Origin of the sequence: Rhodospira trueperi (assembly GCF_900101965.1) — a bacterium.
GTDB lineage: Bacteria > Pseudomonadota > Alphaproteobacteria > Rhodospirillales > Rhodospirillaceae > Rhodospira > Rhodospira trueperi.
The window spans coordinates 55,504-113,174 of sequence record NZ_FNAP01000005.1 but is presented as its reverse complement, the minus strand read 5'-3'; the positions used below and the strand labels follow the sequence as shown (position 1 = coordinate 113,174).

General features: G+C 67.8%; 45 protein-coding genes (2 of these 45 only partly in view). 14 read left to right on the top strand and 31 right to left on the bottom strand.

What is annotated here, in order from left to right:
• Nucleotides 1–279: the 3' portion of a dTDP-4-dehydrorhamnose 3,5-epimerase gene (gene rfbC, locus BLS85_RS08250; RefSeq protein ID WP_092785072.1), read on the top strand. It extends 291 nt beyond the left edge of the window; only the last 279 of its 570 coding nucleotides appear in the window; the start codon falls outside the window, past its left edge; it ends in the stop codon at nt 277–279.
• An 80-nt stretch (nt 280–359) separates the two neighbouring features.
• On the opposite strand, the gene BLS85_RS19080 is transcribed toward rfbC, so the two are convergent.
• The 4 genes from BLS85_RS19080 to mutY all read right to left on the bottom strand — a co-directional run bounded on the left by BLS85_RS19080 (nt 360) and on the right by mutY (nt 4,387).
• Complete coding sequence (locus BLS85_RS19080; RefSeq protein ID WP_176793517.1) at nt 360–530, bottom strand: hypothetical protein; 171 nt, start codon at nt 528–530, stop codon at nt 360–362.
• Between the two features lie 302 nt (nt 531–832).
• Nucleotides 833–2,107, bottom strand: a complete 1,275-nt coding sequence (locus BLS85_RS18685; RefSeq protein ID WP_143027135.1) for a hypothetical protein — start codon at nt 2,105–2,107, stop codon at nt 833–835.
• Nucleotides 2,108–2,118: 11 nt separating this feature from the next.
• Nucleotides 2,119–3,210 (bottom strand): AmmeMemoRadiSam system radical SAM enzyme, encoded by a 1,092-nt coding sequence (amrS, locus tag BLS85_RS08245; protein WP_092785416.1) that lies wholly within the window; start codon nt 3,208–3,210, stop codon nt 2,119–2,121.
• 22 nt (nt 3,211–3,232) lie between these two features.
• On the bottom strand, nt 3,233–4,387 hold the full coding sequence (mutY, locus tag BLS85_RS08240) for an A/G-specific adenine glycosylase (RefSeq protein WP_092785069.1): 1,155 nt from the start codon (nt 4,385–4,387) through the stop codon (nt 3,233–3,235).
• Between the two features lie 90 nt (nt 4,388–4,477).
• Here mutY and BLS85_RS08235 point away from each other — a divergent pair, with 90 nt between their 5' ends.
• Nucleotides 4,478–5,086 carry a DUF721 domain-containing protein gene (locus tag BLS85_RS08235; protein WP_092785067.1) on the top strand — a complete coding sequence of 203 codons (609 nt, stop codon included), beginning with the start codon at nt 4,478–4,480 and terminating at the stop codon, nt 5,084–5,086.
• Nucleotides 5,087–5,270: 184 nt separating this feature from the next.
• Here BLS85_RS08235 and cobA read toward each other — a convergent pair whose 3' ends face one another.
• Nucleotides 5,271–6,125: a uroporphyrinogen-III C-methyltransferase gene (cobA, locus tag BLS85_RS08230; RefSeq protein WP_092785064.1), complete on the bottom strand. Its 855-nt coding sequence runs from the start codon at nt 6,123–6,125 to the stop codon at nt 5,271–5,273.
• 144 nt (nt 6,126–6,269) lie between these two features.
• Here cobA and BLS85_RS08225 point away from each other — a divergent pair, with 144 nt between their 5' ends.
• Nucleotides 6,270–7,712: a mannose-1-phosphate guanylyltransferase/mannose-6-phosphate isomerase gene (locus tag BLS85_RS08225; RefSeq protein ID WP_092785061.1), complete on the top strand. Its 1,443-nt coding sequence runs from the start codon at nt 6,270–6,272 to the stop codon at nt 7,710–7,712.
• A gap of 81 nt (nt 7,713–7,793) precedes the next feature.
• On the top strand, nt 7,794–8,669 hold the full coding sequence (locus BLS85_RS08220) for a metallophosphoesterase family protein (protein WP_092785058.1): 876 nt from the start codon (nt 7,794–7,796) through the stop codon (nt 8,667–8,669).
• Here the strand turns inward: BLS85_RS08220 and BLS85_RS08215 are convergent.
• Genes BLS85_RS08215 through fabI form a run of 4 tightly spaced genes read right to left on the bottom strand, consistent with a single transcriptional unit; the run spans nt 8,662 to nt 11,841 of the window.
• Entirely contained in the window at nt 8,662–8,904 is a 243-nt protein-coding gene (locus BLS85_RS08215) for an Lrp/AsnC ligand binding domain-containing protein (RefSeq protein WP_092785055.1), read from the bottom strand. The two genes, BLS85_RS08220 and BLS85_RS08215, sit on opposite strands and share 8 nt — an antisense overlap.
• Before the next feature lie 44 nt (nt 8,905–8,948).
• Nucleotides 8,949–9,875 (bottom strand): alpha/beta hydrolase, encoded by a 927-nt coding sequence (locus BLS85_RS08210; RefSeq protein ID WP_176793515.1) that lies wholly within the window; start codon nt 9,873–9,875, stop codon nt 8,949–8,951.
• Between the two features lie 28 nt (nt 9,876–9,903).
• Nucleotides 9,904–10,986, bottom strand: a complete 1,083-nt coding sequence (gene aroC, locus BLS85_RS08205) for a chorismate synthase (RefSeq protein WP_092785049.1) — start codon at nt 10,984–10,986, stop codon at nt 9,904–9,906.
• A gap of 12 nt (nt 10,987–10,998) precedes the next feature.
• Nucleotides 10,999–11,841: an enoyl-ACP reductase FabI gene (gene fabI, locus BLS85_RS08200; protein WP_092785046.1), complete on the bottom strand. Its 843-nt coding sequence runs from the start codon at nt 11,839–11,841 to the stop codon at nt 10,999–11,001.
• A gap of 144 nt (nt 11,842–11,985) precedes the next feature.
• On the opposite strand from fabI, the gene BLS85_RS08195 reads away from it, so the two are divergent.
• The 4 genes from BLS85_RS08195 (at nt 11,986) to BLS85_RS08175 (ending at nt 17,177) form a co-directional block, all read left to right on the top strand.
• Complete coding sequence (locus BLS85_RS08195; RefSeq protein WP_092785043.1) at nt 11,986–13,326, top strand: YihY family inner membrane protein; 1,341 nt, start codon at nt 11,986–11,988, stop codon at nt 13,324–13,326.
• Nucleotides 13,327–13,399: 73 nt separating this feature from the next.
• Entirely contained in the window at nt 13,400–14,860 is a 1,461-nt protein-coding gene (gene gabD / locus BLS85_RS08190) for an NADP-dependent succinate-semialdehyde dehydrogenase (protein WP_092785040.1), read from the top strand.
• Nucleotides 14,861–15,007: 147 nt separating this feature from the next.
• Nucleotides 15,008–16,576, top strand: coding sequence for a DUF1963 domain-containing protein (locus tag BLS85_RS08185; RefSeq protein WP_092785037.1), 1,569 nt, complete (start codon nt 15,008–15,010; stop codon nt 16,574–16,576).
• Nucleotides 16,577–16,826: 250 nt separating this feature from the next.
• Complete coding sequence (locus BLS85_RS08175) at nt 16,827–17,177, top strand: HigA family addiction module antitoxin (protein ID WP_092785031.1); 351 nt, start codon at nt 16,827–16,829, stop codon at nt 17,175–17,177.
• A 202-nt stretch (nt 17,178–17,379) separates the two neighbouring features.
• Here BLS85_RS08175 and BLS85_RS08170 read toward each other — a convergent pair whose 3' ends face one another.
• Entirely contained in the window at nt 17,380–20,871 is a 3,492-nt protein-coding gene (locus tag BLS85_RS08170) for an indolepyruvate ferredoxin oxidoreductase family protein (RefSeq protein ID WP_092785028.1), read from the bottom strand.
• A 310-nt stretch (nt 20,872–21,181) separates the two neighbouring features.
• Entirely contained in the window at nt 21,182–22,018 is an 837-nt protein-coding gene (locus BLS85_RS08165) for a hypothetical protein (RefSeq protein WP_092785025.1), read from the bottom strand.
• Between the two features lie 409 nt (nt 22,019–22,427).
• Here BLS85_RS08165 and BLS85_RS08160 point away from each other — a divergent pair, with 409 nt between their 5' ends.
• Nucleotides 22,428–24,020 carry a hypothetical protein gene (locus BLS85_RS08160; protein WP_092785022.1) on the top strand — a complete coding sequence of 531 codons (1,593 nt, stop codon included), beginning with the start codon at nt 22,428–22,430 and terminating at the stop codon, nt 24,018–24,020.
• An 11-nt stretch (nt 24,021–24,031) separates the two neighbouring features.
• Here BLS85_RS08160 and malQ read toward each other — a convergent pair whose 3' ends face one another.
• From malQ to BLS85_RS19290, 8 genes are all read right to left on the bottom strand, one after another.
• The gene (malQ, locus tag BLS85_RS08155; protein WP_092785019.1) at nt 24,032–26,233 is read right to left on the bottom strand and encodes a 4-alpha-glucanotransferase; all 2,202 of its coding nucleotides are present in this window, start codon (nt 26,231–26,233) and stop codon (nt 24,032–24,034) included.
• 273 nt (nt 26,234–26,506) lie between these two features.
• On the bottom strand, nt 26,507–29,791 hold the full coding sequence (gene treS / locus BLS85_RS08150) for a maltose alpha-D-glucosyltransferase (protein ID WP_092785017.1): 3,285 nt from the start codon (nt 29,789–29,791) through the stop codon (nt 26,507–26,509).
• A 141-nt stretch (nt 29,792–29,932) separates the two neighbouring features.
• Nucleotides 29,933–31,966 carry an alpha-1,4-glucan--maltose-1-phosphate maltosyltransferase gene (locus BLS85_RS08145; RefSeq protein ID WP_092785014.1) on the bottom strand — a complete coding sequence of 678 codons (2,034 nt, stop codon included), beginning with the start codon at nt 31,964–31,966 and terminating at the stop codon, nt 29,933–29,935.
• The gene (locus BLS85_RS08140) at nt 31,963–33,423 is read right to left on the bottom strand and encodes an alpha-amylase family glycosyl hydrolase (protein WP_176793513.1); all 1,461 of its coding nucleotides are present in this window, start codon (nt 33,421–33,423) and stop codon (nt 31,963–31,965) included. The genes BLS85_RS08145 and BLS85_RS08140 overlap by 4 nt, the downstream gene beginning before the upstream one ends.
• 155 nt (nt 33,424–33,578) lie before the next feature.
• A complete protein-coding gene (locus BLS85_RS08135; protein WP_176793511.1) occupies nt 33,579–34,760 on the bottom strand; it encodes a sensor histidine kinase in 1,182 nt (393 codons plus the stop codon).
• Nucleotides 34,761–34,946: 186 nt separating this feature from the next.
• Nucleotides 34,947–36,749 (bottom strand): magnesium-protoporphyrin IX monomethyl ester anaerobic oxidative cyclase, encoded by a 1,803-nt coding sequence (gene bchE / locus BLS85_RS08130; protein ID WP_092785006.1) that lies wholly within the window; start codon nt 36,747–36,749, stop codon nt 34,947–34,949.
• 230 nt (nt 36,750–36,979) lie between these two features.
• On the bottom strand, nt 36,980–37,498 hold the full coding sequence (gene secB, locus BLS85_RS08125) for a protein-export chaperone SecB (RefSeq protein WP_092785003.1): 519 nt from the start codon (nt 37,496–37,498) through the stop codon (nt 36,980–36,982).
• 144 nt (nt 37,499–37,642) lie between these two features.
• The gene (locus BLS85_RS19290; protein WP_092785001.1) at nt 37,643–38,233 is read right to left on the bottom strand and encodes an FxsA family protein; all 591 of its coding nucleotides are present in this window, start codon (nt 38,231–38,233) and stop codon (nt 37,643–37,645) included.
• A 426-nt stretch (nt 38,234–38,659) separates the two neighbouring features.
• Here BLS85_RS19290 and BLS85_RS08115 point away from each other — a divergent pair, with 426 nt between their 5' ends.
• The 3 genes from BLS85_RS08115 to BLS85_RS08105 all read left to right on the top strand — a co-directional run bounded on the left by BLS85_RS08115 (nt 38,660) and on the right by BLS85_RS08105 (nt 44,002).
• Nucleotides 38,660–39,361, top strand: coding sequence for a Tim44/TimA family putative adaptor protein (locus BLS85_RS08115; RefSeq protein ID WP_092784998.1), 702 nt, complete (start codon nt 38,660–38,662; stop codon nt 39,359–39,361).
• A 13-nt stretch (nt 39,362–39,374) separates the two neighbouring features.
• The gene (gene mltA, locus BLS85_RS08110; protein ID WP_092784995.1) at nt 39,375–40,658 is read left to right on the top strand and encodes a murein transglycosylase A; all 1,284 of its coding nucleotides are present in this window, start codon (nt 39,375–39,377) and stop codon (nt 40,656–40,658) included.
• Nucleotides 40,659–40,810: 152 nt separating this feature from the next.
• Nucleotides 40,811–44,002: an AsmA family protein gene (locus BLS85_RS08105; protein ID WP_092784992.1), complete on the top strand. Its 3,192-nt coding sequence runs from the start codon at nt 40,811–40,813 to the stop codon at nt 44,000–44,002.
• 36 nt (nt 44,003–44,038) lie between these two features.
• Here the strand turns inward: BLS85_RS08105 and BLS85_RS08100 are convergent, their stop codons facing one another.
• On the bottom strand, nt 44,039–44,269 hold the full coding sequence (locus BLS85_RS08100) for a hypothetical protein (RefSeq protein WP_092784989.1): 231 nt from the start codon (nt 44,267–44,269) through the stop codon (nt 44,039–44,041).
• A 355-nt stretch (nt 44,270–44,624) separates the two neighbouring features.
• Between BLS85_RS08100 and BLS85_RS08095 the strand changes: the two genes are divergently transcribed.
• On the top strand, nt 44,625–45,782 hold the full coding sequence (locus BLS85_RS08095) for a helix-turn-helix transcriptional regulator (protein ID WP_092784986.1): 1,158 nt from the start codon (nt 44,625–44,627) through the stop codon (nt 45,780–45,782).
• A gap of 324 nt (nt 45,783–46,106) precedes the next feature.
• Here BLS85_RS08095 and BLS85_RS08090 read toward each other — a convergent pair whose 3' ends face one another.
• From BLS85_RS08090 to BLS85_RS08060, 7 genes are all read right to left on the bottom strand, one after another.
• Complete coding sequence (locus tag BLS85_RS08090) at nt 46,107–46,595, bottom strand: hypothetical protein (protein WP_143027133.1); 489 nt, start codon at nt 46,593–46,595, stop codon at nt 46,107–46,109.
• 134 nt (nt 46,596–46,729) lie between these two features.
• Nucleotides 46,730–48,388 carry a D-alanyl-D-alanine carboxypeptidase/D-alanyl-D-alanine endopeptidase gene (gene dacB, locus BLS85_RS08085; RefSeq protein WP_143027132.1) on the bottom strand — a complete coding sequence of 553 codons (1,659 nt, stop codon included), beginning with the start codon at nt 48,386–48,388 and terminating at the stop codon, nt 46,730–46,732.
• A 196-nt stretch (nt 48,389–48,584) separates the two neighbouring features.
• Complete coding sequence (locus BLS85_RS08080) at nt 48,585–48,986, bottom strand: MarR family transcriptional regulator (protein ID WP_092784977.1); 402 nt, start codon at nt 48,984–48,986, stop codon at nt 48,585–48,587.
• 342 nt (nt 48,987–49,328) lie between these two features.
• A complete protein-coding gene (locus BLS85_RS18675; RefSeq protein ID WP_143027131.1) occupies nt 49,329–51,116 on the bottom strand; it encodes a hypothetical protein in 1,788 nt (595 codons plus the stop codon).
• Nucleotides 51,117–51,269: 153 nt separating this feature from the next.
• Complete coding sequence (locus tag BLS85_RS08070) at nt 51,270–52,061, bottom strand: MinD/ParA family protein (RefSeq protein ID WP_176793509.1); 792 nt, start codon at nt 52,059–52,061, stop codon at nt 51,270–51,272.
• Nucleotides 52,058–53,119 (bottom strand): flagellar biosynthesis protein FlhF, encoded by a 1,062-nt coding sequence (locus BLS85_RS08065; RefSeq protein ID WP_092784972.1) that lies wholly within the window; start codon nt 53,117–53,119, stop codon nt 52,058–52,060. Before BLS85_RS08065 ends, BLS85_RS08070 begins: the two co-directional genes overlap by 4 nt.
• 297 nt (nt 53,120–53,416) lie before the next feature.
• Nucleotides 53,417–54,199 (bottom strand): 3-hydroxybutyrate dehydrogenase, encoded by a 783-nt coding sequence (locus BLS85_RS08060; protein ID WP_092784969.1) that lies wholly within the window; start codon nt 54,197–54,199, stop codon nt 53,417–53,419.
• Nucleotides 54,200–54,447: 248 nt separating this feature from the next.
• Between BLS85_RS08060 and BLS85_RS08055 the strand changes: the two genes are divergently transcribed.
• Complete coding sequence (locus BLS85_RS08055; RefSeq protein ID WP_218128347.1) at nt 54,448–55,047, top strand: superoxide dismutase family protein; 600 nt, start codon at nt 54,448–54,450, stop codon at nt 55,045–55,047.
• Between the two features lie 331 nt (nt 55,048–55,378).
• Here the strand turns inward: BLS85_RS08055 and rplI are convergent, their stop codons facing one another.
• The 4 genes in view from rplI to rpsF are tightly spaced (at most 46 nt apart) and all read right to left on the bottom strand, a layout consistent with a single transcriptional unit that may run on beyond the window.
• Nucleotides 55,379–55,993, bottom strand: a complete 615-nt coding sequence (rplI, locus tag BLS85_RS08050; protein WP_092784966.1) for a 50S ribosomal protein L9 — start codon at nt 55,991–55,993, stop codon at nt 55,379–55,381.
• Nucleotides 55,993–56,976, bottom strand: a complete 984-nt coding sequence (locus BLS85_RS08045; RefSeq protein ID WP_092784963.1) for a DUF2232 domain-containing protein — start codon at nt 56,974–56,976, stop codon at nt 55,993–55,995. The genes rplI and BLS85_RS08045 overlap by 1 nt, the downstream gene beginning before the upstream one ends.
• 46 nt (nt 56,977–57,022) lie before the next feature.
• Entirely contained in the window at nt 57,023–57,253 is a 231-nt protein-coding gene (gene rpsR, locus BLS85_RS08040) for a 30S ribosomal protein S18 (protein ID WP_092784960.1), read from the bottom strand.
• A gap of 2 nt (nt 57,254–57,255) precedes the next feature.
• Nucleotides 57,256–57,671: the 3' portion of a 30S ribosomal protein S6 gene (gene rpsF / locus BLS85_RS08035; protein WP_092784957.1), read on the bottom strand. 40 nt of this gene lie beyond the right edge of the window; the window shows 416 of its 456 coding nt (coding positions 41–456); its start codon lies off the right edge, out of view; it ends in the stop codon at nt 57,256–57,258.

Sequence of the window (57,671 nt, the reverse complement as noted above, 5' to 3'; positions counted from 1 at the left end):
TGGGTCGGCGCCATCATCAGCGCGGTCGAATGGAACCAAATCCTGGTGCCGGCGGGCTTCGCCCAAGGCTTCCTGACGCTGGAGCCGGACACCGAGGTGCACTACAAAGTCACCAACCCGTATGCCCCCGACTGTGACAAGGGACTCGCCTGGAACGACCCCGACCTGGACATCACCTGGCCGTTACCGCCGGGGCTCGACGTGCCCGTGCTGTCGGAGAGAGACGGCCGCCAGCCCAGGCTCCGCGACCTCCCGGCGTGGTTCACCTGGGAGGGGTGAGGGCGGGCCGGGAGCGCCCGAAAGCGCACCCGGCAAGGATTGGCCCGATGATGGCGAACACAGGCCGGTGTTTGCCGCCATTATGCCGGTTCCAACACGGCGGGCCGCACCTCGGCGAAGATGCGCCCGTACTTCAGGTCGGACAGGCGCCCCTGGTTGATGCGGTAGTCCGACGCAATATCGTGGTACTTGTCACCCCGCGCGATCCGCGCCTTGATGACCGCGATCTCGGCGATGGACAGATGTTTCATTTCATTGGTCCTTCCATTTCTGGGTTGTGTTTTCGGAAGAACGGCCGTTCTGGAAGCACTATCCACCGCCGCCGGGTCGGCGACAAGCGATGAAAATCGCAAGAATCAGCTGCGCTCGACTCTATCTTATTGAATCTCAATACGTTACGTTCCAGGAGAAACGCGGTTTTCAGGCAGTTTTCAGGCGGTTTCCGCAAGCCTTGGACAATTTTGCCATATTTCAATGAGACTGTCTCACCACCCGATCCGGCGATGACAGACTGCACTTGCCGGCCAAAAAAAAGGTTGGGCTGCAATAAAACCTACCCACCTCTTTTCTTATACATCAATACAGAATTCCAGGTTAAGATCTCTTTCCTGATAACCTCGTTCTTTTCTGGGTCAGGCCACTCCAGGAAAGAGTATCGCTGTTTGTACGTTTTCGCCGCATTCGAAAGGCTGACTCTGGGCCACCCAACAACAGAAAGCAGCTTATTCCAGGCGCGATCAATATTATTTATTGGAACTTCAGGGTTTTCCTTGTTCGGAAACCAAAACATGGACTGCACGCCCTCGTCCAAGGCATTCTGGCGCGCGGCCTTGAGACACTCGAACGCCTGCTGATCAATGCGCTCCAAATAAAAATGCCAATTTTTCCGCTCGGCTGGGCTATATGGCACCCAATACCCATCCACGATTTCTGACCATCGGCCCCCCATAACCCGCGATACAGGAGCCCGGAATTGAAAGCACGCTTCTATGCACCGGGCCGCGCGCCAATCCACGTCGAGACCAGGCAAGGCCTTGAGGAGCCGCTCGACGTCCTCGATCTCAAGCTCATCAACGAAGTCTTTCGCTTTTTCCCGTCGTTGTTCATTGTATTTCAGTCTGCTTAGCAATATACGGCCTACGTGAGGGCCGCCAATCCCAAATGAGTAGGTGTCCATTGCGTTGAAAAACGACTTCAGCAGCCGAAAATTGCCTGATGATATACTAGGCGGAATCTTGTCATTTGAAGAGGCGTCGTCCAATAGCTCACGGATGCACCGCGATCTAATCTCGTCCGTCGGGTCGAACTGGTTGAAGGCATGCCGGAGCCTGTCGCGATACGCTTCGCTCCATCCGTGAGAACGGTTCGGATCAAGAACCTCTTCCACCAAACTCCGGAGCGAAAGGGCCTCAATTCGTGCCCGCCCCTCGTCGCGGACGCGTTGGCGCTCTTCGTCCAGTTGCTTCTGTTCCTCAAGGCTTGGTAATCGCCCTTTCAAACGGGCTATTTCCACCTCGGCCCATTCCCGGGCATCTTTCAAGAACGCAGACAAAGGAAAGGCACCGTTTTCATTGACCCTTACATCACCGAGATTAAGACTGCGCATGAACCACGTTCCAAATGCCCCGTCCCAGGGAGCATATGTCTTTCGAACCGACCGACCATTGGTGTCCGTGGTTCGAACACAATACGCCTTGCCGCCCGAATGCCCCGACGCCCACAACCGAACACCGAACCCTCTGATCCTGGTATCCGCAATCCAGATCTCACCCTTCTCTGGCGGCTCAAGGCTATCGATGAACTCTTCCGTGAGAAGGCGTCTGGCCATCGCCCCCACCCTCACCGAAACCGCACCGGCGCCCGCCGCCGGCCCCAGGTGCCGGGCGGGCCGTCGAACACGCCGGCCAGCCGGGTGCCGCAGGACAGGCAGTGCCCCACCTCATTCAGGTGCCACGCGCCCAGTTCGTACCAGTCGCGCTCGATCACCCGCGTCCCGCAGCCGGGGCAATAGGTGCTGCCGCCGTCGCTGTCGTGCACATTACCGGTGTAGACGTGATGCACCCCGGCGGCGCGGGCGATCTCCCGCGCCTGGCGCAGCGTCGACGGCGGGGTCGGCGGCAGGTCGCGCATCTTGTGGTCGGGGTGGAAGGCCGAGAAGTGCAGCGGCACGTCCGGCCCCAGTTCCGCCACCACCCAGTCGGCCAAGGCCTTCAGTTCGTCGTCGCTGTCGTTCCTGGTCGGGATCAGCAGCGTCGTGATCTCGACCCACACGTCGGTCTCGTGCTTCAGATAGCGGAGCGTGTCCAGCACCGGATCCAGATGCGCCGTCGAGAGCTTATGATAGAAATCCTCGGTGAACGCCTTCAGGTCCACGTTGGCGGCGTCCATGGGACGGAAGAACTCGGCGCGGGCCTCCGGCTCGATATAGCCGGCGGTCACGGCCACGGTCTTGATCCCGCGTTCGCGGCAGGCGATGGCGGTGTCGACGGCGTATTCCAGGAAGATGACCGGATCGTTGTAGGTGAAGGCGACCGAGCGGCAGTCCAACTCGGCCGCCGCCGCCGCGATCTGCTCGGGCGAGACGGCGGCGTTCAGGCGCTCCCACTCGCGGGCCTTGCTGATCTCCCAGTTCTGGCAGAACTTGCAGGTCAGGTTGCAGCCCGCCGTGCCGAACGACAGAATCGGCGTGCCCGGCAGGAAGTGGTTGAGCGGCTTCTTCTCGATCGGATCGACGCAGAACCCGGAGGAACGGCCGTAGGTGGTGAGCACCATCTCGCCGTCCTGCACCCCGCGCACGAAGCACAGGCCGCGCCCGCCCTCGCGCACCCGGCAGCGACGCGGGCAGACCCGGCACTCGACGCGGCCATCGTCCAGGCGGTCCCAGTAACGGCCGGGATGAGCGATTTCGAAGCGTTCGGCCCCGGGGGGCATGACGGCGGTCACGGCGAGATCCTCACAGCCTGTCCCCAGGATGTAGAGCGTTGTCGGCGCCGCGAAACCCCTTCGTCAACGCATGGCGGATCACCTTGCGCATGACGGTCGGCAGGGCGTGTTCGTCCAGGCGGTCCAGCGGAACCCAGACGCCGCGCACGCGCGGATTGGCGCCGACCCGGGCCATGACGACCGAAAGCTCCAGGTGGAAGTGCGTGAAGGTGTGCGCCACCAAGCCCGGCACGGCGTGCCAGTCATGAAACGCCAGGGGTGCGGCCGTCGCCACGGCCTCGGCCGGGTCAGGCATCAGCGCTGCCTCCCACGGCGAGGACGGCAGTTCCATCATCCCGCCGAGCAGGCCCTTGGCCGGACGCTGGCGCAGCAGCAGGGCGCCGTCCTTGCGCTGGATCCAGAACATCACGGCGCGGCGGGTGGGACGTTCGGCCTTGGGCACCTTGCGCGGCAGGCTTTCGGCCACGCCCTCCCGAAGCCCCCGGCAGTCCGGCCGCCACGGGCACAGCCCGCATGCCGGTGATCGCGGGGTGCAAAGGGTCGCCCCCAGGTCCATAACGGCCTGCGCATAGTCGCCGCAACGCTCCGACGGGGTGAGCGAGTCGGCATAGGCGCGAAGGCTTGGCTTGGCGCCGGGCATGGGCTCTTCGACCGCGAACAACCGGGCCATGACGCGCTCGACATTGCCGTCGACCACCACCGCGCGGCGGCCGAAGCAGATGACGGCAATGGCGGCGGCGGTGTAGGCGCCGACGCCGGGCAGGGCGCGCAGCCCCTCCTCGGTGGTCGAAAAGCGCCCGCCGTGCTCTCCCGCGACCACGCGGGCGCACTTCAGCAGGTTGCGGGCGCGGGCGTAGTAGCCCAGCCCGGCCCATTCCGTCATCACCGCGTCGTCGTCGGCCGCCGCCAGAGCCCGAACCGTCGGCCAGCGCGCCAGAAACCGGGCGTAGTAGGGCTTGACCGCCGCCACCGTGGTTTGTTGCAGCATGATCTCCGACAGCCACACGGCGTAGGGATCGGGCGTCTCGCCCGGCCGGGGCCGCCACGGCAGATCGCGCCGGTCACGGTCGTACCAAGCCAGCAGGCGGGCGCCCAGATCGGCGGCCGCGACCGGGTCGGGCGGCGCGATGGGCGGGACAGCGGCAGGAGCGGCGCGGCGCGCCATGGGTAGGACTCCGGGACGAGGGACGGACCTTGACCGGCGGGAGCCGATCCGGCTCCATGTGGGGGGAGCAAGACCGGCAAGGCAAGACGCATGAGCAACGAGACCGATCCCGACGACGACTCTCCGCCCCCGCCGGGCTGGCTGCGCCGACTGGTCACTGCGGAGGGCGAGCCCCTGCCCGTGCGCGACCTGAAAACGCGCGCGCGGCGCTGGCGGGCGCTGGGCCAGTTGGTGGAGCCGGCGACGCGGCGTCTGCTCGGTCGGCGGGGCGCCGCCCTGGCGCCATTGCTGGCGCACTGGGAGGCCATCGTCGGCCCGGCGCTGGGGCGCCACTGTGTGCCGGTGCGCTTGGTCCTGCCGCGCGGCACGGCGCGGTCGGCGACGACGGGCGGGACGCTGCATGTTCGGGCCGCCGCCGGCGCCTTCGCCACCGAACTGACGCACCGCGCGCCGTTGCTGTGCGAGCGCATCAACACCCACCTGGGCTATCGCGCCGTCGAGTCGATCCGGGTCACCCAGGGGCCGCTGTCCACGGCAGCGGCGGCCAAGAGACCGCGCCGATCCCCGGCTTTACCGCCCGCCCCGCCCCCGGCCCATGCGGTCCAGGCGCTGGAGGATCGGCTCGCCACCGTGCCCGATCCCGAGCTTCGGGCCGCGCTCGACCGGCTGGGCCGCGCCGTCATGGCGGCGCGGCGCTGACATCCTACGGAAACCGGTGGAATCGTTCACGATCCACCGAATTGGACGTAGGTTGGGGTGAGCGGAGCGAACCCCAACACCATTCGGATCTGTGGGCCGAAACGTTGGGGTTCGGTGCGTCGCACCTCACCCCAACCTACGGGTCGGCGATCAACGCACGCGATCCAATCAAGCGGTTTTCGTATCACTCCGCCGCCGCGTCCATCTCGCCCGAGGCCATCAGGCCCGCCGGGTCCCACCACGCGCCGAGGTGCTCGCGCAGGCGCACCACCTCGCCCACCACGACGATGGCCGGGGCTTCCACGCCCTGGGCATCGCGGTCAGCGACGGCCGCGCCCAGGGTCGAGACCACCACCCGGTGCCGCGCCGTGGTCGCCGAGCAGATGAAAGCCAACGGTTCGTCCGGCGAGCGGCCGCCCTTCATCAGGCGCCCGACGATGGTCTCCAGATGCTTGACCGCCATGTAGATCACCAGGACCGACGCACTGCGGGCCAGGGCCGTCCAATCCACGTTGTCGGGCACCGCGCCGCTGGAGGCATGGCCGGTGACGAAGGCGATGGCCGCGTTGGTCTCGCGTGCCGTGGCCGGAATGCCGGCGTAGGCCAGCCCGCCGATCCCGGCGGTGATGCCCGGAACGACGCGGAACGGCACCCCGGCGGCGACCAGCGCGCGCGCCTCTTCCGCGCCGCGCCCGAACACGAACGGGTCACCGCCCTTCAGCCGCAGCACCCGCTTGCCGGCGCGCGCGAGGTCGATCAGCCGCCGCGTGATGTCGGGCTGGCTGGCGGAGGGCTTGCCGCCGCGCTTCCCGGCGAAAATGACCTCCGCCTCCGGCCGGGCCAGCCGCAGCACGGCCTCGTCCACCAGGGCGTCATGCACCACCACATCCGCCTGCTCCAGGGCATGGGCGGCGTGTAGAGTCAACAGCCCCGGGTCTCCCGGCCCCGCGCCCACCAGCCACACCTCGCCGGGCGGGAAACCGGGCAGGCGGAGCGCCGGACCGCAGAGGGATCGTTCCGTTTCGCGATGCGTCTTCATGGCTTCGCTTCTACATCGCCGGGCCAACGTGGGCCAGCGCTTTGCGCTGCCCTGATCCGAGCGCGCTGATCTAGCCCCCGACCCCGACTGAGTGCTAGGCTATGGTTCTCCACTCTGACGCGACGTAGAGCGAGACCCGCGACCATGCCCGCCACCGGCCCCGACACGCCTTCCCCAATCCATCCCGTGGTCCTGTCCGGGGGAGCGGGCAGCCGGCTGTGGCCCATGTCGCGCGCGCTCTATCCCAAGCAATTCCTGCCGCTGGCCAGCGACGAAACCATGGTGCAGGCGACCGCCCGGCGGGTGACAGGCCCGGGTTTCGCCCCACCCATCGCCATCTGTAACGAAGAACACAGATTCCTGCTGGCCGAGCAGATGAGGGCCGTCGAGATCACCCCCGCCGCGATTCTGCTGGAGCCGGAGGGGCGCAATACCGCACCGGCGGCCACCGTGGCGGCGCTGGCCGTGGCCGAACAGGACCCCGAGGGCGTGGTCCTTCTGCTGCCGTCCGATCATGTCATCGCCGATCCGGAGGCCTTCCGGGCCGCCGTCACGACGGCCGCGGCGGCGGCGCGGCAGGGCTATCTGGTCACCTTCGGCATCACCCCGAACAGACCGGAAACCGGATACGGCTATATCCGCGTGGGCGGACATCTGGACGGCGTGGTCGGCGCCCGGGGTGTGGATCGGTTCGTCGAGAAACCGGATCGGGCGACCGCCGAACAGTATCTCGCCGAGGGCGATTATCTCTGGAACGGCGGCATGTTCGCCTTCACCGCCGAGACCTTCCTGGCCGAAATGGAGCGTCTGCACCCCGAGACCGTCACGGCGGCCCGCGCCGCCCTGTCCGAGGGCCGGGACGACCTTGATTTCCGTCGCCTCGCCTCCGCCCCCTTCGCCCGCACGGTGTCCCAATCCATCGACGTCGCGGTCATGGAACGAACCGACAGGGCCGCCGTGGTTCCGGTCTCCATGGGCTGGAACGACGTCGGCGCCTGGAACGCGCTGTGGGATATCGGAGAGCGTGACGAAGCCGGCAACGTGCTGCACGGCGATGTGATGGTCAGCGAGACCCGTGACTGCTACGTCCGTTCGGAAGGCCCGATGGTGGCGACCGTCGGCCTGACGGACGCGGTGGTCGTCGCCACCGACGATGCCGTGCTGGTGGCCCCGCGCGACCGTGCCGAGGCGGTCAAGGACATCGTCGGCCGCCTGAATGCCGCCGACCGTCCGCAGGGGCGCCTGCACTCGACCGTGTTCCGCCCCTGGGGCAGCTACCGGGGCATCGACCAGGGCGAGCGCTTCCAGGTCAAGCAGATCATGGTGCGGCCGGGCGAACGCCTCAGCCTGCAGATGCACCATCACCGCGCCGAACACTGGATCGTGGTCGAGGGCACCGCCCGGGTCACGCGGGACGGCGAGAACTTTTTGCTTCACGAGAACCAGTCCACGTTCATCCCGCTCGGCGTCACGCACAGGCTGGAGAATCCCGGCAAGCTGCCGCTGCGGATCATCGAAGTGCAGTCCGGCGCCTATCTCGGCGAGGACGACATCGTCCGGTTCGAGGACACCTACGGCCGGGAGTGATCCCGGCCCAAACGCTCATCCATCGATCCGATCCAAGGCCCGCCGGGATCGTGACGCGACGGGAACGCGAGGGAGGGGCCGGTGCGCCTGCTGGCCGTCAGCGATCTGCACCTGGGACACCCCGAGAACCGGGCGATTCTGGACGACCTGAGCGACCTGGAGGACCATCGCGCGGACTGGCTGATCCTGGCCGGCGATGTGGGCGAATCCCTGACGCACGTCGCCATGGCGTTCGCGGCCCTGCGCCCGCGCTTCGCCCGCCTGATCTGGGTGCCCGGAAATCACGAACTGTGGACCACCGAGGAGAGCGGCGAACGCCTGCGCGGCGCGGCGAAGTACACGGCCCTGGTCGATCTGGCGCGGACCTTCAACGTTCTGACACCCGAAGACCCTTACCCCACGATCCTGGACGGGTCGGGGCCGGACACCGTGGTGCTGTGCCCGCTGTTTCTGCTGTACGATTACAGCTTTCGGCCGCCGGACGTGTCGCTAGAGGGCCTGCGGGCCTGGGCGGCGGAAGAGCATGCGGTGTGCGCCGACGAACAACACCTATCGCCATCGCCACACGCCACCCGGGCCGCATGGTGCCGTCAGCGCCTGGCGATCTCGGAAGCGCGGCTGAATGCCCTGCCGCCGGGCACCCGCACGGTTCTCATCAACCACTTTCCCCTGCGCCGCGACCTGCTGTTCATCAACAGGGTTCCGCGCCTGGCGCCGTGGTGCGGCACGGTGCTCACGGAGGACTGGCACCGGCGCTTCAACGCGCGCATCGTGGTCACCGGGCACCAGCACGTCCCGCGCACCGACTGGCGGGACGGAACCCGGTTCGAGGAGGTGTCGCTGGGCTATCCGCGCGAGTGGCGCGCGCGGTATCCGGAGACGGCCCCGCGTCTGGGCGATCTGCTGCGCGAGATCCTGCCCGGACCTCCGTCCGAGCCCGAAGCACCGGTTACGTGAAGGCGTTGAAGGCCACCAGGGTGAAGGTGTCCTTGACCCCCTTGAGGGTCTGCACCTGCTCGGTCACGAAACGGCCCACATCGTACTCGCGGGGCAGGTAGAACTTGGCGAGGAGGTCATACTGGCCGGAGACGCTGTCCACCTCCGAAACCTCCTCCACCCCATCCACGAGGGCGGCGGCCACATCGTAGGAATGACCCAGGTCGCATTTCAGGAAGACGTAGATTTTCTGCATCGGTCGGCGTCTCGGCACGGGCAGTGGACGGAAGGGATTGACGGTCAGACCTTGGGCTCCGGCTTGGCCCCCGTCAAGTCCGCCGTCGTTCGAGGGACCGGCAGCCTCAACCGACCCAGGGCGTCGCGGTACAGCGCGGAGTCCGGTTCGGCCAGCGCCTCGATGGCCGAGAAGTGGTGACGTCCCGGCAACGAGACCCAGGTCGCGTTCGCCCCCATGGCGGTCCAGGATCGCAGCAGGCGGGCGGACTGGCTATGGAAAGCATCTGACTCGTGCTCGCCCACCGCCAGCGTCACCGACGTTCCAGGGACGGGATCACGGTACAGCGGGCTGTTGCGCCGCGCCGCGTCGGCATCCAGCCCAAGCGCCCGGTTGATGGTGGTGCGGCACAGCGGTTCCAGGTCGAACAGGCCGCTGACGAGAATGGCGCTTCTCAGGGTATCCAGGGGCATGCTGGAATCCAGGGACGGCCACCGGGTACAGAGCAGTTCGGCCGCCAGATGCGCGCCGGCCGAATGCCCGGCCACGACGAACCGATGCCGGTCGACGCCCAGGCCGGTGGACTCGTGCCACAGGAACTGGACGGCCTCACGCAGCGCGAGAGTGATGGCCGGCAGGGGATCGGCCGGGCACAGGGGGTAGTTGACGACCGCCACCACCGCGCCGGCCTCAAGGAACGACGGGGCAAGAAAGCTCGACGCGCTCTTGTCCATGGCCTGCCAGTAGCCACCGTGCAGGATCATCAGCAGAGGGCGCGGCCGGCCCCCGACTCCAGCCCCGAACAGATCCAGGGTCCATCGCGGTCGCGGACCATACGGGACGTTTCCGCGAAATGCGCGACCCGCCGCATGCCGGGCCGAGGCGCTGCGTTCGGCCCAGGACTCGAAAATGGCCGCATGCTCGGGTACGGCGGCTCGGCAGTTGTAGGCGGTCTCCAGCGCGGGATCGATCTCGATGTCGGCATCCGCCATGATGTGCCCCCGATGCCACGCGGCCGGATCACCCGCCGCACTGCGCCCGATGCCGAAGGGCATGGTCGGCCAGCACGCAGGCCATCATGGCTTCCGCCACCGGCACCGCGCGGATGCCCACGCATGGATCGTGCCGCCCCCGGGTGATGATCTCGGTGGCCCGACCGTCGCGGTCCACCGTGCGGCGCGGCACCAGGATGGAGCTTGTCGGCTTGACGGCGAAGCGGGCGACGACGGGCTGCCCGCTCGAGATGCCGCCCAGAATGCCGCCGGCGTGATTGCTGGTGAAGTGAGGAGCGCCGTTCGGTCCCGGTTCCATCTCGTCGGCGTTTTCCGATCCTCTCAGGGCCGCCGCCCCGAAGCCGGCGCCGATCTCCACGCCCTTGACGGCGTTGATGCTCATCAGCGCGGCCGCGATGTCCTGGTCGAGCTTGCCGTAGACCGGGGCACCCCAGCCGGCCGGCACACCCAGCGCCTCCACATGAACCACCGCACCGATGGAGTCGCCCGACTTGCGGACGTCGTCCAGCCGCGCCGCCCACCGTTCGGCGGTCGCGGCGTCAGGACAGAACAGGGGATTGCGGTCCACCTCGTCCCAGTCCCAGGAATCGGCCGGGACCTCCAGGCGATCCGCGCCCAATTGCACCAACGCGGCGCGGACGGACACGCCGTCGCCGAGAACCTTTCGGGCGATGGCCCCGGCGGCGACCCGGCTGGCGGTCTCCCGCGCCGACGAGCGCCCGCCGCCGCGATGGTCGCGGATGCCGTACTTGGCCTCGTAGGTGTAGTCCGCGTGGCCCGGGCGGAACTTGCCTGCAATGTCGCCGTAGTCCTTGCTGCGCTGGTCGGTGTTCTCGATCAGCACGGCGATGGGCGTACCGGTGGTTAGCCCCTCGAACACGCCCGACAGGATCCGCGCCGCGTCGGCCTCGCGCCGTTGCGTGGTGTGGCGCGACTGCCCGGGCCGCCTGCGATCCAGGTCGCGTTGCAGATCGGCCTCGTCCAGGGACAGGCGCGGCGGCGTGCCGTCCACCACGCATCCGATGGCCGGCCCGTGGCTCTCGCCGAAGGTAGTGACCCGGAACAGGTGACCGAAGCTGTTGTGCGACATGCCGCGCCGGTCCTAGTCCGTTTTCGGCTTGAAGCCGCTCATCAGGTCGATGATCTGCGACGCCGAATCGGGAGCGACCATGCCGACGGTATGATAGCCGCTGTCCACATGGTGCACCTCGCCGGTCACGCCGGATGCAAGGTCAGACAGCAGGTACATGGCGGCATTGCCCACCTCGTCGGTGGACACGTTGCGTCGCAGCGGCGCGTTGTACTCGTTCCACTTCAGGATAAAGCGGAAATCGCCGATGCCGGAGGCTGCCAGGGTGCGGATCGGCCCGGCGGAGATGGCGTTGACGCGGATGCCCTCCGGCCCCAGGTCATTGGCCAGATAGCGCACGCTGGCCTCCAGCGCCGCCTTGGCCACGCCCATGACGTTGTAGTGCGGCATGACCTGTTCGGCGCCGTAGTAGGTCAGCGTCAGCAGGCTGCCGCCCTCGCTCATCAACGGGTGTGCCCGACGACACACATCGGTGAACGAAAAGCAGGAGATGCGCATCGTCTGATCGAAGTTCTCGGGCGTCGTGTTGACGTACCGCCCCTTCAACTGCTCCCGGTCGGAATAGGCAATGGCATGGACCACGAAATCCAGCCGCCCCCATTCGTCCCGAAGGCGGTCGAACGCCGCATCCATGCTGGGGGTGTCGGTGACGTCGCAATCCAGCATCATGGTCACGCCGAGGCTTTCCGCCAACGGCTTGACCCGCTTGAGCAGGGGGGCGCCCTGATACGTCAGGGCCAGTTCGGCGCCATGCCCGACACAGGCTTTGGCGATGCCCCAGGCGATGGACTTGTCGTTGGCGAGTCCCATGACAAGGCCGCGTTTGCCGGCCAGGATGGGGGTGGAAGCCGTCATGCTCATCCTCTTGGTTTTCTGCACGCGATGCGGTGAAGGGAACGCCCTCGCTCCAAGCTTAGCGCCCCCCTTTTTGGGGGCGTCACACTAAATCAAATCCCGCGCGGAGGAAATCTCTTCGTGATCTGTTTCAGGGGGGTCGGGATGCAAACCATAACCGCCGAGCAGGCGCCCGATGATTCGGATCGTCCGTCGCCCCCGCCGGAGGGAGCACCATCGGCCCGCGAATCCCTGATGCTCCTGGTCCGGATGACGCGGGACCGCGCGACCGAAACCCAGGTGGCGCGGGTGGCCGCGTCTCTCAGCTATACCTCGCTGCTGGCTCTGGTGCCACTGCTGGCCATCGCCCTGGCCATGGTCACCGCGTTTCCGGTGTTCGCCGAGGTGCGCGGCTCCATCATGGACACCCTGTTCAGCGTGCTCTTCCCCTACGCCGACGATGTGGTGCGCGAAAAAGTAGACGATTTCGTGCGCGCCGCAGGCGGCCTGACGGCCCTAGGCGTGGTCGGCATCGCCGTGACCGCCATCATGCTGCTGGTGACCATCGAAACGGCCCTGAACGCGATTTTCGGCGTCCGCTCCGCACGGGGTCTCGCGGCACGCCTTCTGGTGTACTGGGCCGCGGTCACCCTCGGCCCGTTGTTGCTGGGAGCCAGCGCCTCGCTGACCGGCTATCTCTACACGCTGGGAGAACTTGCCGACGGCGCACCGGCCATGCTGACGGGCATTGGCGGCCTAATCGCGCGGGCGCTGCCGTGGGTGCTGACCGCCGTGGCGTTCACCCTGCTGTATGCCGTGGTGCCGAACAGACCGGTGCGGGCGACGGATGCGCTGGCCGGTGGCGTGGTGGCCGCCGTGCTGGTGGCCGTTCTGCGCGTGGGATTCCTGGTTTACGTGACCAACGCCGAGGCCTATCGGACGCTGTACGGCGCCATGGCGGTGATCCCGGTGTTCCTGGTGTGGATGTACATGTCCTGGCTGGTGGTGCTGGCCGGCGCGATCATCGCGGCCGTCCTGCCGGTCTGGCGCATGCGCCGCGCCGAGGGAGACGACCCGCGCCGTCACGATCTGACGGCGGCGCTGCGGGTGCTGGCATGCCTTCAGGCAGAGGCGGGCGCCGTGCCGGCCTCCGGCACGGATGCGCGCGGCGGGGTCGGGCGTCGGCTCATGCTGCGCGAAATCGGTGTGCCGGAGGAACGCCTGCGCACCGTGCTGCGCGATCTGAACGCGGCCGGTCTGGTGGCCCGCTCCGAAAAAGGCCGCTGGTTGCTGGCCCGCGACTTGGGCGCGGTGACGCTGGATGATCTACTCGGTCTGCTGGCCCTGCGTTTACCGGACACCGCCACCCCGGCGACGCCGCCGCCCGGTCTGCCCTGGAGTGAGGCCCTGGCCCGCCGGTTGGCCCGGGCGCGCGACGCCGAACGCAGCGCGCTGGCCGTGCCGCTGCGAACCCTGCTGCGCGGCGAGGACCAGGGGGATGGATGACGGGGGGCGTGCCCTGGGTGTAGAGTCCCGCCAACCGGGCCGCGCCCAGATCAGACAGATCGGAGGAGATTTCATGAAACTGACCGAAAACCGCCTGCTGCGCCAGCACTGCTACATCAATGGCCAGTGGTGCGACGCCGACGCTGGCGGCACCTTCGCGGTCACCAACCCGGCGACCGGCGCCGAGCTGGCACGCGTGCCCGACATGGGCGCCGACGAGACCCGCCGGGCGATCGAGGCCGCCAACGCCGCCTGGCCGGCGTGGCGCGCCAAGACCGCCAAGCAGCGGGCCACCATCCTGCGCGACTGGTTCAACCTCATCATGGCGCACCAGGAGGATCTGGCCGTCCTGATGACCGCCGAGCAGGGCAAGCCCCTGGCCGAGGCCAAAGGCGAGGTGGCCTACGGCGCCAGCTTCATCGAGTGGTTCGCCGAGGAGGGCAAGCGTATCTACGGCGATGTCATCCCCTCGCACGGCCCCGACAAGCGCATCGTGGTCATCAAGCAGCCCATCGGCGTGGTGGCCGCCATCACGCCGTGGAACTTCCCCAACGCCATGATCACCCGCAAGTGCGCGCCGGCGCTGGCCGCCGGCTGCCCGGTGGTCATCAAGCCGGCGGCCCTGACCCCGCTATCGGCGCTGGCGCTGGCGGAACTGGCCGAACAGGCGGGGATGCCCCCGGGTGTCTTGAACATCCTGACCACCAAGCGCTCGTCGGCGGTGGGCGCCGAGATGACCTCAAACCCGCTGGTGCGCAAGCTGTCCTTCACCGGCTCCACCGAGATCGGCAAGAAACTCATGGAGCAGTGCGCCGCCAACGTCACCAAGATCTCGCTGGAGCTGGGCGGCAACGCGCCGTTCATCGTCTTCAACGACGCCGACCTGGACGCCGCCGTGGCCGGGGCCATTGCCTCCAAGTACCGCAATACCGGCCAGACCTGCGTGTGCGCCAACCGGCTTCTGGTTCAGGACGGCGTCTATGATGCCTTCGCCGAGAAACTGGCCGCCGCCGTCCGGGACATGAAGGTCGGCGACGGCCTCGCCGGCGAGACCCAACAAGGGCCGTTGATCGACTCGGCGGCGTTGGACAAGGTTCAGGATCTGGTCGGCGACGCGGTCGGCAAGGGCGCCCGCGTGGTGTTGGGCGGCAAGCCGCACGCGCTGGGCGGCACCTTCTACGAGCCCACCATCCTGGCCGACGTCAGTGCCTCCATGCGGCTGTTCTCGGAGGAGATCTTTGGCCCGGTGGCGCCACTGTACCGCTTCTCCACCGAGGCCGAGGCCATCGCCATGGCCAACGACACCCAGTACGGGCTGGCCGCGTACTTCTATGCCCGCGACATGGGCCGCGTTTGGCGCGTCTCGGAGGGACTGGAATACGGCATCGTCGGCATCAACGAGGGCATCATCTCGACCGAGGTCGCGCCCTTCGGCGGGGTCAAGGAATCCGGCCTGGGCCGCGAGGGCTCCAAGTACGGCATCGATGACTTCGTCGAGATCAAGTACCTGTGCATGGGCGGCGTGGACAAATAGGGCGGACCGCCTCAGGACGACTGGGCGGTGTCCATGGGAAGGAGGGGTGGTCAACATGCAACCTGAATGGTTAAATGTTGCCACACCTCGACCCAATCGGGTTAGCCCACAGTCCGCGATGTGCTTGGTTGAGAAGGCGATTCCCCCATGAAACTACCGTTCTTCGGGCGACGCGACCGCAAGGCGCAAGGTGATCGCAAGGAGGCGTCCGGCGACAGCAGCGTCGAGACGGCCCGCAGTCGTCTGGCGAGCATTCTTAACCAGAACGCGGCGCCGCCGTCGTATCCGGAGGACGATCAGCCGGACTCCGCTCAACCGGACGTTCCGTTTGCGGAAGAAGACCCCGAATACCCGGAGGATCAGGTCCGCGACCCGGTTTTCCAAGAAGACGACGCTCTGGACGAGGACAGCCCGCACAAGGATGTCGTGGAAGAACACCCGACACAGGACGATCATCAGGAACCGCGCGAACCGGACGGATTGTTCGCCGAAAAGTCCGCGCCTGCGAACGACAGCCTTCTCGGCGGCGGACTGTCGGACGACGGGCCCGTGACCTTCAACCTGGATGACGCGTCGTTGGGCGCCGCCGCACGCCTTCAGCCCATGGTCCCGATCCCGCCGGACTGGACGCCGGGATCCTGGATGGGGGGCCGCCCCCGCCTGCCCGACCCGTTCACCTGGCCGATGGGCGATACCGAGCCGTTCGCTTTCCTGGGACAGATCGACTGCGCCGACCTGCCGGCCGAACTGTGGGGCGGGGCGGGCCCCAGAACCGGCTGGCTGGCGTTCTTCGTCGGGTCCCGAGACGACACCCTGGCCGGCGCCATCATCCATGCCCCCGCGCTGGGGCCGGAACGAACACCCCCGGCCCGCGTCTCGGCCGACCTTGGCGGCCTGCACGACAGCGAGGATCTGGCGGCATTCCTGAACGAGTGCCCGAAAGACATGCGATGGAGCACCGAAACGCCCCGCTGGCCGGTGGAGGTACGGGTTGCACACGCCGACAACCTCGCACGGGACGACGTGAATCCCCCGTTCCAGGACGGATTTGACCTCCGGGACCCGGCCTGCCAGCCCTTCGACTGGACGTCCCATCGCATGCTGCTGGCGACCATGTCGGATCATGTGGCCTCGCTTCTGGCCTCGTCCGCCGACCGTCAGGCCGCGCTTCAGGCACGACGGCAGAAAACCCCGGAGGACGGGCTCCTCGCGGTGGACAAGGAACTCCAGGCCATTGAGGCCTCAATCACGGCCCTGGAGGATGTCGCCTCCGCCCTGTCGCGGTGGATCGACAAGACCGACGCCACGCGGGCCGAGACCCCGTTTTCAAGCGAAACGTGGCGCCTTGTTTACGAAACCCTGGCTGATCTGGCCCAGGACCCGAAACGACCGCTGGTCCTGTATCCCGCGTATGCCTACGACATCGCCAAGCAGGTTTATGCGCGCGACCCCGATGCCCTGCCGGATCCGGTGCGCGCCCGGTTCGAGCGGCGCTGGGCGGAGGACGCCCGGCGCGAGGGCGCCCGCATGGGCGGCGAACCCGAAGGGTGTACCTCCATCCTGGGGTTCGACACCGACGTGCTGGTGCTGGAGACGCCGTTCAGCTATCTGCTCGGCTGGTCGTGGCACGATTTCTACCCCCTGGTCTTCTCGGCCCTGGGTCCGGACCTGAAACGGGGCGAATTCGGCTACGTCAAGGTCGAGATCACGAACTGAGAAACGGGTGGCACCGTCTATTGGGACCGGAAAGGCGAGACCGAAGCTGTTTTCCCCGTGCCCTCCGCCGCTCGGGTTCGCCACCCGGCCCGAGGACATGAACATCCCCGGCTGGAATTTCCATGGTCTTCGAGGCTCGCCGAAGCGGTGGTCGGTCCACGTCCATGGGCCATGGTGTGTCACGTTCGAATTCGAGGACGGCGACGCTTGGCGGGTCGACCTTGAGAACGACCACTGAAGGAGACGCGCGATGCCCGAGGTGCTGCCCGAGGAGTTGCCCGAGGAACTGATCGTTTCCGGCCGCCCGCATCGCTGCCCCAGCCACCCCGGCGTGGTCCTGCGTGACACCGTCCTGCCGGCGCTTCGTCTGAGTGTGACGGCCGCCGCCCGAGAGCTGGGCATCTCGCGCCAGACCCTGCACCGCATCCTGGCCGGAGTAGTCGCGGTCACCCCCGCCATGGCGGTTCGCCTTGGTCACTGGTGCGGCAATGGGCCGGAGATGTGGCTGCGGATGCAACAGGCCCACGACCTGTGGAACGCGGCGCGGGACCTGGAAGACGACCTGGCCCGCATTCCCCGGCACACCGACGCCGCAGCGTGATGGCCACGTCGAGGCATCGCGCGATCCCGCCCGTGGCCGGTCGGGGGTTGCTCCCCCGACCGGCACCAGCGCCGTCATTGCGAGGCGCGAAGCGCCGAAGCAATCCAGGGCGAGGCCCAATGTCATCCGCTCTGGATTGCTTCGCCCTCGTCAAATGACGAGGGCTCGCAATGACGGTTTATTCCCTCTCGGGACGCTTGCCCTACTCCGCCGCCATGCGCGGAACCGGCGCGCGGAAGGCCTCCAGCAGCTCGGTCTCCCGGGTCTTGGCGAGGGTGACGTTCTGTTCCAGCACATGGCCGAAGCCGCGCATGTCCAGCGGCAGGCGGGCGAGGTCCACCGCCACGGCGTGGGTGTCCCGCGTCAGGCCCTCGGTCAGGGTGTCCAGCAAGGCCCGATAGTCGGCGATCAATTGGCGCTGCAGGCGCCGTTCCGCCGTGCGGCCGAAGGGGTCGAGCGGGGTGCCGCGCAGCCCCTTCAGCGCCGCCAGCGCCTTGAACGCGCCGAACACCCACGGACCGTATGCGCGCTTGACCAGGTGGCCGGTGCGCGGGTCGCGCTTGGCCAGCAGCGGCGGCGCCATATGAAAGGTCAGGCGGGGCGTGCCCTCGAACCGTTCGGTCAGCATGGCCTCGAACCGTCCGTCGGTGTACAGCCGGGCGACCTCGTACTCATCCTTGAAGCTCATCAGTTTGAACAGCGCGCGGGCCACGACGTCGGTCAGCGCGGTTTCGCCCGCGCCCATCACCCGCGCCTCGGCGGCGCGCACGTGCGCGACCGCCTTGCGGTAGCGCTTCGCCGCCGCGCCGTTTCGGGACACCCGCAGCGACGCCGCCCGCCGCTCGATGGCCTCGTCCAGGGTCTCCGACAGCCGCCGGTCGCCCTCCGTCTCCGCCTCCGGCCCGATCAGGGCCAGCACGGCCTCGGGATCCGCCGCCATGCGCCGGCCCCACAGGAAGGCCGCGCGGTTGGTTTCCACCGCCGCGCCGTTCAACTCCACCGCGCGGTCCAGAGCGGCGCGGCCGATGGGGATCAGGCCCTTCTGCCACGCATACCCCACCATGAACAGGTTGGCGGCGATGCTGTCGCCCAGCAGCGCGGTGGCGACGCGGGTTGCGTCCACAATGTCCACGTCGTGAGTCGCGTCGGACAGCGTCTCGCGGATGCGGCGGTCGGGATAGGCGAGGTCCGGCCGCTGGGTGAAGTCGGCGGTCATGACCTGTTGGGCGTTCATCACCGCCACCGTCAGGCCGCGGCGCATCTTGGCCAGCACATCGGCGCCCGAGGCCGTCACCATGTCGCAGCCCAGCAGCAGGTTGGTGTTGCCGGCGGCGATGCGCACGGCGTGGATGTCCGCCGGCGAGCGCGCCAGCCGGATATGACTGACCACCGCGCCGTTCTTCTGCGCCAGTCCCGTCTGATCGAGCACCGACACGCCCTTGCCGTCCAGGTGCGCGGCCATGCCGAGAATGGCGCCGATGGTCACCACGCCGGTCCCACCGATACCGGTGACGAGGATGTCGTAGGGCACGGCCTGGGTGATGTCGGTGGCCGGCTCCGGCAGCGGCGGCCAGCCGTCGCCCGCGTCGGCCTTCGCGGAGCCCTTGCGGGGTGTGGCGCCGGAGACGGTGACGAAACTGGGGCAGAAGCCCTTCACGCACGACACATCCTTGTTGCACGTGGACTGGTCGATGGCCCGTTTGCGGCCGAACTCGGTCTCCACGGGCACGATGGACACGCAGTTGGACTGCACGCCGCAATCGCCGCAGCCCTCGCACACCGCCTCGTTGATGACGACGCGGACGTCCGGGTCCTCCATCAGGCCGCGCTTGCGGCGGCGGCGCTTCTCGGCGGCGCAGACCTGATCGTAGATCAGGATGGTCACACCCGGCACCTCGCGCAGGTCCCGCTGCACCGCGTCCAGGTCGTCGCGGTGATGCACGCTCGCGCAGGCGGGCAGATCGGCGTCGGCATGGCGGGCCGGATCGTCGGCGACGATGGCGATGCGCTTCGCGCCCTCGCCCTCCAGGCTGCGGGCGATCTGGGGCACGGTCAGGGTCCCGTCGACGGGCTGCCCGCCGGTCATGGCGACGGCGTCGTTGTAGAGCACCTTGTAGGTGACGTTGACCCCGGCGGCCACGGCCTGCCGGATGGCCAGTGATCCGGAATGAAAGTACGTGCCGTCGCCGATGTTGACGAACGCATGGCGAGTTTCGGTGAAGGGCGACAAGCCGACCCAGCTTGCCCCCTCCCCGCCCATGTGGGTAAAGGTCTTCGTGTTCCGCTCCGGCATCCAGGTGACCATGTAGTGGCACCCGATGCCGGCCAGCCCGACGCTGCCCTCGGGCACCTTGGTGGAGGTGTTGTGCGGGCAGCCGGAGCAGTAGTACGGCAGGCGTTTGGCCGGTGGTGTTTGGGTGGTGAGTTCCGCCTCTTTCTGTTCCAACCAAGCGAGGCGCTGTTCCAGGGTGTCCAGCGTCACGAACCGCCGCAGTTGCCCGGCGATGGCCCGGGCCACCATCGCCGGGGTCAGTTCGCCGTGCGACGGCAGCACCACCGCCCCGGTCTCGTCGAACTTGCCGACGATGCGCGGGCGCACGTCGTCGCGCCAGTTGTAGAGCTGCTCCTTGAGCTGGTTCTCGATCAGGGCGCGCTTTTCCTCGACCACCAGGATCTCGTCCAGGCCCTCGGCGAAACGGCGGATGCCGTCGCGTTCCAGCGGCCAGGGCATGCCGACCTTGTACAGCCGCAGGCCGAAGTCGCGGGCGATCTGTTCCGTGATGCCCAGGTCGGCCAGGGCTTGGCGCACATCCTTGTAGGTCTTGCCGGAGGCGACGATGCCCAGACGGGCCTCCGGGCTGTCGAAGACAACGCGGTCGATCCGGTTGGCGCGGGCGAAGGCCAACGCGGCATAGATCTTGTGCCGCATCAGCCGCTCTTCCTGGGCCAGCGGCGTATCCGGCCAGCGGATATGCACACCGTCGGGAGGGAACGGGAAGTCGGTCGGCGTGACGATCTGAAGCGCCAGCGGATCGACATCCACCGAGCCGGCGCTGTCGCACATCTCGCTGATGGCCTTCATGGAGACCCACAGCCCGGCGAAGCGGCTCATGGCGATGCCGAGAAGGCCGAAGTCGATCACCTCGTCCACGCCGGCCGGGTTCAGAACCGGAATGTGGGCGCCGGCCAGCGCGTGTTCCGACTGATGCGCGATGGTCGAGGACTTGGCGGCGTGGTCGTCGCCGGCCAGCACCAGAACCCCGCCGTTGGGCGCCGTGCCGGCCATGTTGGCGTGCTTGAAGACATCGCCGCTGCGGTCCACGCCCGGCCCCTTGCCGTACCAGATCCCGAACACGCCATCGACTTTGGCACCCTCGAACAGGCCGACCTGCTGCGTGCCCCAAATGGCGGTGGCGGCGAGGTCTTCGTTGACCGCCGGGCGGAAGACGATGGTTTCGGCGTCCAGGTACGGGCGCGCCTTCCACAGTTCCTTGTCATAAGCGCCCAGGGGCGAGCCTCGATAGCCGGCGATGAAGCCGCCCGTGTTCAGCCCGGCCGCGCGGTCGCGCTGGCGCTGCGCCAGCGGCAGGCGGGTCAGCGCCTGGATGCCGGTCAGGAACACCCGGCCCTTCTCCAGGCGGTACTTGTCCTCCAGGGTGACCTGATCGAGCGGCGGGGCGGCGAGATGCGTCATGATGGAGCCTCCGGACGGAACGGCGTTTCCCTGGGAAATATGGGGGCGCCGAAAGGGCCGGGCAAATGCCCAACCTTCGCGCTCAGCCTAACGCCAATCAGGGAAACGCGCAAATGGGGCAGGAAGGTTGACGTTTTTGCGACGAGGGGCCGCGCCGTGACCGCGCCTCTCTTGTCAACAGTCCCTCGTGCCCTGATCCTGAAAAAAGATGCAGCCTGCATTCTTTTGTCTGGATCGAAAGTGCACGAGAAACAATGTTTTGTGCCGCGACGTCTGCATTCAAGGGAAATCCCTTGAATGCGTCGCTGCCCTAGGCGAGGCCGTCCGGCGGCGGTTCACGGTCGGGGCGGTCCGGCTCTTCCGTCATGCCGGACCCGCGCATCTCCTCGTCGGCCTTGGTCCAAGACGCCTCGGGATCGCCCCAGATCAGCCGGCGCACCTCCGGGTCGAGGGGAACCACCCCGCCTGCGGGTTTGTCTTTGATGGGGTCCAATTGCCAATCGATCGGCCCCGCCCGGAGCGTGCGCCAGTAGTCCGCCCTGGGATTGAGGGGCGCGATCACGTCCCACAGGGCGCCTGGATCAAAGAGCGTCTCGCCCTCGTGCCCGTCCTCGTCGTCCTGGGCACGAAAGCGGATCACGCCCGCCTCCTGCGCCGCGACGATCGACCGCAGCATGGCCAGAACGCTGTCGAAGGCGATGAACAGACGTGGGGAGAGGCTCCCGAGATTGGCGACGACGGGAGCCTGTCCATTCTCGACCCAGGTGGGAAACACATCGAAATCGACGCTCCCGCGCGTCGCGCTGCCCCGGAAGGCCGGAAGCCGCTCGAACCCGTGCCTTTGCTGCTCGATCCGCATGATCCGCATCCCGCGGATGACCCAGTCGATCGGGTCCCAGTGATGGCCGAGGAAGACGGCGCTCTGCCACTGCGACATCGTATCCGGCTGTCGCACGCCGTCGAACACGGTGTACAGGGCGGCGTAGTCCTCTGGGATCGGATCGAAGAACGCGCGAAGCTCGTCCAGGCGCGGGCGGGCCTTTGACGACCTCTTGATGCGGCGCGCGATGGACCGGCCGTGCCGCGCGTGGAAGTCACGGATGGCGAAGACGAGGCGTTCGATTTCATCGAGGAGGTCGTGGCGCATGGGTCCCGGACCCTCATGGAAGAGGATCAAGCCTAACACGCGACGGCGCCACACCAAGCCCTGGACAACAGCGGCGGCTCTCCGCTCGCACGGCAACTTGACTCGTCATTGCGAACCCTCGTCACAAGACGAGGGTGAAGCAAACCAGGGCAAAGGTCGCGAGTATTCGCCCTGGATTGCGTCGTCGCTTCGCTCCTCGCAATGACGAAGAGACGTAGAGTTTTGTGAATCGCATCGCCCCGACGGGGGGAGGAGAATAGGCCGGTCCGGGCGGCGATTGATGTTCTTCGGCAGCCCGTGGTGGAGGATGCACCCGCGCCGTTGAACCCCCACCGTCCCCATGCCATGGTTGCGGACGCGCCGCGTGGCGCGGGGGCCGGGGTGACGCGGGTTTCGGGGGGAGTGCGGGGTGGAGGCGGCGGCGTCGGGGTTCTGGTCGCTTGTCCTGATCGCCGTGATCGGCGGTCTGGTGGTCGCCATTTGCGGCGGCCTTGCCGGCTTCTTCCTCTGGCTGACGTACAAACGGTACGACCGGATCCTGGCCAAGCCGGCGAAGCCCAATTTCAAGAAGCTCCGGACGCAGATTGAAGGCAAGGACACGCTTCAAACCGCATACCAATCGCTTCTGGAGGGATTCCTCGACAAGATCGACTGGTTTTTCGACCGCTGGGGAGACGAAGACGAGGAGTCTTCGACGAACCACGCCCCGGGCCGCCCGTTGACCTGGACGGCGAACGCCTACGACCGCTGCCTGCTGTTGGCGGTGGCCTATCCGATCATGTCAGCTTTTCTGACCTGGTTACTTTTGAACCAAACTGGCGCCCTGGGGGAGGCTCTGGGCCTGTTGCCCCTAAAGAACGACCTGTTTCGCTTCGTGATGAGCTTGGGACTTGGCGGAATTTTCTGGCTCTTCGTTCGGCTCTTGCGGCGCGAAGATTGGCAAAAATGGGTGCTTATTTTTGTTTTACCCGCAGTATTATTAGCGTTTATCGCAGATGAAGCTATAGGAATTATCGTTTTGGGCACTGCCAGTGGCGGATTCATAAGCGTTGGCGTTGCCGCTTGTGTTGTCACACTCGCTGTTGTTTCTCCGGGCGGCTCCGCTGGTACTTTCATTGGCACTTTCGCTGGCGCTGGCGCTGGAGCTGTCGCTGGGTCTGTCGCTTTGGCTTTTCTTGGCACTAGCTTGGGTGCTGGAGTTATCGCGTTCGTCGTAGCTTTCGCTGGGGGCCACGCAGTTATTAAGCTTTTTTTGAGATTTTCACGCCGACGGCGGTTCTTTGGTCCGGCCTTGGTTGCTCTGACAGCCCTTCTTTTCGGGGCCGGGTGGTTGGCTGCGGGGATCGCCGCGATGGGAGACGAAGCCGGCTATGCCTTGGGAGTTTTGCTTGCTATCTTCCTCTTCCCCCTCCTAAACGCGCCGTTCGACTGGGCCTCCCTTGGGCTGACACGGTTTCTGTTGCGCAAGAACCTGGAGGCCCGATCCGCCTGGAGCCGTGCGCGGCTGTCTCTGACGGACTTCGGGCTGGCACTGATCGCCCTGGTGGTGCTGGCTCTGACGCTCATCCTCGCGCTGGAAGTGTTCAACGCCCGGGTTCGGCCCGCGCTCGGCCACGATTTCGTCAACGTCCGTGCCCAACTGGAGGCCATCGGCGCCAAGCCGGGCAACCCCGGCCATGTCTGGATCTACTTCACCCTTTTTTCGACTCTGATCCCCACCCTGCTGCACGCCATCATCTGGTGCGCCAGCCTGGTGACGGTGCGGGTGCCGGGGCTGCGCGCGCGCATCCTCGCCGGCATAGAGCGCCTGGACGACGGCGAGGGCACGCGCATGATGATCGCCGCCGCCCTCACGCTACGCTGGGTCATCGCCATCGTGGCCGTCGTCTTTGGCGTGGCGCTCCTGTGGATCGTCGCCAATCTTGCTCCGGTTCACCTCGGCCCCCGGTTCCTCGACCTGCTGCTGTGGTGGCAGGCCACCGTCGCCGGCTGGCTGGCGTGACAGGCGCGCCCCTACCGGCCCCGCTCCTCGCGCAGAATCCGCGCCAGCGCGGCGAAGCGCGGGTGGCCGGCCAGATCCTCCACGGCCAGGCTCAGCCGGCGGCGCCAGTTCGGGTGCTCGTCCACCGTGCCCGGCACGTTGGCCTGATCGATCTCGTTCAGCGCGTCCTCAAGCTGCAACAGCAGGATCAGGCTGGGGGTACGGGCGATATAGCGGTGAATCGCCTCGATCAGCGGTTCGGACAGAGCGCCGCCCGAGCCGTCGTCCTCCACCGGACAGCCGGCGGCGGCCAACGTCGCCAGGATACGCCCGCGATCACGCACCCGCTCGTCCCGCTCGCGGTCGAAGGTGGCATCGTCGGGGAACAGGTGCAGCGCGTTCTTGACCTCAAGGTCGTGCCCGGTCCAGTAGCCGCGCAACGTCGGCAGGTCGTGCGTGCCCACCGCCACGGCGGCCTTGGCCGGATAGTCCGGCGGCGCCTTCAGCGATTGGTCCAGGTGGCGCTCGAAATAGAACAGCCGGTAGGACAGGATGTTCTCGGCCGCCATGCGCTCGCGGAAGCCGTCCGGCACCGTCCCCAGGTCCTCGCCGATCACGACGCACCGCTGACGATGGCTTTCCAGCGCCAGCACGGCCAGCATCTCGTCGAAGGGATAGGTCACATAGCCGCCGTCGCGCGCCGGGGTGTCGTGGGGAATCCAGAACATGCGCATCAGGCCCAGCACATGGTCGATGCGCAGCGCCCCGGCGTGACGCATACCGGCGCGCACCACCTCGACGAAGGTATCGTAGGCCCGCGCCCGCAGCCGCACTGGGTTGAGCGGCGGGAAACCCCAGTTCTGCCCCTTCAGGTTCATCGGATCGGGCGGCGCGCCCACGGCGACGCCATCCACCACGAGGTCGCGGTTCATCCAGATGTCGGCGCCGGTCGAATCGGCCCCGAGCGCAAGGTCGTGGTAGAGCCCCACCGTCATGCCGACGTCACGCGCGGTCGCGGCGCACAGCCCCAATTGCCGGTCGGCCTCGAACTGAAGGTATTCATGGAACACCACCCGGCGGGCGTTCTCCTCGGCGAATTGCGTCACCTCGGGGTTGTCGGGATGTCGATACGCCGCCGGCCAGTCGTCCGAGGATTGGCCCAGGTGGGCAAAGGTCTCGGCCAGCGCTTCATGGATGGCGAACAGCCGCAACGGCCGCCCACGCTCCGCCCGGAAAGCCTCGAACGCCTGATCGCGGAGGGTCGCCCGTCCCAGATGCTGGTCGGCGAAGACCTCGAACAGCGCCTCCAGCAGCGGTCCCTTGACGCCGTGAACGCCCTCGTGGTCGATCAACGCGTCCCCGGCCAGCGCATCCAGCCGTGCCCGGAGATCGGGATCAGCCAAGCGCGCCGCAAGGGCGGCATCGTCGGCGACCTCCGGCACCTCCGGGATGTGAATGTAGAGCGGATTGAGGAACAGGCGGCTGCTGGGAGAATACGGACTGGCGTGACGCGGCCGGGTCGGAAACAGCGCGTGCAGCGGGTTGATGCCGACCACGCCGGCGCCCTCGCGCCCTCCCAGGTCCAGAAGCCGCCGAAGGTCGGCGAAGTCACCCATGCCCCAGTCGTCCCGCCCGCGCAGAGCGTACACCTGCACCGACGGCCCCCAGACGCGGTGCCCGGCCTCCAGCGCCGGCGGCAGATAGCAGCGCAAGGGCGCGACGATGACCATCACGCGCACCGCCTCGCCGTCGCCGAGCGACAGATCCAACCCGTGGTAGCCCCAGGGCACGGTCACCGGCAGCGTCAGGGAGAGACGGCGGAACCGCCGCCCCGCGATGTCCGCATCCCCCAGAACGGTCGCTCCCCCGTCGTCGAGCGAAACGCCCCCCTCCGGAGCCGCCCCTTCGCGGCCCTCCAGCCGTAGCGTCCACGACAGCCCCCCGGGCGCCGCATCCTCGGGCACCGAAACCACCACCGGCAGCCCGTCCAGCCCCTCGGCCTCTGCCCGCAGCACCAGACAGCGCGGCGCCAGACGCAGCCATGTCTCGGCCTCCAGGTCGCCCAGCGCCGTGCCAGCCCGCGCCTCGTCGGCGGCGTCCATGCCCATGCCGGCCAGGAACGCGCGCTTGGTCGAGGCCGGCACGACCGCGTGCACCCCGAACGCATCCCAGTATTCCTGAGACACCCCGGCGCGCGACGCCAGGGCCTCCAGGTGCGCGTGTTCCTCACTCATTCGGAGTCCCTTTCCGTCCCAAGGGGGAGGCAGCATCCGTCAGACCCGGATCGGCCGCCCGGTCATCACAGTAAGCCGTATCCGTGTTCATTGCCGCGGCACCGATCAGCGCACCGCCCGCCGGACCCCTCATACGGGTTCCGGTTCAATCGTTCCCACCTGTAGGACGGCTGGCCGAACGACAGCCGCCACCAAGCAGAGGGGCGGCGGGGGCCGCTCGGTCACCCGCCCTACCCTTGATCGTCGATATTTCGACCCAATCATCCCGTTTCCTTATGACTCCGCCGCATCGTCACCCAGCACCAGACGGCTGACCCCGCGGATCGGGATCCGCGCCCACGCCGGCCGGTTCGCGGTTTCGTACCCGATCTCATAGAACGCCTTTTCCAGCGTGAACAGCGTCAGCAGGGCGTTGAACTGGTCGGGATCGACGGGCACCGAGCGGCAATCGCCGATAGCCTCGCGGTAGCCGTCCAGGAAGGTTTCGACCACCTCGCCCTCCCAGGACTCGACCACCGGACCCAGGGTCTCGAAGACATCCGCCTGCACCACCCGGCGGTCGAACAGGGCCGCCCAGGCGGCGTAGTTGAACGACCGCACCATGCCGGCCACATCCTTCAACGGCATGTGCTTCAGGCGCCGCTGATTGACCGCGCGGGCGGGCTCGCCCTCGAAATCGAGAATGAAGACGTCGTCCTTGGCGACCACCACCTGACCCAGATGCAGGTCCCCGTGGAAACGGGTCTTCATCAGATCGACGCCCTCGGGCAGGGCGGATTCGATCAGACCATCGACGCGGTTCCAGTTGGCCAGCAGATCGTCAACGACCGCGCGGGTTTCCTCGTCCAGCGAGTCGCGGGCACGCTGCAGCGAACGGCGGGCCTTGCCGGCCTCCTCCTTGACCTGATCCAGCCATAGGCGCCGGTCATCCGGGTCCACCGGCGCCGGCTGGAAGGCGGGGTCGTCGGTCTCGATCGCCAGCGCTTGGTGCAGTTCAGCGACACGCCGCCCCATGGTGCCGACCAAGCCCAGGAACAGGGAGTGGCTCGCCTCGTCGGTCTCCTCCTCGGCCACGCCGGCCTGAACCCGCAACGCGGAGTCTTCCAGGTATCGGCCAAGGTAGTCCTGGGTATAGGCCCAGCCGTCGCCCTGATTGCGCACGAAGCCCTGCAATACGGCCAGCGCCGTCGGCGCGCCCTCGGCGTCGGTCAACTCAATGGAGCCCAGCAGCGGCGGCGTGTTGGCATAGCCGGCCACATCGGTCAGGAAGCGGCCGACCTCCAGTTCGGGATGAACGCCCTCGCTCAGCCGGCGATAGACCTTCAGCACCATGCGATCACCGATCATCATGGAGGTGTTGGACTGCTCACGGCCCAGCCGTTGAATCTCGTCGGCGGGCACCACGGGTTCGTCACCGAGCAGACGCGTCGGGCGGAAGGCGACACTGCCGCCCTCGGCGGTGCCGATCCGCCGGTCCTCCCGCATCGCCTGGATCACGGCGGCGGTGAAGCGGGATTCGGCCAGCGCGTCGTGCAACACACCGACCCGATGCACGCGTCGGGCGCGCGCAACGGTATAGGGCAGGAGGTCGAACGCCGGATCGGTGTCGGTCTCCCAGGTCACGGCCAGCGGCAACAGGTAGCGCTGATGCTCGCCGTCGTTCAGACCGGCATCGACCAGGGTCATCAGGAACGAGGTCCCGCCGTCCTCCAGCGAGGCCTGATCGCTGATGGCCACGGTGGCCAGCCCCTGTTCCTTGCCGGCGAACCAGCGCTGATTGGGCAGGAACGACGGCAGGCTTTCGTCCAGCAGCGCGGCGCCGGTGGCGCCGGTGAACAGGCTGTCCCAGCCCTGCGGCATGACGAGCGTCCTCAATTCCGGCAGCGGATGCACGTACGATTCGTGCCAGTTGGGCGCCTCGGCCTCGTCGGTCAACAGGAACCAATAAAATCCGTAGGCGGGCAGCGTGATGAAATAGGGCAACTCGCCGATGGGGGGGAAGGCGCTGCGGCCCAGCAGTTCCACGGGCACCCGACCCTCGAAATCCGACAGGTCCAGTTCCACCGGCTGCGAGGCGCGCGACAGGTTGGCGAGGCACAGGATGTCCTCGCCCTCGAACCGGCGCAGATAGGCCAGGATCTTCCGGTTGCCCGGATACAGGAACTCCAACGTCCCGCGCCCGAACGACTGATGGCGCTTGCGGGTGTTGATGAGCCGGCGCATCCAGTTCAGCAGGGAATGCGGGCTGCGCGCCTGGGCCTCGACGTTGACCGCGCCGAAGCCGTAGACCGGGTCCATGATCGCCGGCAGGAACAGGTTGGCCGGATCGGCCCGGGAGAACCCGCCGTTGCGGTCCGGCGACCACTGCATGGGCGTGCGCACGCCGTCGCGGTCGCCCAGGAAGATATTGTCGCCCATGCCGATCTCGTCACCGTAGTAGACGATGGGCGTGCCCGGCAGGCTCATCAGCAGGCTGTTGAGCAGTTCGATCTTGCGCCGGTCGTTGTTCAGCAGCGGCGCCAGCCGGCGGCGGATGCCGACGTTGATCCGCGCCCGTTTGTCGGCGGCATAGGTGCTGTAGAGGTAGTCGCGTTCCCGGTCGCTGACCATCTCCAGCGTCAGTTCATCATGATTGCGCAGGAAGATGGCCCACTGGCAATTCTCCGGAATCGCTGGAGTCTGGCGCATGATGTCAGTGATCGGGTGGCGGTCCTCCTGGGCCACGGCCATGTAGATGCGCGGCATCACCGGGAAGTGGAAGGCCATGTGGCATTCGTCGCCGTCGCCGAAGTAGGGGCGCACGTCCTCCGGCCACTGGTTGGCCTCGCCGAGCAGCATGCGACCCTCGAAGTGCTCGTCGAGCCACGCGCGCAGGCGCCGGATGACATCGTGGGTTTCCGGCAGGTTCTCGTTGTTGGTGCCCTCGCGCTCGACGAGATACGGAATGGCGTCCAGCCGCAGCCCGTCCACCCCCGTATCCAGCCAGAACTTCATGACCCGGGCGACGGCGTCGAACACGCGCGGATTGTCGAAATTCAGGTCCGGCTGATGGCTGAAGAAGCGGTGCCAATAATAGGACTGTGCCACCGGATCCCAGGCCCAGTTCGACGTCTCGGTATCGGTGAAGATGATCCGCGTGCCCTGGTACTTCTGGTCGGTGTCGGACCAGACGTAGTAGTTCCGATAGTTGCTGCCCGGCTTGGCCCGGCGGGCGCGCTGGAACCACGGGTGCTGATCCGAGGTGTGGTTGATGACCAGTTCGGTGATGACCTTCAGGCCGCGCGCGTGCGCTTCCTTCACAAAGCGGCGGAAATCCTGCATGGAGCCATACGACTCGTTGACCGCCTTGTACTCGGCGATGTCATACCCGTCGTCACGCAGCGGCGACGGATAGAACGGCAGCAGCCAGACCGCCGTCACCCCCAGTTCGGTCAGATAATCCAGCTTCTCGGTCAGACCCCGGAAATCACCGATGCCGTTGCCGTCGCTGTCGGCGAAGGCCTTGACGTGAAGCTGATAGATGATGGCGTCCTTGTACCAAAGGGGATCACTGGTCATGCACGGCCCTCTTGCGGTCCATGGTCAGGGGGAAGGCGGGGACGGAGCGGGAACGGAATACGACTGCACCGGCCGAACGGTCCGGATCGATCGATCCGGACCCGACACGACCATACCTTTACCACCGGTCACGAAGACCGGCTAGAGACTGGGGTTGCGATAGTCCACCGCGCGCCACGGCACGACCCGGAACACGGCGGCCGGATTGGTCTGCGGATTCAGATAGTAATGGTGCCACTCCCCCGTCCAGAGGTGGCGGTCGCCGGTCAGCAGATCCTCGACCTCAAAGGCCTGATCCGGCTCCAGTCCCATCTCGGCCAGCGGGAAGCGCATCCAGACATGCCGTCCGTCGAACGGGTTGGTCGTACAGAGCACGAAGACCATGTTGTCCCGCTCGGCCGTCATCTTGCCGTAAAACAGCACATCGTCGCTGTCGCACTCGTAAAACCGCAGAGCCTCGAACCGCCGTAAGGCCGGGTTGTCCTGGCGGATGTGATTGAGCTTGGCGATCAGGTCCTTGATGTGGCCGGGACGATCCCAGTCCCAGACCTTGAACTCGTACTTCTCGCTGTTGTTGTACTCTTCCTTGCCCGGGACGGCGTCGTTTTCGCACAGCTCGAAGCCGTTGTAGATGCCGTACACCCCGGCCAGCGTCGCCGCCAGCACGGCGCGGATCATGAAGGCGGGCCGCCCACCGCGTTGCAGGAACTCGGGCAGGATATCCGGCGTATTGGCAAAGAAATTCGGCCTCATGTACTCGACGCACTCGGCCTGCGTCAGCTCCGTGAGGTATTCCTGAAGTTCATGTTTGCGGTTTCGCCATGTGAAGTAACTGTAGGATTGGGTATACCCCACCTTGGCCAGCATTTTCATCATGGGTGGGCGTGTGAAAGCCTCCGCCAAAAACTGCACATAGGGATGTTCGTCCTTGGTGGTGCGGATCACCCATTCCCAGAACGGCACCGGCTTGGTGTGCGGGTTGTCGACGCGGAAGATGGTGACCCCGTGCCCGATCCAGAACTCGAACACCTGCCGCAGTTCCTCCCACAACTCGTACTGATGCGGGCCGAAGAACTCGACGTTGACGATGTCCTGATACTTCTTGGGCGGGTTTTCCGCGTACTTGATGGTACCGTCCGGGCGGAACTTGAACCACTCCGGATGCTCGGTGATCCAGGGGTGATCCGGCGAGCATTGGATGGCGATGTCCAGCGCCACTTCCATGCCCATGTGGTTGGCGGAGCGCACCAGCCGCTCGAAATCCTCAAGGGTGCCCAGTTCCGGATGGATCGCCATGTGGCCGCCCTCCGGCGCACCGATGGCGTAGGGGCTGCCCGGTTCGTGCGGCCCGGCCACAAGACTGTTGTTCTTGCCCTTGCGGTGCGTGGTGCCGATGGGATGGATGGGCACGAAGTACAGCACGTCGAAGCCCATTGCCCGCACCTCGGGCAGGCGCCGGATGCAGTCCTCGAACGTCCCCCAGCGGCCCGGCTCCGTCCCCTGCGAGCGCGGGAACATTTCGTACCACGCCGCGAACGCGGCACGCTCCGGATCGACCACCAACGGCAGCACCAGATCATACCGCACCGCCTGCGTCCGGTCGGGCCAGCGCGCCATGACGCCCTGCAACTCGGGGGACATCAGCAACGTGGTCTGGGCCGCCGCCGCCGGATCGGCGTCGAAGCCCTTCAACACCGTCTTCAGGTAGGTGGCATCGTCCCCTTTGGCCCGCGCCTGCGCCGCCTCGACCAGGGCACGGCCCTCGACGAGTTCCAGCGAGACCTCCTGGCCGGCGTCCACTTTCTTGCCGGTGTCGCTCCGCCACGAGGTCCACTCGTCGCGCCACGCCTCGATGGTGTAGTCCCAGCGGCCGATATCCGGCAGCGGCGCCGAGCCCTCCCACAACGCCAGACCGTGGTTCACCGACGCCATCGGGTATTCCTGCCAGTCCGTCTCCCCGGCCCGGCGCAACAGCAGCGCGGCCGACAGCGCCCCGTGACCCTCTGCGAAGATCGCGGCCCCAACGGTCAGGGTGTCGCCCTCGCACCGCTTCACGGCGAAGCGACCGTGGTCGATTTCCGGAGTGACCCGTTCAATGACGATGGGGCGGCTGGACAGGGTGGACAGGTCGATGGCGGGGCCCTTGTCGGCACCGCCCGCGGCTCGCTTGCTCATGGCGACTCCCTGGGGTCATGAACGAAAACGCGGATCTCGCCGGGATCCAGCCGGACCGTCGCGCCGGGATCAAGGCGACCCTTGGCGCGGCCCGGTGTCAGTTCCGCCAGCGGCGCGGCGCCGACGCCGAAGTCCGCCTGGCGAATGTGGTTGACCGCCACCGTGCGCACCCCCTCAAGATCCCTGTTGACGAGGACAACGGACAGGTCCGGGTCATGCTCGGCCGCGCGCACCAGCATGAGAACATGCGGATCGCAGTCGATGGCCCGTTGCGGCCCCTCCCAGTTCAGCACCCGCGCGCGGCGTTTCATGTCGTTGGTCGCCGCGATATAGGCGGTGAGGTCGAAGGCCGGCTCCTCCCAGTCCTCTGGACGTGTGCTGACCACGTCCGGCTTGCGGGCGAATCCGTACTCGAAGCCCATTGGCATCATCGTGCCGCTGGAGAAGACCGACGCGAACAGCCACGCCCGGCGGTAGGCGTCCATCACCCGCTCCATCGGCCAGTCCGCCGGCAGGTCGGCGCGCAGGCGCGGGGTGTCGTGGCTTTCCGGGAAGGCAATGGAGGGGGCAAGCGAGCGGAAGGCGGTGTACTGCTTCAGCAACCAATCCTTGCGGAAATCCCACCACTTGGAACTGTTGAACAGGTAGTCGAAGCCGGCCGGGCGCAGCCCCTCGATTTCCGGCAAGCGACAGCCCAGGGTCTCCGCCGCGAACAGCGCCGACGGGTTGATCGAGCGGGCGGCCGCGATCAACTCGGCCCAGGCCTCGGCCGGCACCTTGTAGGCCGCGTCGCAGCGGAAGCCGTCGAAGCCCAACGCGGTGTAGTGACGCACGATGGCGGCGAATTGGGCCACCAGGGCCTCGCGCGCCGGACGCGGCGCGTAGTCCAGTTCGGCCAGATCGCCCCACACGGTCTTGTTGTCCGCGTTGGCCGGGTCGATGGCAAAGGGCGACTGGACGGCGCCGTCCTCATCGCGAACGTACCAGTCCGGGTGGTCGTCGACCCAGGGCGAGTCCTTCGCCGTGTGGTTGACCACCAGATCGAGCATGACTTTCAGGCCCTGTTCGTGGGCCGCGTCCAGGAAAGCGCGGATCTGATCGTCGGCCGGGCGCCCGGAGCCGTCATCCAGCGCCGGATGCAGCGCGAAAAAGTCCTTCACCGCGTACAGGCTGCCAGAAAACCCCGGATAATGGATCGGGTTCACATAGATCCAGTCGAACCGCATCGCCTTGATGTGGTCGAGGCGGTCCTCCCACCGGGCGATGGGACCGGCCAGAGTCGGAAACAGGTTGTAGATGCGGGGCGCGGGATCGGCGACGGGCTGAAGCAGCATGAGACCGACTTTTCGATGGGGTGGCGGATCAAGGGCATCAAGCGGATCGGGAACGGCCGGCGGCCCCTGCCCCGGGAAGCGAAGGTGGTCGAGGTTCGGATGGGGCGATATGACCGGCGGCATGGCGATCTCAAGGACAGTCCCGACGAGAGTCCCGACTGGCCGCCCCGGGGTAGGCCGTTGCGGGCCAAAGCCCTCGCATCGCGGACAGGTGCGGCACCCTATCACGCCCGCCGGCCCGTCGCGAAGCCCGGAAAGCGCCCGCCCGCCCGACATTTTCATGACCGCCGCCGGCCCCCGTCGCGCCGACGGTCAACGGGCAGACAGACTGTGGCCGTAGTGCCGCGCCCCGGCACGCTGTCCAGATCCAGGCTGCCGCCCATGGCCGCCGCCAGCGTCTTGACGATGGTCAGGCCGACGCCCGGCGCGGGCGTCTCCAGCATCCCGGACCCGGCACCCGCATGACCGCGATCCAGAATGGCCCGGACATGGTCGCCCGCCAAACCGCCGCCGCTGTCGCTGACGCGGAAGGCCACCCGGTCGCGATCCAGCCGCGCGGAGACCGAAACACGCCCCCCCGACCTGGTGAAGGCGATGGCGCTGGCCAGCAGGCTGCGCAGGATGTGCCGCATGGCGCGGGCGTCCACCCACACCCGGTGCTCGGCGAGCAGAGGATCGGACTCCTCCATCACCAGGGCCACGCCGGCCTTTTCGGCCTCGGGCAGAACTTGACGCAGGGCTTGCGCGCAGACCTCGTCGGGCACCAGCGCGGTGACGGTCTCGCGGCGGGACGGGTCGCCCTGATGGGCCACGTCCAGCACCACCGTTAGAACCTCTTCCAATTGGCGGCCGGCGCGCTGGATGCTCTCCAGGTGCTCGCGCTGCCGGGCGGTCACGTCGCCGACCATGCCCAGGGACAGCGCCTCGGCATAGCCGAGCATGGTGTTCAGCGGCGTGCGGACCTGATGGCTCATGTTGACGAGGAAGCGATCCTTGGCGGCGTTGGCCTGCTCGGCCCGGGCACGGGCGCGGTTCAGTTCGACCTCGTGGGAAACATCGTGCATGACCCCAAGGATCCCGATCACCGCGCCGGCGCGGTCCCGCAGCAGGCCCTTGACGAAGCGGGCGCGACCGCGCGCCCCGCTGGCGTAGCGGATGTCGGCCTCGTAGGTCTGCGCCCCCCCGTCCAGCAGCAGCGCCCGGTCTCGCGATTCATGCACCTCGGCAATCCACGTCCCCATGAAGGCCGCGGTGCGCCGGCCGATCACCGCGTCACGCTCGCGGCCGAGCACCACCTCGGCGAACTGCGCATTGCAAGCCCGATAGACCAGATCGGTGTCCTTGATGAACACCGGATCGGCGATGGCCTCCAGAACCATATCGGAAGGCCAATCCCCTGAACCGGCGCCGCCCCGGCCGGCCTCGCCGCCCCCCGCCGTCGTGGTGCCCGCAACCTCCATGAGGATGTGCCTCCCCCCTCGAAAGCCTCCAGGGACAGTATAAGGGGATCGACAAAAGAAGGCATGGGAATTGTTGAAATACGCGCCACACGTGCAATATTCCACGCCCCGTCCCAAAAACGCCAACCGCCCCACCATCGGACGACGGCGGGGCGGTTGTGAACGTGGGATCTGGGGCGGTCGCAGCTACCGCCGCGTTCCGGCCTCTTCCAGTTCCGGCTCCTCGCCGGTGGCGCAGGGCTTCATGGCCCGTTCCATTTCGTGCTCGGACAATTGCTGGTCGTTGCCGCTGCCGCAGCCGCCCATGGCCGACAGCATGGCGTGCTCGCTCATCTGCTCGTCGCCGCCGCCGCAGGCCATGACCTTTTGGCTGGCGGCCTGCTGGTTCTGGCTGCGGTCGAGCGGCTGCCCGGCCTCCTTGTAGGCGCGGATGCCGGCGTCGATCTCGTCCTGCTTGCGCTTGGAGGCCGACTTCCAGTCCGCCGTCGCCACCTCGTCCGGGGTCTGTTCCAGCTTGCGCGAGCGGTCGAAGGCAAACTTGACCTTCTTGATGGTGTGCGGACCCCAGTACCCCACCTTGCCCAGGTTGTAGAACTGGCGCTTGAAGGCGCTGAGCATATACGCCTTCAGGCAGCCCTGCAGGTACTTGCGGCGCGTCTTGTCGCCCGGCACCCAGGGATAGCTGAACAGCGCCTTCTTGGAATAGAAGCGCCGGTAGCAGGACATGACCGCGTCGAGCAGTTCGCCGCGCTCCATGGCCTTGGGCTTCATGATCGGGGTCACGAAGTTGTACTGCGAGAAGTCATGAACCTCCACCTGATCGCCCATCTCGCGGTACAGGTCAGAGAACGGCCACGGCGTGAACATGGACCAGTTGGCCATGTCCGGGTTCCAGTCCATGCACAGTGCGAACGTTTCCTCGATGGTCTCGACCGTCTCGTTCTCCAGGCCGACGATGAACTGGGCTTCGGTGACGATGCCGTTCTCGCGCAGCAGGTCGATGGCCCGCTTGTTGTCGGCGACCGTGGTTTCCTTGTGGAACAGATCGAGGTTGAGCTGGGCCGCCGCCTCGGTGCCGAGCGAGATGTGCACCAGTCCGGCGGAGCGGTAGAACGGCAGCAGGTCCTCGTCGCGCAGCACGTCGGTCACGCGGGTGTTGATGCCCCACAGGACGTCCAGCTTACGGGCCTTGAGTTCCTCGCAGAAGGCGATGAAGGCCTTCTTGTTGATGGTCGGTTCCTCGTCGGCGAGGATGAAGAAGCCGACCTTGTGCTCTTTCACCAGGGTCTCGATCTCGTCGACAACCTTCTTCGGGTCGCGCACCCGGTAGTCGCGCCAGAACTTCCACTGCGAGCAGAAGGAGCACGTGAACGGGCAACCGCGCGCCATGTTCGGCGTCGCCACGCGCGTCCCGGTCGGGATATAGATGTACTTCTTCCAGTCCAGCACGCCCCAGTCGGCGACAATGTCGTCGGCGTCGCGGATCGGCGCCTCGGCCTGGGTGGCGATCACCTTCTCGCCCTCGCCGTAGGCGATGCCCTTGACCTGCCCGCGCGCGTCCGGCCACTGACCCTGGTCGACGGCGCGCACCAGGTTCAGGAACACTTCCTCGCCCTCGCCGCGCACGATGGCGTCGATCCACGGCGCCTCGCGCAGCACCTGCTGGTACATGAAGGTGCCGTGGATGCCGCCCAGCACGGTGACCGCGTGCGGGAACATTTCGCGGGCGATTTCCAGCACCCGCTCGGCCTTGTAGATGGCCGGCGTGTTGGCGGTGGTGCCGACGATGTCCGGCTGCTCCTTGGCCAGTTCGGCACGAAGCTGGTCTTCCGTCATGTCGTCGGTCATCGCATCGATGAACCGGATGTCGGTGTAGCCGCCCTTGGCCTTCAGGTATCCGGCCAGATACGCCACCCAGGCCGGCGACCAGGCCCCGGCGACCTCCGCGCCACCGGAGTGATAGTTGGGCTGGACCAGAACGATCCGCATGAGCGGCCTCCTCAGAAACGGGAACGAAACGCCGATGACGATAAACGGGCACGACAAAGCGCGCGACAGGCCGGCGCCCGTCGCGCGCTTTGTCGGTCAAAACTGGGTGCGGTTCGCCAATCTCCCGCGACCAACCGGATAAGTCCTTGAGATTGTGTCATTCCTAGTCACGCAGTATCGAACCTCGCCGCCGCCGAGTCAACCGCGCTGTCAGATCAAGGCACGCGGTGTCAGGCGGCGCCACCGTTGCCCCCGCCGGCCGGCGGCGTCCCTGCGGCCTGCTTGGCCTGCTGCGCCGCCTGTACGCGCTGACGGAACAGAGCAACGAAGTCGATCGGCTGCAGAACGATGGGCGGAAATCCGCCATCCCGGGTCATGTCGGCCAGAATGTTGCGCGCGAACGGGAACATGTGGCGCGGTGCCTCGACCAGAAGCAGGGGATAGCGATGGTCCTCGGAGGCATTGACGGTCACGGCCGCGCCGTAATCCAGTTCGGCGATGAAGGCGACCTTCTCGCCCAGTTTACCCTCGGCGCCCAGCTTGAGGCGCACCTCGTACAGCCCGCGCCCCTCGTCGATGGGATGCGCCTGTACGTCGACATTCACCGAGATTTCGGGGGCGGAGCGCATTTCCATGTAGATGCCCGGAGCATGCGGCGCCTCGAAGGACACGTCGCGCGCGTACTGAAAGTTGATGACCAGGGGCGGCTGTTCCTGGCCACCACCGGCGGCATTGGTCGGTTCGCTCATTGATGCGGTCTCCCAGGGGACGGATCAGGATGGGCCGCCGGGACGCCGCAGCGATCTCAGCGGCCGGCACTTGGCGTGGCGGTGGCGTAGCACGAACCAGCGACGCCTGACAACCGAGCGGCGGGCGCGCGCGCGGCGCCCGCCTCAGCGATTCCCGTCAGAGTCGGCTGGAGGGGCGGCGGGCGGCGCCGGGGCCTCGTCATCGCCCTGGCCGTTCGCTTCAAGCCCGCTCCAGCGCGTCGGGCGGGCCGGCCCCACTTCCTCGAACTCGCCGTCGATCACGGGCCCGGCTCCGCCGCCCGTCGGCCGCGCCGGGCCCGGGCCCGGGCCCGCCGGGCCAGAACCCTCCGGACCCCGGCCGCCTCCGGCGGTATAAACATGCAGATGGCCGGACTTCTTCAGCCGCTCCAGCACGACCCCCCGGAACGGCGGCAGCAGCAGCAGGAAGCCGAGCGTATCGGTCACGAAACCGGGCGTCAGCAGCAGCACGCCCCCCACCAGCAGGCAGGCACCGTCAAACACCTCGCGCACCGGCACCTCGCCCCGGTCGAGACTGGCCCGCGCCCGGCCGAGCGTGGACAGCCCCTGGGCGCGCAGCAACAGCGTGCCGGCGATGGCCGTCAGCACCACGAGAACCAACGTGGCCCCGAGGCCAATAAAACCGCCGACCTGGATGAAGACCGCGATCTCCAGAATGGGAACACCGATGAACGCGAACAGAAGAAGGAAGGGCATCTTCAGGGCCTTTCGTCTTGGCCTTGGCTGGAGCATCGAGTCGCCACCGCGCGACACGAAACGGGGTCGGATCCGAACAGGTTCGGAAAACGCCTTGCCCGCGCGCGCCCTCGCCCTTATCTACCGGTCAGACCGGGCTCCGGGGGAAATGGGACCCGCGACGGCCCGGAGGAGACCCCCGATGACACATGGCGGGTTGATCGGCGCCGCCGGCTCCCGCAGACTGTGGACTCGGGCCGTCGGCGCGGCGGGTCCGGCCTCGTGTTTAGCCCAACGAAGCGGCCAAGGTCCAGGGGACGGCCGACGTTGGGATGCTGGCACCACGGACGGGGCCGGAGTGCTGGGTCTGTTTCCGCGCCGCTGCGCGCACATCACGGTTCGGACGCGGCCCACCGCGCCGGGCCAAACGGCGAGTTTCGACTGACCATGGGCGACGGCTTCCAGTTCATCGACATCATCTTCTTCGCCATGATCGCGGCCTTTCTTGTGCTGCGGCTGCGTAGCGTGTTGGGCAAGCGCACGGGGAACGAAAAACCCAGGCGCACGCCCTTCGACGGCCAAACCACCGAGCGCGGCACGCACGATGACAACGTCATCGACCTACCCGGACGCCGCCGCGCGGGCGACGGCGACGAGATCGGCACGCCTCCCCACGCCGCCGGCCGCCGCTTTGCCGCCCCCGGCCTTGACGACGTGGTCGCCGCCGACCCCGGCTTCGATCCCGACGCCTTCCTGCAGGGCGCGCGCGGTGCGTTCGAGATGATCGTCACCGCCTTCGCCAAGGGGGAGAAGGAGACGCTCCGGCCCTTGCTGTCCGATGAGGTCTACAAGGGATTCGCCAACGCCATCGACGAACGCGACTCGGCCGGCGAGGTCATGGAAACCGAACTGTTGAGCATCAAGAGCGTGTCGGTCACGGAAGCCGCCCTTGAGGATCGGATCGCCAACGTCACCGTCGAGTTCGTCTCCGATCAGGTGAACGTCATCCGCGACCGCGACGGCAAGGTTGTCGACGGGGACCCGGACCGCATCGCCAAGGTCACCGACATCTGGACCTTTGCCCGTGACACCGCCTCGAGTGATCCGAACTGGGCCCTGGTGGCGACGCGCACTCCCGATGACGATTAACTAGGCCGCGCCCATGGTGGACCGGCGCCGTGCCGCCTTGCAGTGGGTCCGACGTCGCCTAAGGCGCCGCGCCCGGCGCTTCGTCGTCTCCCTGGAAAGCGGCCTGAGGGCTTGGGAAGCCAGACCCGCCCGCGTCCGACGCCGCGTCACCGTGGCCGCCGGCTTCGGGGTTGTGGCCGTGCTGGGGGGGCTCGCGGTCTCCTGCGCGCCACGCGTCGCCGAACCGCCGCCTCGGGCCATCTATACACCCGCCTCCCTGACCGCCCTGCCCGGCTGGACCCTCGACCGCGTGAACGAGATCCGTCCGGCCCTCGCCCAAACGTGCGAGCGGCTGGCCACCCAGCCGCCCAGCCGTACGCTGGCAACGCGGGGGCCGGCCACGCTCCACACCCTGGCCGGAACCGTGGCCGAGTGGCAGGTTGCCTGCCGCCGGCTCGCCACCGTGCCGGAGGGCGACACCGAAGCCTTCCGGGCCGCGATCCAACGCCAGTTCCGCGCCTACGCCATCACCAGCAGCGACGCCTCGGCGCGCGGCCTGTTCACCGGCTATTACGAGGCCCATATCCACGCCGCCCGCGCGCGGGGCGGCCGCTACCGGGTCCCCGTCTATGGCCTCCCAGACGATCTGGTCATGGCCAACGGTCAGGGCACCCAGGCCGGCGGCGGCCCTTACCACACCCGCGCCGCCATCGAGGACGGCGCCCTGGAAGGCAAGGCGCCGGTGCTGTTCTGGGCCGATGATCCCAGCGACCTGCACATCCTGCACATCCAGGGATCGGGGCAGGTCACCCTTCCAGACGGAAGCCGCACCCGCATCGGCTATGCCGCCAACAACGGACAGCCTTTTGTCGGCATCGGCAAACTGGTGCGCGAACGCGGCCTGACGGACGGGCGTTCCATGCCAGCGATCCGCGCGTGGTTGCGCGCCAACCCCGAGCAAGGCCAAGCGCTGATGCGGGAGAATCCGCGCTACATCTTCTTCCGCGAGATTACCGGCGCCGGTCCCATCGGCGCCCTTGGCGTGCCGCTCACGCCGTTGCGCAGTCTGGCCGTGGACCCGACGGTCATCCCCCTGGGCGCCCTGGTCTGGCTGGACACCACCGATCCCGACGGCCGGCCGTTGCGGCGCCTGATGGCGGCCCAGGATACCGGCTCAGCCATCCAGGGCATCAACAGGGGGGACGTGTTCTGGGGCGCGGGCGAAACGGCGTTTCGTCAGGCCGGCCGCATGGCCAACCCGGGTCGGACGTGGCTGCTGGTCCCGCGCGGGGCAGACCTCGACCCGCTGATGATGTAGGTGTTGCCGGATTGCGACGCGCCGCGTGTGCAGTTGCCTGAACGCCGCACCCGGTTTTGCCGCGACCGTCGATTGCGGGTACCATGCCGTCCAGGTCATGAACGCCGTCGCCGGGGCCCCCGCCCCCGGGGCCTCGCGGGAGATCCCCGACTTTGAAGACCCTGCTCCTGACCCTGGCGCTCCTGCTGATCGTGGTGGTGGCCACGGTGCTCGTGGTGCCGTCGTTCATCGACTGGAATCCCTACCGGCAGCAGATCGCCGCCCGCATCGAGGCCGCCACGGGGCGCGCGGTGGCGATCGACGGCGCCCTCTCGATGCAGGTGCTGCCGTCGCCCACGCTGTCGGTAGAGGGTGTGCGGCTGGCCAACATCGACGGCGGCGGCACGCTCGATATGGCTCGCATCGGCGCCCTGAAAGTGGCGGTGGATCTGGCCCCGCTTCTTCAGGGTGAACTGCGGGTGCGCTCGGTGCGGGTCATTGATCCCGTGGTGCTGCTGGAACGGCTGGAGGACGGCCGCGCCAACTGGGTGTTCGACACCGGAGCAACGGGCCACACGGGCAGCGGCGTGACGCTGCCCGTGCCGGGCCATGCCCCGCCCCACACGTCGGAGCCGACCGACAATGGCGTCGGCCTGACCGTGCGACTGGACAGCGTGCGGGTCGAGAATGGCCTGATCGTCTTCCGCGACGCGACGCGCGGCTGGGATCTCCGCGTCAAGGCGCCGGCCCTGACCCTGTCCGCGACCAGCCTGCGCGGTCCCTTTCGGGTTCAGGGAGACGCGCGGCTGTGGCATCGGCCGGTGGCGCTCGATATCGCGCTCGGCGAACTGCGCGACGGGCGGCGGGTGCCGCTGGACGCCAATCTCCTATTTCCTGACACCGGCGACACCGTCGCGATCACCGGCACGGTGCGCGACGTCCGGCGCGAACCCGCGTTTCAGGGCCGGGTCGAGGCGACATCCGCGAGCCTCGCCCAGTCGACGAAGGCCCTGACGGCGCCCCCTGCCCTCGCCCGCCTCACCATGCCGGCGTCGCTGCGGGCCGATGTGTCGACCACGCTCCAGGAGGTCACCGTCTCCAGCCTAGACCTGAGCCTGGGCCCGGCGGAAGCCCGGGGTGACGCGCGCCTTTCCCTTGCCTCCGGGGCCGCGCCCACCGTTGACGCCGATCTGCGCCTGCGACCGCTGGACCTGGACGCCTGGATCGCCGGCCTCGCGCCACCGGCCAACACTTCAGAGGCCTGGACGTTTGCCGTTCCCCAGGGGCTGAGCGCCGCGCTCGACCTGTCGGCGGACGCCCTGACGTGGCACGGTGAACCGGTGCGCCGGGTCCATCTTGCCGCGCGTCTGGAGGATGGGCGGGTGCGCCTCGATACGGCCCGCGCCGCCATGCCCGGGGTCTCGGAGATCAGCGTGACCGGAGAGGTCGAGGCCCGCGACGGGCACCCCCATGCGACCGGCATGATCGAGGCCCGCTCCGGCAACCTGCGCGAGGTTCTGGCATGGCTCCGCGTGCCCGTCGGCGCCATCCCGCCGGATCGGCTGCGGGCGTTCACGCTGACGGCCGCGTTGGACGGCAGCCCGGGGACCCTGAGCGCCCGAGACATCGACATGACGCTTGATACCACGCGGGCCACCGGCGCCGTCGTGCTGCGCCCCGGGCCGCGTCCGGGCATCGGTCTCAACGTCAGTCTCGACTCCCTGAACCTAGACGCCTACAGACCGCGCGGCGCCGACACCCCGTTGCCGTTCAGCCTTCTCGGCAGCGTGCTGAGCGGCCTGGATGCCAACGTCCGCTTCGCCGTGGGGCAATTGACCGTCGATGACCTGCCGGTCCGGGACATCCTGCTTCAGGGCGCGTTGGTGCGCGGACGGCTGTCGCTGGACCGGGCGCAGGTGGGCGATGTCGCGGGGATTCAGGTGACGGCCACAGGCGCGCTCGCAGACCTTGACGGCCTGCCGCGCGCGGAGCAGGTCACGATCACGGCGGAGACGGCCAATCCCGCCCGCTCGGCACGCCTGCTTCGGGTTGATCCGCCGCCCGCGCTGCGCCGCCTTGGCGCCGTCACCCAGGCCCTGACCCTGGACGGCACCCCGGAAGCGCTGGACATCACCACGGCCACCCGCGCCCAGGGCGGCAGCCTCGATACCAACGGACGCCTGACCGGCCTGCTCGGTCCCGACCCCCGGTTCGACATCGCGGTCGATCTGCGCCATCCCGATGCCGGCCGCCTGGTGCGGCTGATAGGGCCGGAGCGGGCGCCAAACACCGTGTCACCGGGCGCCGTCTCGCTGACCGCCCAGGCGCGCGGCGACCAGACTGCGGTCGAGGTGAACGACCTGGACCTGCGCGTGGGCGACAGCACGCTGACCGGACAGGGCCGCCTGACGCTGGACGGAGAGCGGCCTCACCTGACGGCGGCGCTTTCGACCCCCGCCCTGACGGTAGCGGCGCTGCCGCCGCCGACAGTGCTCGACGGGCTGGACGCCGATGTCGCCCTGCGGGCCGAGACCCTCGACCTCGGCGGACACACGGTGACGAAAGTCGACATGACGGCCCATCTGGCCGACGGGGTGTTGCGGATTGATCCGCTGACAGGCGAGGTGCACGGTGGCCAAGTCGAGGGCACCGTGACCGTGGTCGCCGGATCGCCCCCCACCTACGACCTGAGCCTGTCCGCGCGCGACATCAGCGTGGCGCGCCTGCTCGGGCAGGACGCGGAGGACAGCGCCGACGGCACCGCCGCCCTTGAGATCGAGATCGGCGGCGCGGGAGAGACCGCACCAGCCCTGCTGGCCGACCTGACCGGAAAGGGCCACCTGAGCCTGACGGGGCTCGACGGCGCGGCCGCAGAAGGGTTGGACAGCCCGCTGGCCGCACTGCTGGAGCCGATTGCGGCCCTGAACGATCTGGCGTCCTCGGTGCTGGGTGATCTGTCCCGCGAGCAACGCCTCACCGACCTGGACAGCGATTTCGTCCTCAGCGCCGGAACCCTCGGGGTCGATCCGCTGCGCGTGACGTCGCCGCTGTACGAGGCCAGCTTCGCCGGCACGGTCAACCTGACGGACCATACCGTCGAGGCATCGGGCACGGCGGCCATCCTCGACGAGCGCTTGAGGGACGGGTTGAATCGGGTCATCCGCCTGCCGGAGCGGATTCCCGTCTCCGTCAGCGGCCCCCTGGGGGCGCCGGACGTCACCGTCCGGACCGCCCCCAGACCGGCCAACCCCAGACCGGCCAACCCCAGACCGGCCGCCCCCCAGCCAAGCCCGGACCCACAGCCACCGGCCCGCGAGACCCCCGACAGCATCGTCGAGGATCTGCTGCGCGACCTCACCCGATAGCGTTTTCGCGCCATCGGTCTCGGCCGCCGGGTTGATTCAGCAGTCGAACCGCCCCCAGCGCCGTTCCAGAACCTCGCGCGCACAACTGACCAGAAACGACAGTTCCCGTCCCCCCAGGGTATCGGCGTCCAGCTCGACCTGACGCAACCGCGTCCAGGCGGCCTGGGCCATCGTCCGTTTCACGTCGTCATTGGCATGGCGGGCAACGTCGTCGACCTGCTCCACATCAAGATCATCGATCGGCATCATGGGAACCGGTGGGCGCATGGTGGCAATCCATCAAAAATCGGAGGGGTTTGCGTGCTGACAGCAATGGTACAGCCCCATCATGCGACTCGCGCCCCCCAATTGGGGGGACAGCCCCGACCAAGGCCAAAAAAGCTTCGCCGCGCTTCAAGCAGAACGTTCAATGACGTGCCCGGACCGCAACGAAAGAGATCTCTTTCATGTTGCATGCGCCGACATCTCCCATAAAAAGCGCAGGCATCGGCGTGACTCGTTTTAAGATGTGTTTTGTTTTCGCAGGACACACCGCAGAATGCTTCTCATCGGTCCCGGATCGGCAAAGGACGACTCTCGCTGCTTCGGTTGACACGGGATCAATCTCGGAATCGCCCACGCCATGCTTTCACTGTCCAGGACGACGGAAGAGCGCCTGCGCCAAGCGCTGGAGCTGTCGCCCCGCTTCTACGACGCGGCGCTGGACCCGTCGAAATGGCCGGCCGTGCTGCGGGACCTGCGGCGGGCGCTCCGGGTCGAGGTCGGGCAGTTCAACCTGTCACGGCTCAACCATCCCACCCTTCTGATGTCTTACGGGGATGGGTTAACCAAGGAGCAGGAAGACGCGTACCTCACCTATGAGGACTTCGCGACCGCCGACCCGCGCACCCCTTTCGTGGTCTGCGAGAACTACCGGCCGCGTCACTGTCGAGAATTCCTGACCGACAAGGAGTGGCACGCGAGCACGGCATACAAGCACCTGCACGAACCGTGGGGGTTTGACTACACGCTTTGGTACAGCGTGCCCTCGGAGGACCAGGACCTTATTGCGATCCTGGGCGTGACACGGGCACGCCGCACGGGTCCCTTCACCCAGGACGATCTCGATCACCTGTCGCTGTACGTGCCGCACCTGCGCCGGGCGTTCGAGGTGACCATGGCCCTGGCCGGCAGCCGCGCGCGGGCGCATGCGTTCGTTCGCGCGTTCGAGAAGATCGAGGCGGCGGTGTTGATCGTCGACCGCTTCGCCCGGCCGGTTCACGCCAACCCGGCGGCGCGGGCCCTGCTCGACCAGGGGCGGGCGTTGACCGATGCCAACGGCCCCTTGCGCGCGGTGGACGGGCCGACCACCGAGACCCTGCGCGCCGCCATCCTCGGCGCCGGGGTGGCCGGCATGGCGGGGCGGGAGAGTGCGCCGGTCAACATGGTTCTGCCCGCACGCGACGACGGCCCGCCGATTCATGTCTCGGTATCCTCGCTGGCCGACCGCGCGTGCGAGACCGCTGGTTTGGTTCCGGAGAGCGCCCTGGTCGGGGTGTTCATCACCGACCCGTCGCGCCGTTACGAGACCGACACGGAGCGCCTGCAACGGCTGTTCGGCCTGACCACCACCGAGGCGGCGATTCTGGATGCGCTCGTGCGCGCCGGGTCGGCTCGCAAGGTCGCCGACGAGACCGGACGCGGCTACGAAACCGTGCGTAAGCACATCAAGGTAATCCGCGACAAGATGGGCGCATCCTCGCAGACGGACCTGGTTCGCATGGTGGCCGAGGCGCGGTGAGAGACGGGCCCCACACTCCCCGAATCGAAACGCCCGCCGCACGATTGACCGCGCGACGGGCGTTGCTTCGAACCTTGATCGAACCATTGCGTGGCTGAAACGCTCGGTTCGCGGATGCATGCTCTGGGTCGGAAACACCGGTAGGGGTTTAGGGACTACCAAGAGGATCTGGCTGAATGGGGTATCCTCGCTGCCTCGAGGTTCAAAACCGGCCGTGGAGTACCGTTCTGATGGTTCCAATATGCCCCAGCGGACCTAACGGGTAATTTGCCGCAACATGACTTTTCCGTAATGCGGTTGGGCGTGGTCGGGCCCGGCCCCCTGTCACGGACACGGATGATCCTGACTGTCCGGAAGACACAGGGTCACGCCCTGCAACAGGGCGATGGCCGCACGCTGGTCCTCGTCCGGAATGCCGGGTCCGGCGGACGGCTCAAAGGGCTCCACCTGCCACGCGCGCTGTACGATATAGACCCCCTCCAGGCCCACCATGGCCTTGAAGAAAGCCGTCTCTCCAAGACCCGAGTCGCTGTTGAGGCTACATCCCAGGGTCCAGAATCCGGTTTCGACTCCGTTGGTCTCGCCGGTCTGCATCGGTCCGCCCAAGCGTTCCTCGCACTCGGCGTCGTAGACCGCCACCGCCCGGGCGTGCAGGTCGGCCAGCGTCGGCGGCTGGGGCGTCTTCAGCACCTGCACCGTCACCATGTCGCGCCACGCGCTGGGGTCCTGACCCTCCGGCATCAGATGCACCACGCGCAACGCGGCCCGGTCATCGCGGAAGACCTCCACCCAGCCGGCCGGCGGCTCGAACACGAGCGTCTCCGCCCCCCCGAACGGCGGCGCGGATCCGGATTGGGCGAACGCCGGCAACGATGCACCGGCCCACCCCGCCCCCACAGCGAGAGCGGCCAGCCACGCGCCGCCTGTCCGCGCGACCCGAACGGCCGTCAATGCTCCGAAATCCAGGTCAGAAGCAGGGCGTGTTCCAAATCCCGCGCCCGCCCCAACTGCGCCCGCGCGCGGGAGACGGCCCGACCCGAGTAGTGCAGATAGCCCTCGTCAAAGCGTTGACGTGCCGTCACGTCGGAGGTGAACACCGCGAACACCAGCCGATGCCCGCTGCGCCCCATGGCAATGCCGGACAGGCCCCGGCCGTGGTAGACCGTGCCGCTCTTAGCGGCCACGCGCGGGGTCAGGCTTCCGACGCGCACGCCGGCGGCGACCACGGTCGACTCCGGATCCGGGAAGTGGCGATCCGGCAGCAGCGCGTGAAATGGGCTCACCCCCCGCGCCCGGGCCTGATCGTGGGCATAGCGCAGGATGGAGACGAGTTGATCGGGACTGGCGCGACTGGCCGGCGACAGGCCGGAATGATTGGCCATGTGAAACCCGGTCCAGTCCACCCAGGGCATGGCCTCCGCCAGCCACGTTTCCAGGCGCGCCGCCGAGTCCGCCAACGCCAACGGTCGCCCCTCCAGGTGCCGTGTCGCCGCCAGGCCGACCAGTTCCGCCAGCAGGTTGTTGCTGTGTTTCAGGCCGCTGGCCAGGATGACATCCAGGCGCGGACTGCGATGGAACGCCACCGTCACGCCGCGCGCCGGGCCTTCGGCGGCCTCGGGCTCGGGCAACACCACACCGGCTTCCGCCGCCACGGCCCGGAAGACGGCGGCCACGAAGGGCGCCGGGGCCTTCACCGGCAGCCAGAGGGCGCCGTCCCGCGGCGCGTACGGAGACAGCGCCCAACGCTCCGTCACCGCACCGCCGGGGTCACGGGCGTCTGCCCCGGCGAACTCGTGGCGCAGGGCCGGGCCGGCCCGCGACCAACCCGCCGTGTCGGTGTCACGTCGCAGTCGGATCGGCACGCCCTCGACCGGCGTGCCGTACACCTTGACGAGATCAACCGCATCGCCGCGCCACTGCACCCGCACCCGATTGAAGTCCAGCGTCAGCGCGGACAGGCCGGGATTGTAGGCGTGTTCGGGCGGCTGTGTCGGCTCGATGACCGGCGCGCCGATCAGGGCCGAGTCGTCGTAGACGAACCGCCCGTCCAGGCGCTCCAGCCCGGCCGCCTTCAGGGTCGCGACGAGCCGCCGCAGGTCATCGGACTCCAGGACCGGGTCGCCACCGCCCACCAGGGCCAGTGTGCCGTTCCACACCGGTCCGGTTCGCGTCCCCTCGAAACGGACTTCGGTCCGGAAGCGGTGACCCGGCCCCAGGATCGCGCGCGCGGCCACGGCGGTCGGCACCTTGAGGACGGACGCGGGAATAAAGGCGGCCTGATCGGCGTTGTGGCTCGCGACCGTCTCGCCCGTCTCCAGGTCGTGGACCAGAAAGCCGACCTGATCCGGCTGGAATCCGGCCCGCGCGATCAGTTCGGCTTCGGTCAGGCGCGGGGCTGCGGGTTTCGGCCCGGGCGGCAGCGGGGCCAAGACCGGCGGACGCATGGCCAAGGCCACGGCACCGCGCGGATCGGACGCGAACGCGAACGAGGACGGGCCGACCGCGGCGACGTCACTGTCGGACGGCACCGGCTTCGCTGGCGGCGGCGGCGGCGCCGACGCGGCGCCGACGTCAATCGGGTGTCCTGCCAGCGCGACCCCGATCACAACAGCCGCGAGCCCTGTCCTCCAGGACGCCGCCGACCGCCGGGAACAATCTCCCCTGGACGTTTGCGCCATCGGTGGTCTCCCCGCCGGACTCGTCCCCAGCGGCCTCCACGGAAGCGGAGGCGCGCCACATTGCGGCCGCAATCATAGGACAACGGGCCGTCAAACGGAACGATTACATCGGACGGGAAGACGATCAGGCGACGTCCCGGCTCGGTACGGACGCAATGTCGCACCGTGTCAGGGTGACCGTCTCGAGACCGTGCACCACCAGATCGGCATGCGCGGCGAGGAAGGCCTCGCCCTCCTTGGTGCGCTGCACCAGAACGCTGCGCCGATCACTCTCGTCAACCTGACGGGTCAGCAGGCCGAATTCGCCCAGGCGATCAAGCGCGCGGGTGATGGCCGGCTTGGAGATGTCGAGCACTCGAGCCAAGCCGCGCACCGTGTGCGGAGGCGGCGTCTGGTAGACCGTCAGCAGCACCGCCATCTGGCGCGAGGACAGGTCCGGCGTATCGCGGCGCACGCTTTCGACAACCGCCAAGCGCCAGAGATTCAGCGCCTGTTCTACGGTCAGTGTGTTGGTGTCTAGACCCATTCCAATACCAGTTCGTTAGAGATTTGCCAGCATGCTCCGGCGCCGAGTGTCTAAAGCCAAAAGGTGCCAGTGCGCAACCCTCCGGGACGTCGTAATCCCAATGGGAACCCGAGCCATACTATGGAAGGACGGCACGACCATTTGTTTCCGCAAGTTCGGAAACCCAGGATGCTCGACTGTGACATTCGGGAAACGGTTTCGCATTGACGACTGTCAACCGGTCATGGCGACCCATGCGAATGGCGAATACCAGGCAACGCCCCACCGGACAGCGTGGCGTCCCAAACACCGTCTTCCGCTCCACGTTTCATATGCGGACAATCTAATATACAACACGCGAGATCAGGCGATCACCCCACCGGGAGGCGCCCCCGTCGCGTCATCGTCCGGCGGCAGCGGAACCGGCTCGAAAAAGGCGCCATCCTCCCGGAAGGTCAGCCCCCCTTCGAGACCGAAGGCCTCCAGGCTGCGGACAGTGATCCGGGTCAGATCGCCCCGCAGCGCGGCCGGCAACGGCGCGGCGGTACGCAGGATCAGGCGCAGTCGGCGCGCCGGCTGTTCCATCAAGCCGTCGATCTGCAACCGTCCCAGCCGCGACAACATCACATCGATCAGGAACCGCTGGCCGTCGCCGCCCTCCCCCTCGCGCGCGCCGGACTCGTCCTCGTGCCGGTCCCCACGACCGCCGATGATCCGAAGGATCACCGTGATGGCGCTGATTTCGGCCTGATCGGAAAACGGCAGCGTGAAGGCCCGCCATTCACCGCCCGCGCTTTCGCGCACCTGGGTGGCCAGATCGGCCAGATCCCGGCGCAAGGCCACGGCCGCGCGGGCGCCGGTTGGCCCTGTCCGCTCCAGCGCGCGAAGGGTCGCGTCCCCGGGCCACAGCCGGCTGTCTCCGCCGGACCGCAACGCGCCCGCGAGCGACACCATCGCCCCGGCAAGCTGGGGGCCGGGCCGAGGAATCGCCGCCTCAAGCGCCCGCGCCGCCGCCGGATCGGCCCGGGTCAGGGTCTCTAGAGCCTCGGTCAGAACCGGCCAGCCCTGGACGCCGCCCTGCGGCAGCGCCGCGCCGACGGCCGGCACCCCCGCCGCCCCCGTCGGGGGAACGAACGAGCGCACCGCGAGCATCACCTGACTGCCCGCCGGGGCCTCCAGGCGCACCGGCAACGCCAGCGTCCCGGCCGGCGTTCGAACCAGACTCTGCGACGGTCCCGGCGAAGGCGCGAGCGCGCCGGTCAGTCGGCTCGGCGGACCCGGGGTATCCGCCTGTGTCGCGGCCGACGCCGCGCCAGACGACACGCCGGACGGCGTTCCGAAACGCGCGCCGCTGCCCACACCCCAGACGCCGCCCGGTGGCGCGCCGCCGGCCTGGGCGGCAGTCGGGGACGCCGTTGGGGACGCCGTTGGGGACGCCGTTGGGGAGGGTGCTGGGGCAGACGAAGGCACCGCTCCCGGTGCTCCACCCGGCGCCGCCGTCCCGGGCGCGGTCGCTCCGGGCGTGAGGGGCGGTGCTGCGGCGCCTCCAGGCGCCGGTCCCGCGCCGGAACCGCCTCCCACATTCGGCACCGCTCCCGCCCCCTGGCCCGGTGGCTGAATGGACAGCACCTGAACCGCCAGTCGGGATCCGACCGGCAGCTGGGTCTCGCCGGTGGACCCGCCCAGAACGGTCGCGATCAGGAGTCCCCGTCCCGGACTGCCCTGTCCCACCTGCACGGCGGCTCCTGTCCCGACCCCGCTCCCCGCGCCCGGCGTCCCCGGAGCAGCGGCGCCCCCCTGTCCGGGCCCGACGGTCCCGGCGGGTCCCGTCCCGATGGGCGGCAGGGGCTGTCCGTTGAGGGCGGCGACCCGGAGCGCCGCCGTGTCAGAGCCCACGGACATCAGGGAGATCGACAGCGTACTCCCGGCCCGCAGCGGCTGCGTGGAGCGCACCTCAAGGGTCCCCAGATCGGTTTGCAGAACCGCCAACCGCCCGCCCCGCGCGACCTCGACCACACGGGCTTCAATCACGGCGTCGGGAGGAACCTCCGCCAGAGCGCGTGCACCGCTGACAACGCTCAGCATCACCGCGCCCGGCACGGCGGCCCGGAGCAAGGGAGGTGGCGGTGGTGTTGGCGGAACGGGGCTCATGGGCCGTACCTCGCGCAACGGACGGATGGCGCGCCGCGCCGGGGATGAGCTTTAGAGCGCGTTGCGTGCGTTCTGAATCACGTAACGCGCTCTATTTATTTGAATTTTAGCAAACCGTCGTCGCGATCCGTGGCGGATCGCTCGAGACTTGCTCTACCCGGCAAGCAGACGATCCGCCAGCGCCTCCACGTCCATGGCGGCCTCGCTGTTGGGATAGCGGGTCAGCAGTGGTGTCTGGTTGCGGATGGACTCCCGCACCCGCGTATCCCGGCGCACGACCCCGGCCAGCGGCGGGGCGATTCGCAGGAAGCCCTGGCAGGCCTTGAGCAGGGTGCTGTAGGTGCGCTCGCCCTCCCGGGTCGAGTTGGCGGCGTTGACCACCACCCGGATGTCCACCTCGGGGCGCTCGATGGCGGTGATTTTGATGAACGCGTAGGCATCGGTCAGCGCGGTCGGCTCGTCGGACGTCACCACCAAGATAGTGCCAGCCGCGCGGGCAAGCTGGCGCACCGCCTTTTCGACACCGGCGCCCAGGTCAAGCAGAACATGATCGTACTCCCGCCCCATCAACACCAGATCCTCGGCCACCAGTTGCAGACGGCTGGGCGGAATGTTGGCGAGGCTACCGGAGCCGGAGCGCCCGGCGATCACATCAAACCCGGTCGACTCGGCCGGAAACGTTGCCTGGTTCAGGGTCATCTTGCCGGACACCACGCTGCCCAGGTCGTAGCGCGGCATCAGGCCGAGCTGGATATCGATGTTGGCCAGCCCCAGGTCGCCGTCGAACAGCAGAACCTTTCGGCCGCGCCGCGTCAGCGCGTGACTCAGCGTGATGGCGAACCACGTCTTGCCGACGCCGCCCTTGCCGGAGGCGATGGCCAGGACGTTGCGTCCGGCCTCCGGAGAAACGGCGCGGGGCGCCATGGGGTTATCAAGCGTGTTCATCGAACGGCCTCGGCAACGGAGGGCGACGGCGCATCCGGATTGTCAGCCGGCGTCGCGGCCTCGTTTCCGGGCGCCCTTTCTTCACTCGGACGCATGGGCAGGATCAGTTTCGCGAGAGACAGGGCATTGAGGGGAACCAGACCATTGGCGACATGGGGGCTGATTGTCACCTCGCTGAACATCAGTTGCCCCTGATCGGCCGCCGCCAGAATCCCACCCAGGCGTCTGGCCATGTCGAGACGGGTGGCTAGCAACCGGGTGGCGCCGATGCGAGCGAAGCTCTCGCCGGCCTCGGCGCCCTCCATGGGGTCGATGCCGGCGGCCAGCACCAGAATGGGCTCGACGTCGGCGGCCTCGATCAACTCCTTGAGATACTCGGTATCATGGCCGGAGAACGGATTGATCCCCGGGCTGTCGATGAACACAAGATCATGCAGCCCGATCCCCTCCTCCACCAGGGTGCGCAGCGACTCCGGCCCCCGCGCCCGTTTCAGATCCACCTCCAGGATACGCGTGAAGGCGGCGAGTTGAGCCACGGCGCCGGCCCGGACGGAATCGGCACTGATGACACCGACCGGCCGGTTCGCCAGACGCGCCCGTGCGGCCAGCTTGGCCACGGCGATGGTCTTGCCCACGCCGGGCGGGCCGACAATCAGGAAGGGACGCGGTGATTTCCGCTCGGGCAACGGCGCGAAGGCAAAGATATCGTCCAGGGCGGAGGCGCAAGCCTCGAGTCCGTCCTCCGACTCCGCCGCATGCACGCACGACAACAGGCGTTCCGTCAGATGATCGGGCGCGCCGTGATACGACAGGGCGGCACTGACCTCCTGCACCCGCGCATCCTGCGCCAGCGCGCCCAGATCAGCGGTTGATTCGGCCTTCAGCGCGGCCCGCAGATCGCTGTCCTGGTCGGGCTCCTCGACAGCCGCCGTGATCCGGATGGCACCGTCGCCGGCAGCCCGCTGGGTCGAGACAATAATCGCCTCGTCCCCCAGTTCCTGGCGGATCAGCGTCATGGCCTCCGCCATGCTGGGCGCGGAATAACACTTCAGCCGCATGGACCGGCGGTCCCCCTGCGTTCCGGCCGACACACCCGACCGGTGGTGCTTGCCGGTCGCCGACCCGGCGAGGACCCCATGTCACCCGGGGGCGGGGACGAACCGGCGGTCCCTGCCAAGGAGCCATGGTACGGATCGGTCCCTTAAATCTGTCCTAACGCCGCCGGCCCGATTTCCCCAATTTGGGATCCCAAGCATCCATCGGGGGACGTCGCGACCGGGGGCCGGCGCCGATGATCACGCGGCGCTCGGACAAGCCGTGACGCGATAACGACCGGCGCAAACCCGGTTCCGGCGTCACCAGGTGGTGAACGCCCCGTCCATGGAAAAGGCCGCGCCCGTGGTGCCGTCCGCCGCCTCACTGGACAGGAACACAGCCAGTTCGCCCAACTGCTCCGGCGTGACGAAGCGTTCGGTCGGCTGGCGCTCGCCCAACAGCTTGCGCGTCGCCTCCTCGATGGACAGGCCCTCGGCCTCGGCGCGAGCCTCGATCTGCTTGACCACCAGCGGAGTCTTCACCCAGCCCGGACAGATGGCGTTGGCGGTGATGTGCTGCTTGGCATTTTCCAGGGCCGCCACCTTGGTCAGCCCCACCAAGCCATGCTTGGCGGCGATGTACGCGGCCTTGAAGGGACTGGCGACCAGACCATGGGCGGAGGCGATGTTGATGATGCGCCCCCAGTCGCGCTGCTGCATGCCGGGCAGGGCCGCGCGCATGGTGTGGAAGCAGGCCGAAAGGTTGATGGCGATCACCGCGTCCCACTTCTCGGGCGGGAAATCCTCAATGCGGTCGGTGTGCTGGATGCCGGCATTGTTGACCAGGATGTCCACCGGAGCGAGGTCCGTTTCCGCCTTGCGCACCAGGGCGACTGCCTCGTCGGGGTTGGACAGGTCGGCGTGGATGAACACCGCCCTGACGCCGAAGTCGGACTCCAGACCGGCGCGGATGGCCTCGATCTCTTTCGGGTCGCCAAATCCGTTGACGACAATGTTGGCGCCGTTGCGGGCCAGGGCGCGGGCGATGCCCAGACCGATGCCGCTGGTGGAGCCCGTGACCAGGGCGGTCTTGCCGTTCAGCATGGGATGTCCTCTCCTTCGTTTCGTGACGAGACCTTGTGCCCGGCCGATGGCCGGGCGGAGTCCCATTCCGGGGTGTTTTTTTCGATCCTGCGGAGTTGGCCTGTTCGCGCCGCAGGATGCAAGGGCGGAACGACCTGACGGTCGGAACCAACGGGCGTTCCCTGCGTTCCTCGGAATGAAGGGAGTTTCATCCGTCGGGCCGGCCCCTTCGGGCTGCCGACAAGCCAACCAAGAGGAAGGAGAGCTCCATGTTCCCGAAGACTGTCCTGATTGGCGCCGCTGTGGTGGGCGCGGTGCTTGTTGTCGGCTCTCAACTGCGAACCGCCAGCGAGGAACAGATGGCCCGCGCCGCGTCGGACACGGCCGGAAGCGCCACGTCATCCCAAGCCGCCGTCGCGGATCTCCAGGACCTGGACGGCAACACCCTCGGCACGGTCACGTTTACCGAAACGCCGTCGAGAATCGTCCACGTCGTTGTCAGCGCGACCGATGTCCCCGAAGGGGTTCACGGATTCCACATCCATGAGACGGGCGCCTGCGACGCATCGACCGGGTTCACGTCCGCCGATGGGCATCTGGCCGGGGACAGGAAACATGGTCTTGTCGAGGGCGGTCCGCATCCGGGCGATCTGCCAAACGTGCACGTGCACGCGGACGGAAAGTTGGACGTGGAATACTTCATCGCCGGCCCGGAGGACGAACGCGACGGCTGGATCGAGAGCGTTGGCCTGTTCGACACCAACGGCAGCGCCGTCGTGCTTCATGCCGGGGCCGACGACTACGAAAGCCAGCCTTCCGGCGCGGCGGGGGACCGGATCGCCTGCGGTGTCATCGTCGAGAGGGAATAGGGTTTGAGGTCGGCCGACACACGGATTGACCCTAATGGCCGACCTTCGTCACACCCCTGCTCGAGATCCCTCGGTCGCTGTGCGCCCGCAGGATGACGCGGCTCTTCGAGGAAAGGCCGTCATCCCGAAGGGCCGCAGGGATCTCGGGAGCCGACACGACGACGGTTCGATCAACGAGTGTTCGGCCAAAGAGTCTCGGCATCCGCCGGCCGGTTTGAGACCACGGGGGCGGCGCCGAGATGTCCCGGCCTTGTGTGATCGGACACGCAAAGCGGGCCGGTGACCCTGGGATCGCCGGCCCGTTCGCGTGTTCGGAGGACGGAACGCCCAATCAGGAGATCAAGCTCTCCTCGTCGTCGGCCTCCGCCGACTCCTGCATCGCGTCCATGTCATCGGACTCTTCGTCGAACAGCGCGGCGTCCCCCTCGTCACTGTCCTCGGCCGCGAAGGCCTCGGCGTCTTCGGCGACCTGTGCCGCCTCGGCCGCGCGCTCGGCCTCTTCCAGGCTGCGGGCCACGGTGACCGGCACCGTCACGACGACCTCCGGATGCAGGGAGACCCTGACATCGTTGGTGCCCAGAAGCTTGATCGGCGTGTTGAGCTGAACCTGGGAGCGGCCGACCATGTAGCCCTGCTCCTTCAACTCGTCGGCGATGTCGCGGGCGCTCACCGACCCGTAAAGCTGACCGCCCTCGGCCGCCTGACGCACCAGCACCAGGGCGACGCCGGTCATGCGCTCGGCCACCTGCTCGGCTTCCTGCTTGCGTTGCAGGTTGCGCGCCTCCAGTTCGGCCTTCTGCGTCTCGAAGTAGCGCATGTTCTCGTCGGTCTTGCGCAGAGCCTTGCGCTGCGGCAGCAGATAGTTGCGGGCATAGCCCGGGCGCACCTTCACGACGTCGCCCATGAAGCCCAGGTTTTCAATGCGTTCCAGCAGAATGACGTCCATCACTCGTCCTCCGAAGTCCGGCCGGCCGCGCGTCTGCGCAGGGTGGCCGAATATTCCACCAGCCCGGCCAGGACCATGGCAACGATGGCCAGGGCCGACACGGACAGAAACACGACATAAAATGCGATCAACAGCAGCGTCGGATGCGGCGTGCGCCGCGCCACGGCATGCACCAACTTGAAGCCCAGCAGCAGGAACGGGAGCGATAGCCCGAGCGCGACCGATGAGGCCACATAGCCCACGTCACCCGACCCGAACACCGCCGCCAGCAGCACGACGGCGAACACCGTCCCGTACCAGCGCGGCAACGACAGCGCGATGTAGGCGGGCGACGGGCGCAGCGCCGGGCCCACCTTCCGCGCCAGCGCCTGCGCCAGCACGCCCGCGACGACCGCCCGGAACCCCCAGGAGATCGCCAGGGCGCCGGGCAGGATCGACGCGGCACTGTCCACCACCGCAACCCGCGTGGCCTCTTCCAGCACCGGGGCCGTCTCCCCGCCCGCCGCCGCCAGCATGACGTCCAGGCGGGCGCCGATGCCGTCGCGGACCAAGCCCCACAGCCCGTCCTGATGCTCCGGAGCCACCAGCGCCAGCGCCACCATCAGCATCGGCGGCAACAGCATCAACCACGCCAGAATGTGCCCCGGAGGGTACCAGTGCTCCGCCACCGAGGGATCGGGGCGAGGCACGTCCGGAGCCGGCCGCAGGGCCAGCGTGGCGATTACGAACGCGGGCAACGCGTCGGAAACCAGGTACAGGCCGGCGGCGGCCAGCGACAGACCGACACCCCCGAAGGCCACCGTCCCCGCGACACAGGCGATGACGGTGGCGCTCCATCCCCGCACCAGCCCCACGGCCACCAGCGGCACCGGGGACAGGAACCACGGCAGCGCCCCCAGCACGGGGCCCAGGGCCAGCATGGTGGCCTGAAGCAACGCGCCGGCGATGCCGGCGGCGATGGCCAGTGGAACCGTCTGAAGCATCAAGGGGGCCCTTGCCGTTGCGCCGGACTCAGCCGAATCGGGCGCCTTACTGACGGATCACGTAGGGCAGCAGACCAAGGAACCGAGCCCGCTTGATGGCCCGTGCAAGTTCCCGCTGCTTCTTGGCCGACACGGCCGTGATGCGGCTGGGCACGATCTTGCCGCGCTCCGAGACATACCGAGACAGCAGGCGGATGTCCTTGTAGTCGATCTTGGGCGCGTTGGCGCCCGAGAACGGGCAGGTCTTCCGCCGACGGAAGAAGGGGCGTCTCGCCATGGTTATTCTCCTCCCTCCTGGCGGTTGTCCTGACGGCGCGGCCGATCACCGCGATCACCCCGGTCACCGCGATCACCCCGGTCACCGCGATCACGCCGGCCACCGCGATCCCCGCGATCCGGGCGGTCGCCGCGCTCGGGCTTCTGCATCATGATGGACGGACCATCCTCCAGCGCGTCGACGCGGATGCTCATGTGACGCAGCACGTCCTCGTTCAGCCGCAGGCGACGCTCGGCCTCGTGCAGCGCCGGCGGCGGCGCGTCCACGTTGAGCATCACATAATGGCCCTTGCGGTTCTTCTTCATACGGAAGGCCAACGCGCGCAGGCCCCAGTATTCCTTCTTGGTGACCTTGCCACCCATTTCGGTGATCGTCTCGGTGATCTGATCGGCAACCTGGTCAACCTGGTTGGCGGACA

What these genes read in the sequence shown, in the direction of transcription:
- BLS85_RS19080 (WP_176793517.1), bottom strand. Translation starts at nt 530, where the DNA reads ATGAAACATCTGTCCATCGCCGAGATCGCGGTCATCAAGGCGCGGATC.
- BLS85_RS18685 (WP_143027135.1), bottom strand. Translation starts at nt 2,107, where the DNA reads ATGGCCAGACGCCTTCTCACGGAAGAGTTCATCGATAGCCTTGAGCCG.
- amrS (WP_092785416.1), bottom strand. Translation starts at nt 3,210, where the DNA reads ATGCCCCCCGGGGCCGAACGCTTCGAAATCGCTCATCCCGGCCGTTAC.
- mutY (WP_092785069.1), bottom strand. Translation starts at nt 4,387, where the DNA reads ATGGCGCGCCGCGCCGCTCCTGCCGCTGTCCCGCCCATCGCGCCGCCC.
- BLS85_RS08235 (WP_092785067.1), top strand. Translation starts at nt 4,478, where the DNA reads ATGAGCAACGAGACCGATCCCGACGACGACTCTCCGCCCCCGCCGGGC.
- cobA (WP_092785064.1), bottom strand. Translation starts at nt 6,125, where the DNA reads ATGAAGACGCATCGCGAAACGGAACGATCCCTCTGCGGTCCGGCGCTC.
- BLS85_RS08225 (WP_092785061.1), top strand. Translation starts at nt 6,270, where the DNA reads ATGCCCGCCACCGGCCCCGACACGCCTTCCCCAATCCATCCCGTGGTC.
- BLS85_RS08215 (WP_092785055.1), bottom strand. Translation starts at nt 8,904, where the DNA reads ATGCAGAAAATCTACGTCTTCCTGAAATGCGACCTGGGTCATTCCTAC.
- BLS85_RS08210 (WP_176793515.1), bottom strand. Translation starts at nt 9,875, where the DNA reads ATGGCGGATGCCGACATCGAGATCGATCCCGCGCTGGAGACCGCCTAC.
- aroC (WP_092785049.1), bottom strand. Translation starts at nt 10,986, where the DNA reads ATGTCGCACAACAGCTTCGGTCACCTGTTCCGGGTCACTACCTTCGGC.
- fabI (WP_092785046.1), bottom strand. Translation starts at nt 11,841, where the DNA reads ATGACGGCTTCCACCCCCATCCTGGCCGGCAAACGCGGCCTTGTCATG.
- BLS85_RS08195 (WP_092785043.1), top strand. Translation starts at nt 11,986, where the DNA reads ATGCAAACCATAACCGCCGAGCAGGCGCCCGATGATTCGGATCGTCCG.
- gabD (WP_092785040.1), top strand. Translation starts at nt 13,400, where the DNA reads ATGAAACTGACCGAAAACCGCCTGCTGCGCCAGCACTGCTACATCAAT.
- BLS85_RS08185 (WP_092785037.1), top strand. Translation starts at nt 15,008, where the DNA reads ATGAAACTACCGTTCTTCGGGCGACGCGACCGCAAGGCGCAAGGTGAT.
- BLS85_RS08175 (WP_092785031.1), top strand. Translation starts at nt 16,827, where the DNA reads ATGCCCGAGGTGCTGCCCGAGGAGTTGCCCGAGGAACTGATCGTTTCC.
- BLS85_RS08170 (WP_092785028.1), bottom strand. Translation starts at nt 20,871, where the DNA reads ATGACGCATCTCGCCGCCCCGCCGCTCGATCAGGTCACCCTGGAGGAC.
- BLS85_RS08165 (WP_092785025.1), bottom strand. Translation starts at nt 22,018, where the DNA reads ATGCGCCACGACCTCCTCGATGAAATCGAACGCCTCGTCTTCGCCATC.
- malQ (WP_092785019.1), bottom strand. Translation starts at nt 26,233, where the DNA reads ATGAGTGAGGAACACGCGCACCTGGAGGCCCTGGCGTCGCGCGCCGGG.
- treS (WP_092785017.1), bottom strand. Translation starts at nt 29,791, where the DNA reads ATGACCAGTGATCCCCTTTGGTACAAGGACGCCATCATCTATCAGCTT.
- BLS85_RS08145 (WP_092785014.1), bottom strand. Translation starts at nt 31,966, where the DNA reads ATGAGCAAGCGAGCCGCGGGCGGTGCCGACAAGGGCCCCGCCATCGAC.
- BLS85_RS08140 (WP_176793513.1), bottom strand. Translation starts at nt 33,423, where the DNA reads ATGCCGCCGGTCATATCGCCCCATCCGAACCTCGACCACCTTCGCTTC.
- BLS85_RS08135 (WP_176793511.1), bottom strand. Translation starts at nt 34,760, where the DNA reads ATGGAGGTTGCGGGCACCACGACGGCGGGGGGCGGCGAGGCCGGCCGG.
- bchE (WP_092785006.1), bottom strand. Translation starts at nt 36,749, where the DNA reads ATGCGGATCGTTCTGGTCCAGCCCAACTATCACTCCGGTGGCGCGGAG.
- secB (WP_092785003.1), bottom strand. Translation starts at nt 37,498, where the DNA reads ATGAGCGAACCGACCAATGCCGCCGGTGGTGGCCAGGAACAGCCGCCC.
- BLS85_RS19290 (WP_092785001.1), bottom strand. Translation starts at nt 38,233, where the DNA reads ATGCCCTTCCTTCTTCTGTTCGCGTTCATCGGTGTTCCCATTCTGGAG.
- BLS85_RS08115 (WP_092784998.1), top strand. Translation starts at nt 38,660, where the DNA reads ATGGGCGACGGCTTCCAGTTCATCGACATCATCTTCTTCGCCATGATC.
- mltA (WP_092784995.1), top strand. Translation starts at nt 39,375, where the DNA reads ATGGTGGACCGGCGCCGTGCCGCCTTGCAGTGGGTCCGACGTCGCCTA.
- BLS85_RS08100 (WP_092784989.1), bottom strand. Translation starts at nt 44,269, where the DNA reads ATGCGCCCACCGGTTCCCATGATGCCGATCGATGATCTTGATGTGGAG.
- BLS85_RS08095 (WP_092784986.1), top strand. Translation starts at nt 44,625, where the DNA reads ATGCTTTCACTGTCCAGGACGACGGAAGAGCGCCTGCGCCAAGCGCTG.
- BLS85_RS08080 (WP_092784977.1), bottom strand. Translation starts at nt 48,986, where the DNA reads ATGGGTCTAGACACCAACACACTGACCGTAGAACAGGCGCTGAATCTC.
- BLS85_RS18675 (WP_143027131.1), bottom strand. Translation starts at nt 51,116, where the DNA reads ATGAGCCCCGTTCCGCCAACACCACCGCCACCTCCCTTGCTCCGGGCC.
- BLS85_RS08070 (WP_176793509.1), bottom strand. Translation starts at nt 52,061, where the DNA reads ATGAACACGCTTGATAACCCCATGGCGCCCCGCGCCGTTTCTCCGGAG.
- BLS85_RS08065 (WP_092784972.1), bottom strand. Translation starts at nt 53,119, where the DNA reads ATGCGGCTGAAGTGTTATTCCGCGCCCAGCATGGCGGAGGCCATGACG.
- BLS85_RS08060 (WP_092784969.1), bottom strand. Translation starts at nt 54,199, where the DNA reads ATGCTGAACGGCAAGACCGCCCTGGTCACGGGCTCCACCAGCGGCATC.
- BLS85_RS08055 (WP_218128347.1), top strand. Translation starts at nt 54,448, where the DNA reads ATGTTCCCGAAGACTGTCCTGATTGGCGCCGCTGTGGTGGGCGCGGTG.
- rplI (WP_092784966.1), bottom strand. Translation starts at nt 55,993, where the DNA reads ATGGACGTCATTCTGCTGGAACGCATTGAAAACCTGGGCTTCATGGGC.
- BLS85_RS08045 (WP_092784963.1), bottom strand. Translation starts at nt 56,976, where the DNA reads ATGCTTCAGACGGTTCCACTGGCCATCGCCGCCGGCATCGCCGGCGCG.
- rpsR (WP_092784960.1), bottom strand. Translation starts at nt 57,253, where the DNA reads ATGGCGAGACGCCCCTTCTTCCGTCGGCGGAAGACCTGCCCGTTCTCG.